Source organism: Streptomyces sp. NPDC059957 (assembly GCF_042730015.1).
Lineage (GTDB): Bacteria > Actinomycetota > Actinomycetes > Streptomycetales > Streptomycetaceae > Streptomyces.
Map to the genome: position 1 here is coordinate 72,559 of NZ_JBHWMB010000002.1, position 55,199 is coordinate 127,757.

Annotated in this window: 54 protein-coding genes and 1 tRNA gene (2 of these 55 only partly in view); 16 read left to right on the forward strand and 39 right to left on the reverse strand. The window is 71.8% G+C overall.

Going from position 1 to position 55,199, the window contains the following annotated elements:
• The 3 genes in view from ACFWBW_RS01810 to ACFWBW_RS01820 are tightly spaced (at most 45 nt apart) and all read right to left on the reverse strand, a layout consistent with a single transcriptional unit that may run on beyond the window.
• A protein-coding gene (locus ACFWBW_RS01810) for a hypothetical protein (RefSeq protein ID WP_385367522.1) crosses the window boundary here: on the reverse strand, positions 1–473 show its start. 1,465 nt of this gene lie to the left of the window's left edge; 473 of the gene's 1,938 nt are visible here — the first part of the coding sequence; it begins with the start codon at positions 471–473; its stop codon lies off the left edge, out of view.
• 45 nt (positions 474–518) lie between these two features.
• On the reverse strand, positions 519–917 hold the full coding sequence (locus tag ACFWBW_RS01815; protein ID WP_385367523.1) for a PPOX class F420-dependent oxidoreductase: 399 nt from the start codon (positions 915–917) through the stop codon (positions 519–521).
• Between the two features lie 21 nt (positions 918–938).
• The gene (locus ACFWBW_RS01820) at positions 939–1,367 is read right to left on the reverse strand and encodes a MarR family winged helix-turn-helix transcriptional regulator (protein ID WP_385367524.1); all 429 of its coding nucleotides are present in this window, start codon (positions 1,365–1,367) and stop codon (positions 939–941) included.
• 134 nt (positions 1,368–1,501) lie between these two features.
• Here ACFWBW_RS01820 and ACFWBW_RS01825 point away from each other — a divergent pair, with 134 nt between their 5' ends.
• Complete coding sequence (locus ACFWBW_RS01825) at positions 1,502–2,386, forward strand: MBL fold metallo-hydrolase (protein ID WP_385367525.1); 885 nt, start codon at positions 1,502–1,504, stop codon at positions 2,384–2,386.
• 13 nt (positions 2,387–2,399) lie between these two features.
• On the opposite strand, the gene ACFWBW_RS01830 is transcribed toward ACFWBW_RS01825, so the two are convergent.
• Both ACFWBW_RS01830 and ACFWBW_RS01835 read right to left on the reverse strand, forming a co-directional pair.
• On the reverse strand, positions 2,400–3,377 hold the full coding sequence (locus tag ACFWBW_RS01830) for an alginate lyase family protein (protein ID WP_385367526.1): 978 nt from the start codon (positions 3,375–3,377) through the stop codon (positions 2,400–2,402).
• 142 nt (positions 3,378–3,519) lie between these two features.
• Entirely contained in the window at positions 3,520–3,771 is a 252-nt protein-coding gene (locus tag ACFWBW_RS01835; RefSeq protein ID WP_243339177.1) for a helix-turn-helix domain-containing protein, read from the reverse strand.
• A 64-nt stretch (positions 3,772–3,835) separates the two neighbouring features.
• Here ACFWBW_RS01835 and map point away from each other — a divergent pair, with 64 nt between their 5' ends.
• A complete protein-coding gene (gene map / locus ACFWBW_RS01840) occupies positions 3,836–4,603 on the forward strand; it encodes a type I methionyl aminopeptidase (RefSeq protein WP_385367527.1) in 768 nt (255 codons plus the stop codon).
• Positions 4,604–4,626: 23 nt separating this feature from the next.
• Here map and ggt read toward each other — a convergent pair whose 3' ends face one another.
• The gene (ggt, locus tag ACFWBW_RS01845) at positions 4,627–6,426 is read right to left on the reverse strand and encodes a gamma-glutamyltransferase (RefSeq protein ID WP_385367528.1); all 1,800 of its coding nucleotides are present in this window, start codon (positions 6,424–6,426) and stop codon (positions 4,627–4,629) included.
• A gap of 101 nt (positions 6,427–6,527) precedes the next feature.
• Between ggt and ACFWBW_RS01850 the strand changes: the two genes are divergently transcribed.
• Entirely contained in the window at positions 6,528–7,256 is a 729-nt protein-coding gene (locus ACFWBW_RS01850; protein WP_385367529.1) for a hypothetical protein, read from the forward strand.
• Here ACFWBW_RS01850 and ACFWBW_RS01855 read toward each other — a convergent pair.
• The 6 genes from ACFWBW_RS01855 to ACFWBW_RS01880 all read right to left on the reverse strand — a co-directional run bounded on the left by ACFWBW_RS01855 (position 7,216) and on the right by ACFWBW_RS01880 (position 14,252).
• Positions 7,216–8,472: a cytochrome P450 gene (locus ACFWBW_RS01855; protein WP_385367530.1), complete on the reverse strand. Its 1,257-nt coding sequence runs from the start codon at positions 8,470–8,472 to the stop codon at positions 7,216–7,218. The genes ACFWBW_RS01850 and ACFWBW_RS01855 overlap by 41 nt on opposite strands.
• 120 nt (positions 8,473–8,592) lie before the next feature.
• Positions 8,593–9,126, reverse strand: a complete 534-nt coding sequence (locus ACFWBW_RS01860) for a hypothetical protein (protein ID WP_385367531.1) — start codon at positions 9,124–9,126, stop codon at positions 8,593–8,595.
• On the reverse strand, positions 9,123–10,571 hold the full coding sequence (locus ACFWBW_RS01865; RefSeq protein WP_385367532.1) for an ATP-binding protein: 1,449 nt from the start codon (positions 10,569–10,571) through the stop codon (positions 9,123–9,125). The genes ACFWBW_RS01860 and ACFWBW_RS01865 overlap by 4 nt, the downstream gene beginning before the upstream one ends.
• Before the next feature lie 9 nt (positions 10,572–10,580).
• Positions 10,581–11,264, reverse strand: a complete 684-nt coding sequence (locus tag ACFWBW_RS01870; RefSeq protein WP_385367533.1) for a response regulator — start codon at positions 11,262–11,264, stop codon at positions 10,581–10,583.
• A gap of 97 nt (positions 11,265–11,361) precedes the next feature.
• Positions 11,362–13,080, reverse strand: coding sequence for a murein biosynthesis integral membrane protein MurJ (gene murJ / locus ACFWBW_RS01875; protein WP_385367534.1), 1,719 nt, complete (start codon positions 13,078–13,080; stop codon positions 11,362–11,364).
• Positions 13,077–14,252 carry a lipid II:glycine glycyltransferase FemX gene (locus ACFWBW_RS01880; RefSeq protein ID WP_385367535.1) on the reverse strand — a complete coding sequence of 392 codons (1,176 nt, stop codon included), beginning with the start codon at positions 14,250–14,252 and terminating at the stop codon, positions 13,077–13,079. The genes murJ and ACFWBW_RS01880 overlap by 4 nt, the downstream gene beginning before the upstream one ends.
• Before the next feature lie 228 nt (positions 14,253–14,480).
• Between ACFWBW_RS01880 and ACFWBW_RS01885 the strand changes: the two genes are divergently transcribed.
• The gene (locus ACFWBW_RS01885) at positions 14,481–15,695 is read left to right on the forward strand and encodes an Ig-like domain-containing protein (protein WP_385367536.1); all 1,215 of its coding nucleotides are present in this window, start codon (positions 14,481–14,483) and stop codon (positions 15,693–15,695) included.
• Between the two features lie 170 nt (positions 15,696–15,865).
• Positions 15,866–17,473 carry a CocE/NonD family hydrolase gene (locus tag ACFWBW_RS01890; RefSeq protein WP_385367537.1) on the forward strand — a complete coding sequence of 536 codons (1,608 nt, stop codon included), beginning with the start codon at positions 15,866–15,868 and terminating at the stop codon, positions 17,471–17,473.
• 51 nt (positions 17,474–17,524) lie between these two features.
• Here ACFWBW_RS01890 and ACFWBW_RS01895 read toward each other — a convergent pair whose 3' ends face one another.
• From ACFWBW_RS01895 to ACFWBW_RS01955, 13 genes are all read right to left on the reverse strand, one after another.
• The gene (locus ACFWBW_RS01895) at positions 17,525–18,412 is read right to left on the reverse strand and encodes an amino acid ABC transporter permease (protein WP_385367538.1); all 888 of its coding nucleotides are present in this window, start codon (positions 18,410–18,412) and stop codon (positions 17,525–17,527) included.
• Entirely contained in the window at positions 18,409–19,053 is a 645-nt protein-coding gene (locus ACFWBW_RS01900) for an amino acid ABC transporter permease (RefSeq protein WP_274550219.1), read from the reverse strand. The genes ACFWBW_RS01895 and ACFWBW_RS01900 overlap by 4 nt, the downstream gene beginning before the upstream one ends.
• 17 nt (positions 19,054–19,070) lie before the next feature.
• A complete protein-coding gene (locus ACFWBW_RS01905; RefSeq protein ID WP_385367539.1) occupies positions 19,071–20,027 on the reverse strand; it encodes a glutamate ABC transporter substrate-binding protein in 957 nt (318 codons plus the stop codon).
• Positions 20,028–20,038: 11 nt separating this feature from the next.
• The gene (locus ACFWBW_RS01910) at positions 20,039–20,782 is read right to left on the reverse strand and encodes an amino acid ABC transporter ATP-binding protein (RefSeq protein WP_385367540.1); all 744 of its coding nucleotides are present in this window, start codon (positions 20,780–20,782) and stop codon (positions 20,039–20,041) included.
• Positions 20,783–20,910: 128 nt separating this feature from the next.
• The gene (locus ACFWBW_RS01915) at positions 20,911–21,351 is read right to left on the reverse strand and encodes a DUF6278 family protein (RefSeq protein ID WP_385367541.1); all 441 of its coding nucleotides are present in this window, start codon (positions 21,349–21,351) and stop codon (positions 20,911–20,913) included.
• A gap of 81 nt (positions 21,352–21,432) precedes the next feature.
• Entirely contained in the window at positions 21,433–22,212 is a 780-nt protein-coding gene (locus ACFWBW_RS01920; protein WP_385367542.1) for an exodeoxyribonuclease III, read from the reverse strand.
• Positions 22,213–22,242: 30 nt separating this feature from the next.
• Complete coding sequence (locus ACFWBW_RS01925; protein ID WP_385367543.1) at positions 22,243–22,875, reverse strand: MBL fold metallo-hydrolase; 633 nt, start codon at positions 22,873–22,875, stop codon at positions 22,243–22,245.
• A gap of 43 nt (positions 22,876–22,918) precedes the next feature.
• Positions 22,919–22,993: transfer RNA gene (locus ACFWBW_RS01930), tRNA-Trp, on the reverse strand.
• A 51-nt stretch (positions 22,994–23,044) separates the two neighbouring features.
• Positions 23,045–23,635 (reverse strand): hypothetical protein, encoded by a 591-nt coding sequence (locus tag ACFWBW_RS01935; RefSeq protein WP_385367544.1) that lies wholly within the window; start codon positions 23,633–23,635, stop codon positions 23,045–23,047.
• Positions 23,632–24,795 (reverse strand): ROK family glucokinase, encoded by a 1,164-nt coding sequence (locus tag ACFWBW_RS01940; protein WP_385367545.1) that lies wholly within the window; start codon positions 24,793–24,795, stop codon positions 23,632–23,634. The genes ACFWBW_RS01935 and ACFWBW_RS01940 overlap by 4 nt, the downstream gene beginning before the upstream one ends.
• A 16-nt stretch (positions 24,796–24,811) precedes the next feature.
• Positions 24,812–25,717: an ATP-binding cassette domain-containing protein gene (locus tag ACFWBW_RS01945; RefSeq protein ID WP_385367546.1), complete on the reverse strand. Its 906-nt coding sequence runs from the start codon at positions 25,715–25,717 to the stop codon at positions 24,812–24,814.
• A complete protein-coding gene (locus ACFWBW_RS01950; RefSeq protein ID WP_385367547.1) occupies positions 25,687–26,742 on the reverse strand; it encodes an ABC transporter permease in 1,056 nt (351 codons plus the stop codon). Before ACFWBW_RS01950 ends, ACFWBW_RS01945 begins: the two co-directional genes overlap by 31 nt.
• Positions 26,739–27,728: a sugar ABC transporter substrate-binding protein gene (locus tag ACFWBW_RS01955; RefSeq protein WP_385367548.1), complete on the reverse strand. Its 990-nt coding sequence runs from the start codon at positions 27,726–27,728 to the stop codon at positions 26,739–26,741. The genes ACFWBW_RS01950 and ACFWBW_RS01955 overlap by 4 nt, the downstream gene beginning before the upstream one ends.
• Positions 27,729–27,922: 194 nt before the next feature.
• On the opposite strand from ACFWBW_RS01955, the gene ACFWBW_RS01960 reads away from it, so the two are divergent.
• Positions 27,923–28,927, forward strand: a complete 1,005-nt coding sequence (locus tag ACFWBW_RS01960; protein WP_385367549.1) for a Gfo/Idh/MocA family oxidoreductase — start codon at positions 27,923–27,925, stop codon at positions 28,925–28,927.
• 53 nt (positions 28,928–28,980) lie between these two features.
• Here ACFWBW_RS01960 and ACFWBW_RS01965 read toward each other — a convergent pair whose 3' ends face one another.
• From ACFWBW_RS01965 to allB, 6 genes are all read right to left on the reverse strand, one after another.
• Positions 28,981–30,165, reverse strand: coding sequence for a cytochrome P450 (locus ACFWBW_RS01965; RefSeq protein WP_385367550.1), 1,185 nt, complete (start codon positions 30,163–30,165; stop codon positions 28,981–28,983).
• 55 nt (positions 30,166–30,220) lie between these two features.
• Entirely contained in the window at positions 30,221–31,141 is a 921-nt protein-coding gene (locus ACFWBW_RS01970; RefSeq protein ID WP_385367551.1) for a DMT family transporter, read from the reverse strand.
• Between the two features lie 162 nt (positions 31,142–31,303).
• Complete coding sequence (locus ACFWBW_RS01975) at positions 31,304–31,918, reverse strand: dihydrofolate reductase family protein (RefSeq protein WP_385367552.1); 615 nt, start codon at positions 31,916–31,918, stop codon at positions 31,304–31,306.
• 147 nt (positions 31,919–32,065) lie between these two features.
• A complete protein-coding gene (locus ACFWBW_RS01980; protein WP_385367553.1) occupies positions 32,066–32,521 on the reverse strand; it encodes a pyridoxamine 5'-phosphate oxidase family protein in 456 nt (151 codons plus the stop codon).
• A gap of 209 nt (positions 32,522–32,730) precedes the next feature.
• Complete coding sequence (gene alc / locus ACFWBW_RS01985) at positions 32,731–33,849, reverse strand: allantoicase (protein WP_385367554.1); 1,119 nt, start codon at positions 33,847–33,849, stop codon at positions 32,731–32,733.
• 2 nt (positions 33,850–33,851) lie between these two features.
• Positions 33,852–35,186 carry an allantoinase AllB gene (gene allB / locus ACFWBW_RS01990; protein WP_385367684.1) on the reverse strand — a complete coding sequence of 445 codons (1,335 nt, stop codon included), beginning with the start codon at positions 35,184–35,186 and terminating at the stop codon, positions 33,852–33,854.
• Positions 35,187–35,523: 337 nt separating this feature from the next.
• Between allB and ACFWBW_RS01995 the strand changes: the two genes are divergently transcribed.
• Positions 35,524–36,324, forward strand: a complete 801-nt coding sequence (locus tag ACFWBW_RS01995; protein WP_385367555.1) for an IclR family transcriptional regulator — start codon at positions 35,524–35,526, stop codon at positions 36,322–36,324.
• Positions 36,325–36,453: 129 nt separating this feature from the next.
• Here ACFWBW_RS01995 and ACFWBW_RS02000 read toward each other — a convergent pair whose 3' ends face one another.
• On the reverse strand, positions 36,454–37,146 hold the full coding sequence (locus ACFWBW_RS02000) for an ABC transporter ATP-binding protein (protein WP_385367556.1): 693 nt from the start codon (positions 37,144–37,146) through the stop codon (positions 36,454–36,456).
• Positions 37,143–38,231: an ABC transporter permease gene (locus ACFWBW_RS02005; protein WP_385367557.1), complete on the reverse strand. Its 1,089-nt coding sequence runs from the start codon at positions 38,229–38,231 to the stop codon at positions 37,143–37,145. The genes ACFWBW_RS02000 and ACFWBW_RS02005 overlap by 4 nt, the downstream gene beginning before the upstream one ends.
• 134 nt (positions 38,232–38,365) lie before the next feature.
• On the opposite strand from ACFWBW_RS02005, the gene ACFWBW_RS02010 reads away from it, so the two are divergent.
• The 3 genes from ACFWBW_RS02010 (at position 38,366) to ACFWBW_RS02020 (ending at position 40,823) form a co-directional block, all read left to right on the forward strand.
• Positions 38,366–39,610: a sensor histidine kinase gene (locus ACFWBW_RS02010; protein ID WP_385367558.1), complete on the forward strand. Its 1,245-nt coding sequence runs from the start codon at positions 38,366–38,368 to the stop codon at positions 39,608–39,610.
• Entirely contained in the window at positions 39,607–40,242 is a 636-nt protein-coding gene (locus ACFWBW_RS02015) for a response regulator transcription factor (RefSeq protein ID WP_243339143.1), read from the forward strand. The genes ACFWBW_RS02010 and ACFWBW_RS02015 overlap by 4 nt, the downstream gene beginning before the upstream one ends.
• Before the next feature lie 200 nt (positions 40,243–40,442).
• Positions 40,443–40,823 (forward strand): hypothetical protein, encoded by a 381-nt coding sequence (locus tag ACFWBW_RS02020; RefSeq protein ID WP_385367559.1) that lies wholly within the window; start codon positions 40,443–40,445, stop codon positions 40,821–40,823.
• A 2-nt stretch (positions 40,824–40,825) separates the two neighbouring features.
• Here ACFWBW_RS02020 and ACFWBW_RS02025 read toward each other — a convergent pair whose 3' ends face one another.
• Positions 40,826–42,319 (reverse strand): PLP-dependent aminotransferase family protein, encoded by a 1,494-nt coding sequence (locus ACFWBW_RS02025; protein ID WP_385367560.1) that lies wholly within the window; start codon positions 42,317–42,319, stop codon positions 40,826–40,828.
• Positions 42,320–42,407: 88 nt separating this feature from the next.
• On the opposite strand from ACFWBW_RS02025, the gene ACFWBW_RS02030 reads away from it, so the two are divergent.
• The 3 genes from ACFWBW_RS02030 to aceB all read left to right on the forward strand — a co-directional run bounded on the left by ACFWBW_RS02030 (position 42,408) and on the right by aceB (position 45,068).
• Complete coding sequence (locus ACFWBW_RS02030) at positions 42,408–42,608, forward strand: hypothetical protein (RefSeq protein WP_385367561.1); 201 nt, start codon at positions 42,408–42,410, stop codon at positions 42,606–42,608.
• Positions 42,545–43,186 carry an NTP transferase domain-containing protein gene (locus ACFWBW_RS02035; protein WP_385367562.1) on the forward strand — a complete coding sequence of 214 codons (642 nt, stop codon included), beginning with the start codon at positions 42,545–42,547 and terminating at the stop codon, positions 43,184–43,186. Before ACFWBW_RS02030 ends, ACFWBW_RS02035 begins: the two co-directional genes overlap by 64 nt.
• Before the next feature lie 262 nt (positions 43,187–43,448).
• On the forward strand, positions 43,449–45,068 hold the full coding sequence (gene aceB, locus ACFWBW_RS02040; RefSeq protein ID WP_385367563.1) for a malate synthase A: 1,620 nt from the start codon (positions 43,449–43,451) through the stop codon (positions 45,066–45,068).
• A 90-nt stretch (positions 45,069–45,158) separates the two neighbouring features.
• On the opposite strand, the gene ACFWBW_RS02045 is transcribed toward aceB, so the two are convergent.
• Positions 45,159–45,896 (reverse strand): formylglycine-generating enzyme family protein, encoded by a 738-nt coding sequence (locus ACFWBW_RS02045; protein ID WP_385367564.1) that lies wholly within the window; start codon positions 45,894–45,896, stop codon positions 45,159–45,161.
• Between the two features lie 298 nt (positions 45,897–46,194).
• On the opposite strand from ACFWBW_RS02045, the gene ACFWBW_RS02050 reads away from it, so the two are divergent.
• Positions 46,195–47,382, forward strand: coding sequence for a hypothetical protein (locus tag ACFWBW_RS02050; protein WP_385367565.1), 1,188 nt, complete (start codon positions 46,195–46,197; stop codon positions 47,380–47,382).
• A gap of 109 nt (positions 47,383–47,491) precedes the next feature.
• Here the strand turns inward: ACFWBW_RS02050 and ACFWBW_RS02055 are convergent, their stop codons facing one another.
• A complete protein-coding gene (locus tag ACFWBW_RS02055; protein WP_385367566.1) occupies positions 47,492–47,881 on the reverse strand; it encodes a VOC family protein in 390 nt (129 codons plus the stop codon).
• Between the two features lie 116 nt (positions 47,882–47,997).
• Here ACFWBW_RS02055 and ACFWBW_RS02060 point away from each other — a divergent pair, with 116 nt between their 5' ends.
• Entirely contained in the window at positions 47,998–48,948 is a 951-nt protein-coding gene (locus tag ACFWBW_RS02060) for an MTH938/NDUFAF3 family protein (RefSeq protein WP_385367567.1), read from the forward strand.
• Between the two features lie 46 nt (positions 48,949–48,994).
• On the opposite strand, the gene ACFWBW_RS02065 is transcribed toward ACFWBW_RS02060, so the two are convergent.
• Complete coding sequence (locus ACFWBW_RS02065; RefSeq protein ID WP_385367568.1) at positions 48,995–51,031, reverse strand: ATP-binding protein; 2,037 nt, start codon at positions 51,029–51,031, stop codon at positions 48,995–48,997.
• A 127-nt stretch (positions 51,032–51,158) separates the two neighbouring features.
• Between ACFWBW_RS02065 and ACFWBW_RS02070 the strand changes: the two genes are divergently transcribed.
• Positions 51,159–52,220, forward strand: a complete 1,062-nt coding sequence (locus tag ACFWBW_RS02070; protein ID WP_385367569.1) for an Lrp/AsnC family transcriptional regulator — start codon at positions 51,159–51,161, stop codon at positions 52,218–52,220.
• 159 nt (positions 52,221–52,379) lie between these two features.
• On the opposite strand, the gene ACFWBW_RS02075 is transcribed toward ACFWBW_RS02070, so the two are convergent.
• Both ACFWBW_RS02075 and ACFWBW_RS02080 read right to left on the reverse strand, forming a co-directional pair.
• Positions 52,380–53,816, reverse strand: a complete 1,437-nt coding sequence (locus ACFWBW_RS02075; RefSeq protein WP_385367685.1) for a nucleobase:cation symporter-2 family protein — start codon at positions 53,814–53,816, stop codon at positions 52,380–52,382.
• A 392-nt stretch (positions 53,817–54,208) separates the two neighbouring features.
• A protein-coding gene (locus ACFWBW_RS02080) for an 8-oxoguanine deaminase (RefSeq protein WP_266885243.1) crosses the window boundary here: on the reverse strand, positions 54,209–55,199 show its 3' portion. It continues 413 nt past the right edge of the window; the window shows 991 of its 1,404 coding nt (coding positions 414–1,404); the start codon falls outside the window, past its right edge; it ends in the stop codon at positions 54,209–54,211.

The window sequence follows — 55,199 nt, forward strand, 5'->3', positions numbered from 1 at the left end:
AGGTCCTCGTGGCGGGCGGTCGCGCGGGCATCGTCGTCCCGGGTCCAGGAGAGTTCCCGGGCCAGGGCCTGCGCCTGCGCCGGGTCCGTCGTTTCCGCCAGCCGCGCCGACAGCACGCGCAGGGCTGCCCGGGCCCGGGCCCGCTGCTCGGCGGCCGAAGCGATCAGTGTGCGCAACTCCTCGACCCCGCCCGGCAGTCGGTCCCAGACGCCGACGGCCGCGGCCCGCAGTCCGGCCGCGTACTGCGTCTCCCGGACGAGCGCCCCGGGGGCCGACGATGCGGCCAAGTCCCCGAGCAGTGACTCCAGTACGTCCCACGGAGGCATCGCGGCTCCGTCCAGACAGGCCCGCATCCCCTCCGGGTCCCGCCGCAGGAACTCCCCGTACCAGCCTGTCCCGGGATCCAGTCGCTGCGTCAATCCCCGCATGTACCCGGAGAGTTGGCCGATCACCTGCGAAGTCGCGGTCTCCATCCCCGCATTGGATCCCACCCGTGTTACGGGCGGGCTACAGGAGTCTCAAAGCTTGGCGGCGGGCGGGGCAAGCGTGACCGCGATCGCGGTGTGAGGCCGCCCGCGCCGGACGATCGCGGCCGGCACGTCCAGCATCCAGAACTGCCAGGTGTACTTGCGCCCCATCAGCTTCCGCACCCGCTTCAGACCGGCCTCGTCCAGCAGCCGCGCCTCGCCCTCGGCCACCGCGGCCCCGTCGGCCACCCGTCCGCGTACGTCGCAGGCCACGACGGTGACCCGCCCGTCGTTGCGGATCCGCTTCACCTTCCACGCGTCGTCGCGCGTCCACACGTACAGCTCCCCGCCGTCCGCCACCGCCCACACCGGCGTGGCCACGGCCGTGCCGTCCTTGCGGAAGGTGGTGAGACTGACGTACCTCGCTCGGCCCAGTTCCTCGATCGTCATGCGCACGACCCTACGCGGCCCTCAACGGGAGGTCGCGGCCCGCTCCAGCAGACTCCGCAGCACGCTCTGCTCCTCCGGGTCGAGCCCGGACACCGGCGAGTCCACGGAGAGGAGGTCGAGGAGCCGGTCGCGCAGGGCGGTGCCCCCGGGCGTGAGGACGAGCTGCTTGGCGCGGCGGTCGGTGGGGTGCGGATGCCGTTCGATCAGGCCCTGCTTCTCCAGCTTGTCGACGACGAAGGTGGCGTTGGAGGGTTCGCAGCTCATGCGCTCGGCGAGGTCCCGCATGGTCATCGGGCCGCTCATCTCGCGCAGCGCGGTCGCCTGGGAGGCGGTGAGGCCCAGCGTGGTGGCGCGCTCCCGCACGTGCTCGGCGATCCGGTGGGCCAGTCCGTCCACCAGCCCGCACAGCTGGCGCTCGGCGATGGCCTGGAGCTCGGGAGGCGTGGTCATGGCGCCAGTTTAGCAAATGGCTCAAGCCAGAATATTTACAACTTGAATGATTCGAACTTGATGCTTATGGTTGGCCCCGCCACCCCGGCGCACCGGCCGGAGGCGGCCTGACGACCATTCACCAGGGAGCCCCCATGCCCGACTTGAAGACGGCGCACGACGAACGACTGAACCGGCCCGCGGGAATCCGCTCGCTGCGGCTGGGCGACACGAAGGTCTCCTACGTCCCGGACGGCGACGTACGGCTCCGCCCGCTGCCGCTGCTCCCGGACACCACCGACGAGGTGTGGACCGCCCACCCGGAGTACCTGGACACCGCGGGCCACCTCGTGGCGAGCGTCGGCGGTCTGCTGGTGGAGCACGGCGGCCGGGCGCTGCTGATCGACGCGGGCTTCGGCCCGCAGACGCTCCGGTCCCCCGACGGCCCCGTCGGCGTGATCCACGGAGGCGCGCTCCCCGACAGCCTGACCGCTCTCGGCCGCACCCCCGCGGACATCGAAGCGGTGGCGTTCACCCACCTCCACTCCGACCACATCGGCTGGGCCGTCCACCCGTCCCCCGCCGACGGGCTGCCGCTCTTCCCCCGCGCCGAATACCTGATCGCCGCGCCCGAGTGGGACCGCCTCGACCTCCTCGCGGCCGAGGGCACGACCGAGCGGGTCGCCGCCCTCGCGCCGCGCGTGCGCACCCTTGACGACGGGCAGGAGATCTTCCCCGGGGTGCGCGTACGGATCACCCCCGGCCACACCGTCGGGCACGCCGAGTACGTCATCACCGGGGGCGGCCGGCGCCTGATCGCCTTCGGCGACGCCGTGCACTCGCCGATCCAGATCGACCACCCCGACTGGTCCTCGGCCTTCGACCACGACCTCGCCCGGACCGCCGTCCACCGCCGCCGGCTGGTCGCCGAACTGGCGGAGCCGGACACCATCGGCTTCGGCGTCCACTTCGCCGACGTGGTCTTCGGACACGTCCGGCAGGACGGGGACGGCCCGGCCTGGCACCCCGTGGACGCCTGAGAGCGGCTGCGCCTCAGGCGGCCGGCGCCGCCTCCCCGTGAGTGAGGGTCTCCCACGCCACGAACAAGTCGTCCGTCCCGGCCGGCCGCGTCTTCTCGACCAGCTCGCGGGTGTACGGGAGTTTCGCGCCCGTGCCCTGGGCGATGCCGTCGACGTACGTCCCCTGGCCGAACCAGTACGAGGCGACCTTGTCCGGCGAGTCGATGCCGGTGCGCGGCGGGGCCGGCGGGTGCGCGCCGTCCCGCTTGAGGTAGAAGTACGCCGGGACGCGCTCCCGGAACCGCTCCAGGGACTCCCGGAAGACGTCCTGGTCCTCCAGGAAGACGGAGATGCTCAGGGCGGCGTCGGTCATGGCCGGCTCCCAGTTGCCGTTGTACGCCGGCACCTGCGCGCGGACGGCCGGGAGGTAGGCGGTGCGCAGCATCTCCTTGAAGCGGGTGACGCGCCCGGCCCCCCAGTGCGGGTAGTCGGCGTGGAGGATCTCGGCGGCGCGCGCCCAGGTGGAGCCGGACCAGGCGGCCTGGAGGCCGGCGTTGTCCTCGGCGTGACGCTTCATCACGGCCGACCAGCCGTCCATGATCTCCACGGCCTTGCGCGCGTGGGAGGCCTTGCCGTTCACCGACCACAGCAGGGCGTGGGTGTACGCGGCGATCGCGTCCTGCCGTTCGTCGAGGCAGGGCTGCGGCCCCGAGTTGAAGGGGCAGGGCACCACGTCGGCCGGGTGCGCCCGGTAGTCGAGGGAGGCGTAGCGGCTCTTCAGGAGCGCCCGGTACGCGGAGTTCCACGGCTCCTTGCCGGCCGCGACCATCTGCTTCGCGTGCTGGAGCCGGGTGTGGCTGACGACGACGCCCGGGTGGCGGAAGACCACGTCGCCCGGGTCCCTGGCGTGGGCCCGGCCCTCGGGGGCGGCGCACGCCGCGAGCAGCAGGCCGCCCGCGAGGAGGGCGCCCACGAGTCCGAGGCCGAGTCGCTTGGATGTGGATGCGTTCATGTCTGACACGCCATCACGCTTGCCCCGCGCCCCGGCCCTCCCACCGCCGATTGGGCCGTTCAGCCGCCGGGCCCGCCCGAACGGCACGCCGGAAGGCGGGCCCGGCGGCCGAACGGCCGCGGCCCGCCCGCCGCCCCTGACCTCACACGGGCACGAGGGCGCAGCGCCGCATCACTTCGTCCAGGGACAGCCCCAGGGCCCCGGCGAGGGCGGCGACGGTGAAGAAGGCCGGGGTCGGGGCCCGGCCGGTCTCGATCTTGCGGAGGGTCTCGGCGGAGAGCCCGGCGCTGGCCGCGACCTCGACCATGCTGCGGCCACCGCGGGCCGTGCGCAACAGGGCGCCCAGCCGCTCGCCGCGCTCGCGCTCTTCGGGTGTGAGGGGGGTACGGACCATGTCCCCATCCTACCCTGGAGCCCAATAAGTATCCCGTTACAGTTATACCGGTATAGTTATTGGCATGGTGGAACTGAAGACAGACCGATCGATCGACCAGATGCGCGCCGCCGGCCGCGTCGTCGCACACGCCCTCGCCGCCGTCCGGGACCGGGCCGCCGTGGGGGTGTCCCTCCTGGAGCTCGACCTCGTCGCGCGCGAGGTGCTCCGTGAGGCCGGTGCCGGCTCGCCCTTCCTCGGCTACCGGCCGCGGTTCGCGCCGGTCCCCTTCCCTGCCGTCATCTGCGCCTCCGTCAACGACGCGATCGTGCACGGCATCCCGGACGACTACCGGCTGAGCGACGGCGACCTCGTCAGCATCGACTGCGGCGCGAAACTGGACGGCTGGGTCGGCGACGCGGCCGTCAGCTTCACCGTGGGCCGGGCCCGCCCCGCCGACCTGCGGCTCATCGCGACCTCCGAGGCGGCCCTCGCGGCGGGCATCGCCGCCGCCCGGCCCGGCAACCGCGTCGGCGACATCGCCCACGCCATCGGCAGCGTCTGCCGCGCCGCCGGGTACGGCATCCCCGACGGCTTCGGCGGCCACGGCGTCGGACGCTCCATGCACGAGGAGCCGGGCGTCCCCAACGAGGGCCCGGCGGGGCGGGGTACGAAGCTGCGCGCCGGCATGGTGATCGCGATCGAGCCCATGCTGATCGCCGGCGGTACGGACGACTACGCCTGCGACGCCGACGGCTGGACCCTGCGGACCGTCGACGGCAGCCGCGCCGCGCACTCCGAGCACACGGTCGCGATCACCGCCGCCGGTCCGAGGATCCTCACCGCCCTGTAAGCCTCACCAAGGTCCGCCCCGGGCTACCGCTCCCGGCTCGGGTGCACCACCATCGCCGAGCCGCCGCCCCTCCGGGTCGTCTCGGCCGCGGCCAGCCACCGCCCGTCGGGCAGCCGCTGGACCCCGGTGGCAGCGCCGATCTCCGGGTTCTGCCGGAAGCCCTGCCCTAGGGCCTCCAGCTCGGCGCGGACCGGGCTGTTCCACAGGCCCGGCTCCAGTTCCGTGGTGGTCTGGTTGCGCTGGCTGGCCCGCGGCGCGGCGATGGCCTCGACCAGCGGCAGCCCGCGGTCCAGGTGCCCGGTCAGGGTCTGGAGCACCGTGGTGATGATGGTCGCCCCGCCCGGGGAGCCCAGCGCCAGCACCGGGCGTCCGTGCTCCAGCACGATGGTCGGGGACATCGACGAGCGCGGCCGCTTGCCGGGGCCCGGCAGGTTGGGGTCGGGAACGCCGGGAGCGGCCGGGGCGAAGGAGAAGTCCGTCAGCTCGTTGTTGAGCAGGAAGCCGCGCCCCGGGACCGTGATGGCGCTGCCGCCGGTCGACTCGATGGTCAGCGTGTAGGAGACCACGTTGCCCCAGCGGTCGGCGACGGTCAGGTGCGTGGTGTTCTCCCCCTCGTACGTGGTCGGGGCGGCCTGCCCGCCGCCGCCGCAGGCGACCGGATTGCGGGGATCACCGGGAGCCAGCGGGCTGGTCAGCGCCTTGGCCGGGTCGATGAGGCAGCCGCGCGTGTCCGCGTAGCGCTGCGAGAGCAGCTCCTTGGTGGGCACGTCCTCGGCGGCCGGGTCGCCGACCCAGCGGCCCCGGTCGGCGAAGGAGATCCGGGAGGACTCGATGAAGCGGTGCAGGTACTGGGCTTCGGTGAGCTCGCCGAGGTCGCTGCGCTCCAGGATGTTCAGCGCCTCGCCCACGGTGGTCCCGCCGGAGGAGGACGGGGCCATGCTGTACACGTCCAGGCCGCGGTAGCCGACCCGGGTCGGGTCCTGCCGCTTGGTCGCGTACGCACGCAGGTCCCCGGTGGTGAGATCGCCGGAGCGGACCACTCGGGTGGCCGCCGGGTCCACCGGGGGCGTGCGCACGGCCCGGACGATGTCCTCGGCCAGCGGGCCGCGGTAGAGCGCGCCCGCGCCCTTGCGGCGGAGCTCGGCGTACGTGGCGGCCAGGTCGGGGTTCTTGAAGGTGGAGCCGACCACCGGGAGGGCCCCACCGGGCAGGAAGAGCTTCCTGGTGTCGGGGAAGTCCCTGAACCGGGCCTCGTTGGACGCGGTCTGGGCCCGGAAGGTGGAGTCCACGGCGAAGCCCTCGCGGGCCAGCTTCTCGGCGGGCTTGAGGAGTTGGCCGAGCGGGCGGGTGCCCCAGGACTCCAGCGCGCTCTGCCAGGTCGCCGGGGTGCCGGGGACTCCGACGCCGCGGCCGCTGGTCTGGCCCTCGGCGAAGGGGATCGGCAGGCCGTTCTCCTGGAACAGCGCGGCGGTGGCCGTCGCCGGGGCCGTCTCACGGCCGTCGATGGTGTGCACCCGGCCGGACCGGGCGTCGTAGTACACGAAGTAGCCGCCCCCGCCGATGCCGGCGGAGTACGGCTCGGTGACCCCGAGCGCGGCGGCCGTCGCCACGGCGGCGTCCACGGCGTTGCCCCCGGAGCGCAGGACGGCGATGCCGACCGCACTGGCGTCGGCGTCGACGCTGGCGACGGCCCCGCCGTATCCGCTGGCGACCGGGACCTTGGCCGGGGTGTCCGTCAGTGACGGCGGGGCGTCCGCCCCGGTCGAGACGAGCGCACCGGCAAGCGCGACGAGCGCTAACTGACGTGCGGCGGGACCACGCATTCGGTTCCTCCAGTCGACTGCCTGTCAGACCTTGGAGCGGCAGCGTAACTTCCCTGCACCCACCGCGTCATGAAGGCGGCGTGACGACTACCATCCGCCGCATGAATGACGACCTCCGCAACATCGTGCTCGGGGTGGTGGCCACCGCGTTCAGTGGCGGGATCGGCTGGTTCGCCCGGACCTACCTGTGGCACCGTGCCCTGCGCCGCAAGCAGGCCTTCTTCGGGCTCCCGACCGGCTCCGACTGCCTCTTCGTGGTCAACCGGCAGATGGGCGGCACCGATTCCTCGCTGCACCGCAACGATGCCTTCGCCCTGCTGGAGATATCCGCCCTGATCAAGGACTGCGGGGCGAACGTCCAGATCGTCACCCACGACGGAGCCCGCCAGGGCTTCGGCGAGCGGGCGGAGTTCTGCGTGGGCGGGCCGACCTCCAATGTCCGCACGACCGCACACCTGGCCTCCATGCTGCCGGGGGTGCAGACCGACATCGGTCTCCCGTCAGGCCATCCGGACCGCGCCGCCATCCGGATCGGCGGGGAGGCGTACCGCTGGGTGAAGGGACAGGTCGAGTACGTGGTGCTGGCGCGGCTGACGAACGGGCAGGGCTCGCGGCCGGTGTTCCTGCTGTCGGGCCAGACCGCCAACAGCAACCAGGCCGCCGCCCGGTACCTGGCCAAGCACCATGTCCGACTGGCCCGCCGGTACGGTCACGAGTCGTTCTGCGTGCTGTTGAAGGTGATCAACTCAGACGCCTACGGGCCCGATGTGACCGAGCTGGTGGCGGACGTCACCGTGGCGGCCCGGACACCCGCAGCGGCAGCCGTGTGATCCCGTTGATGAAGTTCGAGACCAACCGGCGTGGTGGGCCCGCCAGTTCCGGTACCGGCATGGCGGCGACCCACTCCTCGTAGAGGACGCGGAGCTGGAGCCGGGCGAAGTGCGCGCCCAGGCACACGTGCGGGCCGTCGCCGAAGGAGACGTGCGGGTTGGGGGTCCGGCCGAGGTCGAGGCGGCCGGGGGCGGCGAAGACGCGCTCGTCGTGGTTGGCGGAGGCGTGGAAGACCACCACCTTGTCCCCGGCCCGGATCCGTGCTCCGGCGAGCTCGGTGTCGGCGGCGGCGGTGCGGCGAAAGCTCAGCACCGGCGGATGGACGCGCAGGAGTTCCTCGACGGCCCGGTCCACCGGGGCCCTGCCGTCGGCGAGTCGGGCATAGGCGTCCGGGTCGCGGGCCAGGGCGAGCAGGCCGCCGGGCGCGGCGCTGCGCACGGTGTCGTTGCCCGCGACGGTGAGCAGGAAGAAGAACATCTCCAGCTCCGCGTCCTGAAGTCCGGCGAGCGCGAGGGCCGTCATCACGTCGTCGCCGGGGCGGGCCCTTTTGTGGGCGGCCAGTTCGCGGGCGTACGCGAACATCTCCCCCAGCAGCGCCGGCGAACGCGGGTTCAGCGGCTTCCCGTCCGGGCCCGGCAGCGGAGCCGGGGTGTCCTCGGGATCCTGGTATCCGATGATCCGTACCGTCCACTCCAGCAGCAGCCCCCGGTCGGCCGCCGGGACGCCCAGCAGGTCGGTGAGGTTCAGCAGCGCGTACTCGTCGGTGACGGTGCGCACCAGGTCGGCGGCCCCGCCCTCGGCGCCGTCACGGGCGGCCCGCAGCAGCGTACGGGCGCGGCCGCGGACCCGGGCGGCGAAGGCGTCGACGCGGGCCGGGGTGAAGGCGCGGGCCACGGTGCGGCGCAGGGTCCCGTGCTCGGGGGGATCCTGGTTGAGCATGGTGCGCCGCAGGAAGGGCAGGTCGGCCGGGTCGGGGTCGCGGATCTGGGTGGCGCCCAGGTGTGAGGAGTACGTGCGGTGGTCGCGCAGGACCCGGACCACGTCGGCGTGCCGGGTGACGGCCCAGAAGCCGGGGCCGGCGGGCCAGCCGAGCACCTCCGGCTCGCTCTGCCAGGCCACCGGGCGGTGGTCGCGCAGCAGCCGGTAGCGCTCGTACGGGACGCCTTCGGCGTAGAGGCGCGGGTCGAAGACATCGGGGGCCGGTCCTTGGTCCATGCGCCACACGGTGGCGGGGAGCGGCCCGGCCCGCAAGATGACCCGCGGGGGGCGGGGCCCGGCGCCGGGTCTGCCGTCCCGCGCGCCGCGGGAGCGGCGAGCCGTGCGCCCGGCCGGGGCTCAGCGCTCCGGCCTGACCTCGCACACGGCGCTCCGCTGCTTTTCGTCGGAGCCGATGATGATGATCTCGGGGGCCGGACTGGTGCGCACCGCGGCGAGAGCCGTGCAGGCCAGCTGGCGCAGGGCCGGGCCTGACAGCGGCTCGGCCGGGATGGGCAGCACGACGCGGAGGGTCTTCCCGTCACCGTCGGACTTGACGCCGGATCGGACGTACTCCGCGCCGAACGGGTTCTTGGGGTCCGCCGCCGGGATCGCGGTGGTCAGACCGGCCTCCCGCGCGGCCTCGCTCGGCCCCTCCAGCAGCATCCCGATCGAGAAGCCGAGGTCCGGCCGCTGCGTCCGGTCGGAGACCGGCAGCGGGACGAGCGCGCCGTCGGGCGCGATGAAGTACACCAGGCCCGGGTCCGGGGCGGTGGCCAGTTTCACGGTCCCGGCGCTGCCGCTCTCGACGACCCCGGTGGTGGCGATGCCGCAGCCGGTGGCGAGCAGCAGGGGGACGGTCAGCGCGGCCGCGGCCTTGCGCACCCGGTTCATACGCGGGCCTCCAGCGGCATGTCGAGGGTGAAGAGCGCGCCGCCGCCGGGGCCGTTGGCGGCGTGCAGGGTGCCGCCGTGCAGGCGGACGTTCTCCAGGGTGATGGCCAGACCGAGGCCGCTGCCGGTGGAGCGGGTGCGGGCGGCGTCGGCCTTGAAGAAGCGGTCGAAGATGTGCGGCAGCACCTCGGGGGCGATGCCGGGCCCGCTGTCGGCGACCTCGACGAGCAGCCGCTCGCCCTCGGGCCGGGCCTCGGTGCGGACGCGGACCCGTACGGGGGCGCCGCCGTGCTTGAGGGCGTTGCCCACGAGGTTGGCGAGGACCACGTCGAAGCGGCGCGGGTCGAGCCGGGCGCGGACGTCCGGGGGCAGCTCGGTGCTGACCCGCCCGTCGGTCCAGTGGCGGCGTTCCAGGGTCTTGGTGACGGTCTCGGCGACGTCGACCTCGTCGAGGTTGAGCTCGGCGGCGCGGGCGTCGAAGCGGGAGATCTCCATGAGGTCCTCGACGAGCACCGCGAGCTTCCCGGTCTCGGCGCTGATCAGGCGCAGCGCCTTGGCGGTGTCGGCGTCGAGCTCCTCGGCGCCCTCGTCGAGGACCTCGGTGACGGCGAGCATCCCGGCGAGCGGGGTGCGCAGTTCGTGGGAGACGTCGGCGGCGAAGCGGCGGGCGCGGGCCTCGGCCTCCCGGAGTTCGCTGACCGATTGTTCGAGGGCGCGGGCCGTCTCGTTGAAGGTGCGGGCGAGTCCGGCGAGTTCGTCGGCTCCGCGCACCTCGATCCGGGTGTCGAGCCGGCCGCGGCCCAGCCGCTGGGCGGCCTTGCGCATGTCCCGTACGGGCCTCAGGACGCTGCGCGCGGCGAGCAGGGCGGGGATCACGGAGATCGCCAGGCCCGGTACGGCGCCCATTCTGGCGGCGGCGACCAGGGCCTCCACGGTGGTCTGCTCGGTGTCCAGGGGCACGACCGCGTAGAAGACGGCGCCGGTGGGCTCGTAGACCTCGTTGTACTTGAAGACGGCGGGCATGCCGACGACCAGGGAGAGGTTGCCGTTCCGGTCCTTCGTACGCTGGAAGGCCCCGTGCGGGTGGGCTTTCACCTGGCCCCGGAGCTGTTCGCTGACGGAGGCGGAGACGGGCGCGCCGCCCTGGTTCGAGGAGGCGCGGAGCTTTCCGTACTCCCCGTAGACGATCCAGGGGTGCGGCTGGCCGCGCTTGCCCAGTTCCGCGACGAGCCGCTGGAGTTCCTGCTGTCCCATGGGCAGTTGGGTGTACTGGGAGTCGACCAGGTCGCGCAGGGTGCTGACGGCGGTGTCCTGGCTCTGTTTGAGGATCGCGTTGCGGGCCTGCTGATAGGTGAGTGCGGCCGTGCTCACCGCGCAGATGGCGGCGACCAGCAGGAAGGCGGCGATCAGCCGGGTGCGCAGGCCCAGGGGGGCGAAGCGTCTCATGCGCGCCGCTTACAGCGGGCCGAAGCGGTAGCCGAAGCCGCGCACGGTCTGTATGTAGCGGGGGGCGCCGTCGGGGTTCTCGATCTTGTGGCGCAGGCGGCGTACGCAGGCGTCCACCAGCCGGGCGTCGGCGTGGTAGCTGTGCTCCCACACGTATTCGAGGAGCTGCTGGCGGGAGAAGACCTGCTCGGGCGAGGCCGACAGGTGCAGCAGGAGCTTGATCTCGCTGGGGGCCAGGGGCAGCCGCTCGCCGTTCCTGGCGACGGTGAGCCCGGCGCGGTCGACGGCCAGCTCGCCGTGGAACTCCACGTCGGGGCGGCCGCCGGCGGGCTCGGTGAGGCGGCGCAGCACGGCCTTGATGCGGGCCTCGATGACCTCGGTGCGGGCGGGTTTGACGATGTAGTCGTCGGCGCCGGCCTCCAGGCCGACGACTATGTCGAAGTCGTCCCCGCGTGCGGTGAGCATGATGATCGGCACCTGGCTGGTCTCGCGGATCCGGCGGCAGACCTGGACGCCGTTGATGCCGGGCAGCATGAGGTCGAGCAGGACGAGCTCGGGGTGGAAGCTCGCCATGAGTTCGAGTCCGGCCTCGCCGGTCTCGGCGGCGCTCACGTCGTGGCCCCTGCGGCGCAGGCCGAGACCCACGCCCTCCCTGATGGAAGGGTCGTCCTCGATCAGCAGTACGCGTGGCATCGGGTCAGTATTCCAGGGTCGTCGATCGGTCCCCTCCCGCTTTCGGCCGATATGTACGGCGGCGGCCGGCAGTGGGTCCGGCCGGGGACGGCGACTCCTAGCGCCTGTCCTGGCGACCGGTCTTGCGGCGTACGGAGTCCAGCAGGTCGGTGATCTCCGCGAGCCGCAGGGGGCGGGCGAGGAGTAGGACGACGAGGACGATCACCGTGGTTCCCACCGCGACCCCGGCGAAGTTCCCGAGCGGACCTTCGATGTTCCCGATCCGGTCGAGGGAACGCGCGGCCGCGTACCCGGCGGCGGCGGCCGGGGTGCAGGCGGCGAGAAGCCGCAGGTGGGTCCGTACGGCGGTGTTCTTGCGCTGGGTACGGGTCCCCGTGCGCGGCCCGAGCCGCCGGGACAGGACGTACGCGGTGACGGCCGCGCCCGCGGTGAAGGCGATCGAGCAGGCCGCGGCCATGCCGGTGACGGCCCAGCGCGACGGCAGCACCAGGTACGCCGCGACCGAGAGCCCGGCGTTGAGTGCGGCGATGGTGAGGTTGAGGAAGAAGGGGGTCCGGGTGTCGGAGAGGGCGTAGAAGCCGCGGGAGAGCACGTACTGCGCGGAGTAGGCGATCAGGCCGGGTGCGAAGGCCGCGAGCATGCCGGCCATGACGGCGACGTCGGCGGGACCGGTGCGCCCGTACTCGAAGACGCTGCCGATCACCCAGGGCGCGAGCGCGGCGAAGAGCGCGGCGGCCGGGACGACGAGGGCGGCGGTGGAGCGCAGCGCGTAGGAGACGTCCTTGCGCACGGCCGCGAGGTCACCGTCGGCGGCGGAGGAGCTCATCCGGGGCATGAGGGCGGTGACGAGGGAGACGGTGATGATGCCCTGCGGGACCATCCACAGCAGGTAGGCGTTGCTGTAGGCGGTGTATCCGGCGCCGCCGGCGAGGCCCTCGGCGACGGCGTGCGCCCCGGTGGCGGTGGAGAGCCGGGTGACGACCCAGTACGCGATCTGGTTGGTCAGGACGAGCAGGACGAGCCAGCCCGCGTTGCGCAGGGGGCGGGCCAGGCCGCTGCCCCGCCAGTCGAAGCGGGGGCGCCAGCGGAAGCGGGCGGCACGCAGCGAGGGGATCAGGCCGAGGGCCTGGACGACGATGCCGGCGGTGGTGCCGATGCCCAGCAGCCGGGTCTCGGAGGCGCTGAGGCCGTCGCCCGCGCCGTAGGAGAGGTACAGGAAGAGCCCGAACACGCCGATAACGACGAGGTTGTTGAGGACCGGGGTCCACATCATGGCGCCGAACCGGCCTCGGGCATTGAGCACTTGCCCGAGCAGGGTGAACAGCCCGTAGAAGAGGATCTGCGGGAGGCAGTAGCGGGCCAGGGCCACGGTCGTGGACTCCTGGCCGCCGCTGTAGCCGGTGTACGCCGCGACGATGAGCGGGGCGGCCAGTACGGCGGCGGTGGTGAGGACCAGCAGCGCGGCCGTGCAGACGGTGAGCAGCCGGTCGGTGTAGGCGGCGCCGCCGTCCTCGTGCTCCTTGGCGGCGCGGACCAGCTCGGGGACGAAGACCGCGTTGAGGGCGCCGCCGATGAGCAGGATGTACAGGATGTTCGGGACGGTGTTGGCGACCGCGTAGCCGTCGCCGAGCAGGGTGGTGCCCAGCGCGGCGACGATCACGGAGGAGCGGACGAAGCCGGTGGCGCGGGAGACGATCGAGCCGGCGGCCATGAGCGCGCCGCTGCGCAGCACCGAGGTCTTCTTCGGTGCCGCGCGGTCGGTGCCGGTCTCTGTCGCGGCCGGGGTGTCGGCCGTTCTGGGGTCTGCGAGGGTCACCGGCGGGCCATGTACGCCTGGAACGCCTTGTAGAGGGCCGTGTTGGCGTATCCGTCCATGGAGGTCTCCCACTCGCCGAGGGTTTCGACGACCTGTCCGCCGGTGCCGAGCTTCCAGCGCAGCAGCCCGAAGGAACGTTCGTCGGGGTCGAGGGTGGAGGGTACCCCGCGCATGTCGTATTCGTCCGCTCCGAGTGCATGTGCGTCACACATCATGCGCCACTGCAGGGCGTTACTGGGGCGGACCTCGCGGCGGTGGTCGGCGGAGGCGCCGGTCTGGTACCAGACCCGGCTGCCGGCCACGATCATGGTGTGCGCGGCGAGGATCTCGCCCTGGTGAACTCCCAGGTAGAGGCGCATGCGGCCGGGCTCTTCCGCGTTCAGGACCTCGTACTGCTGCTGGTAGTACGCCGGCGAGCGGCCGAGCCGGAAGCCGTCGCGCTCCTCGGTGATGCGCAGCAGCCCGTAGAACTCGGGCAGGTCGGCCGCGGTGCCGATGACCGTCTCGACCCCCGCCTTCGTGGCCTTGCGCACATTGCGCCGCCACTCCTGGTTCAGGCCCGACCACAGTTCGTCGAGGGTGCGCCCGGCGAGCGGTACGCGGAAGACGTGGCGGGGCTGCGCGTCGCCGTCGTCCTCGCCTCCACAGCGCTTCCAGCCGCGGGTGCGCAGCCGGTCGGCGAGCGCGGCGCCGACCGGGTCCACCTCGGTGGCGAGCACGTCGGAGATCTGCCGGCCCGGGCCGGTGCCCGCCTTGGCGGTGGCCGCGTCCCAGCGGCGGTAGGCGGGGGTGGGACCGATGCGCACGGCGAAAGCGCCGGAGGCCTTGAGGTGGTTCTTGAGGGGGGTCAGCCAGCGGTCGATGTCGGGGTCGGCCCAGTCCGCGACGGGCCCCTCGGGGAGGTAGGCGAAGTATTTGCGGGTCCCGGGGAATTGGCGATAGAGAACGAGACCGGCACCCTCTATTTCACCGCCGGGGTAGTGCCATCCGACCCTTTCGGAGCGCCAAAGGTCCTTTACGCTGCCCCAGGACGGGTACTGGAGGAAGCTGGCCCGGCCATGCCTGAAAAGGAATGCCTGATATTCCGGAACGGACAGCGGGCGCACGGTGAGCTCCCTGTCCCGGCTCCGGGTCTGGTGCTGCTGGGTGGGGGTCACGAGCAGTGCACACACGGCTGACCGGCCTTCCTGTACGTCCTGAGTACGTCCGAATCGGTGGATGTACAGGACTCTCACAGGCGCCCGTGACCGCCGTGTCCGGCGATTGTGACCGGACGATGACCGTATCGCTGCGGTCCATGTCACACAGGAATTCCTGAAGTTTTCCTGATCTCCCGCAACCTAGAGTCGTTCCGTTCGCATCTTCTTTTGCGGACGATCATTACTTCGGAGGGGTTTTCGTTGAGCCGCACACGCCGGGTCTTCTCTGTACGCAGCCGCACCGCAGTGGCGGCCGGCACCGCATTGCTGGCCGCTTCGCTGGCCGCCTGTGGTGGCGGTGGCGCCGCCGCGGGCGGCGGAGCCAAGGCGGAGTTGAAGGAGAAGCCGGCCATGGCGGTCTCGGTGAACCTCGCCGGCGGCCAGGTGAAGGCGGGGGCGCCGGTGACCGTGACGATCGCCGAGGGCAAGCTCGCGACGGTGAAGGTCACCGATGCCAAGGGCGGTGAGCTGGCCGGGCAGATATCCGCCGACGGGAAGACCTGGACCTCACAGGGCAACGCCCTGCCCTCGGCCGACTACAAGGTCGAGGCCCAGAACACGGACAGCCAGAGCGCCACGACGACGTTCAAGACCTCGGCTCCCGACAAGGTGAACAAGGTCTCGATCAACATCCCCAAGGGCAGCACCGTGGGCGTGGCCATGCCGGTCTCGATCGTCTTCGACAACCCGGTGAAGGACAAGGCCGCGGTCGAGAAGCAGTTGAAGGTCACCACCTCGAACGCCACCGAGGGCTCGTGGGGCTGGATCACGGACTACTCGGGCAAGGACCGCGTCGACTGGCGGCCCAAGGAGTACTGGAAGTCCGGCACCGACGTGAAGGTCCAGATGAACCTGAACGGGGTCGACTCCGGCCCCGGGGGCGGGATGTTCGTCAAGGACTACACCACCGAGTTCAAGATCGGTAAGGACCGCGAGGTGAAGGTGAACCTCGACACGAAGAAGGCGACGGTCACCGAGAACGGCGAAGTCGTCAACACCATTCCGATCTCGGCGGGCACGCCCGGCGGCAAGAAGGCCTCCTGGAACGGGAAGCTGGTGATGATGACGAAGGAGGGCACCATCCGGATGGACTCCCAGACGGTGGGCCTGGGCGACTCCTACGACAAGATGGTCGACTACTCGATCCGGCTGACCTGGTCGGGCATGTACGTGCACTCCGCACCGTGGAACACGGCCAACTTCGGCCGTGCCAACACCAGTTCGGGCTGCGTGGGGATGAGCGACGAGAACGCCAAGGCCTTCTTCGCGGCGGCCCAGGTGGGCGACCCGTTCGAGGTCGTGGGCCAGGGATCCAAGGGCAACCCGGACCTCGGCAACGGCTACGGCGAGTGGAACCTGAGCTGGGAGCAGTGGCAGGGCAAGAGCGCCGCGGCCGGAACCCCGCAGGTCGGCTGAGCGCGGCGGGGCCGCAGCCCCTCCCCTCATCCGCCCCTCCCCCCCTTCCGTGAAGTTGACCATCATTCAATCGTTACCGGCACGTAACTTACTCACGGGTTACTTCCGGTAAGCCCCTCCCGTTACCGTCGGGTCACTTTGACACCCCCGGCACACGCGAGGAGCGATCGATGGTCCGTACCGTCCGCACCACCAGCACCGCGACTGCCATGGCAGCCGTACTGGCAGCAGCCGCCCTGGGCCTGGCCCCCCATCAGGCCCAGGCGGCTCCCGCCCGTACGACCACCGCCGTCTCGGAAGCCTCCGCAGCCTCGTCGGCGATCACCTTCCACGACATCCCCGGCTCCGGCGGCATCACCCTCAAGGGCAACGTCTTCACCCCGGCGGGCGCCGGGGCCGGCGCGAAGTACCCGCTGATCGTGCTGCCGACCAGCTGGGGCATGCCCCAGATCGAATACATCGCCCAGGCCAAGAAGCTCGCCGACTCCGGTTACGTGGTGGTCAGTTACACCTCCCGCGGCTTCTGGCTCTCCGGCGGCGAGATCGAGACCGCCGGCCCGAAGGACATCGCGGACGTCTCCGCCGTCATCGACTGGGCGCTCGCCAACACCCCGGCCGACGCCGCTCACATCGGCACGGGCGGAGTCTCGTACGGCGCGGGCATCAGCCTGCTGGCCTCCGCGAGCGATCCGCGCATCAAGGCCGTGGTCGCGCTCAGCGGCTGGGCCGATCTCATCGAGTCCATCTACTCCGGCCGCACCCAGCACCTCCAGGCCGCCGCCCTGCTCGGCGGCGCCGGCTTCCTCACCGGGCGCCCCGGCCCCGAACTCCAGCAGATCCTCGGCGACTTCCTCGGCTCGAAGCTGGACCGGGAACCGCAGATGATCGAGTGGGGCAAGAAGCGCTCGGCCGCCGAGAAGGTGGACGCGATCAACGCCAACGGCGCGGCGATCATGCTCGGCAACGCCTGGGGCGACACCATCTTCCCGCCCAACCAGTACGCGAAGTTCTTCGAGAAGCTGACCGGTCCCAAGCGCCTGGAGTTCCGCCCCGGCGACCACGCCACCGCCGAGGCCACCGGGCTCCTCGGACTGCCCAACGACACCTGGACCAACGCCCACCGCTGGTTCGACCGCTACCTCAAGGGCACGGCCAACGGCGTCGACGCCGAGGCCCCCGTCCAGATCAAGCCCCGCAGCAACGGCGGGTACGAGGGTTACGCCGACTGGAAGTCGGTCGGCTCCGGCGGCGCCGAGAAGCTGCTGCTCTCCGACAGCGAGCACCTGTTCACCGGCATCGACTCCGGCGCCAACGGCGGGATCGTCATGCTCTCCAGCCTGCTCGACCAGATCGCCCAGGCTCCGCCCACCGCCTCCATCCCGCTGCTCCCCCGCGCCTTCGCCGCCGTCTGGCAGTCGCCGCGCTACGAGGAGGAGCGCCGCGTCCGCGGCACGGTCAGGCTGCACACCACCGTCACGCCCTCGAAGTCCGACGGCACCTTCGTCGCGTACCTCTACGACGTGGGCCCGCTCGGCATCGGGAAGCTGATCAGCAACGCCCCGTACACCTTCCACGGAAAGCCGGCCGGGCAGTCCTTCGGCGTGGACCTGGAGCTCTTCTCCACCGCCTACGACGTCCCGGCCGGGCACCGCCTCGCGGTCGTCGTCGACACCGTCGACGCGCTGTACATCGAGCACAACCCGACCGGCGGGCAGCTGACCTTCTCCTCGCCGCGCACCGATCCCTCGTACGTCTCGGTGCCGCTGCGCGAGCAGTGATCCGCGGCTGCTGCCGGGCCGGGTGTGGCTCTGGGGGGTACGCCCTCCGGGTCAGATCCGGCCCGGCAGCGCCGTTCCGGGGTCGGCCACGTCGATGTCGATGTCGACCGCCTTGGTCTTGGGGTTGCGCCGCTCGCGCCGGGCCACCCAGGTGGCGAACCAGGACAGGAGCATGCACATCCCGATGTAGATCGGCGAGATGATCATCACGACGGGGATGAAGGGCAGGTCGTAGTCGAGGTTGGAGGCGATCAGCTTGCCCGCGTGCAGGAACTCCTCGTAGGTGATCAGGTAGCCGAGCGAGGTGTCCTTGAGGGCGACCACGAGCTGGCTGATGATCGTGGGCAGCATCGCCCGGACCCCCTGCGGGGCCAGGACGTAGGTCATCACCTGGGTCTTGCGCATGCCCAGGGCGTACGCGGCCTCGCGCTGGCCCTTCTCCACCGAGTTGATGCCCGTCCGGAAGACCTCGGCCAGCACCGAGCCGTTGTACAGGGTCAGTCCGGCGACCAGCGCGGGCAGCGGCTGGACCTTGAGCGCCACGAAGATGAAGAAGATCATCACCAGCACCGGCATGGCCCGGAAGAACTCCACGCACAGCGTGCACAGCCAGCGCACCGGCCGGTGGACCGAGAGCCGGCCCGTCGCGAGCACCGCGCCGAGCAGGAGCGAGAGCACCGAGGCGTAGGCGAAGGCCTTGAGGGTGTTCCACAGGCCCTTGAGCAGCAGCTCCTGGATGCCCTTGTAGGTGAAGGGGCTCCACTTGGCGGCGGTGAACTGCTCCGTGTCGAAGAGCAGGTAGAGCAGCCAGCCGAGCAGCCCGAGGATGACGGCCGTCGAGGCGATCCCGTAGAAGAAGTGGCGGCGCTGGGCGCGCGGGCCCGGCAGGTCGTAGAGGGCGGTGGACTCCAGGTCACCGTGGAGCGCGTGCGCGGTCATCGGGCGACTCCGTAGCGCTTTTCGAGCACGTTGAACAGCGCGCTGATGGACAGGGTGATGATCAGGTAGCCCACCGCGATCCAGACGAAGGTCCAGATGATGCTGTAGCCCAGCTCGTTGAGGGTCTTGTACGTGCCCAGCAGCTCGGTGACGCTGAAGGCCCCGGCGATCGCCGAGTTCTTGGCGAGCGCGATGAGTGTGGAGCCGATGGGCGGGATCACTGACCGGAAGGCCTGCGGCAGTACGACCGTGCCCAGGGTCTGCCCGAAGGACATGCCCAGGCTGCGGGCCGCCTCGCCCTGGCCCTTGGGCACGGTGTTGATGCCGGAGCGCAGGACCTCGCAGATGAAGGCGGAGGTGTAGCAGCCCAGGGCCAGCACCGCGAAGAGCTGGAAGGGCAGGACCAGGCCGAAGCGCGGCAGGCCGAGCAGGACGGCGAAGAAGAGCAGGGTGAGCGGGGTGTTGCGCAGGATGGTCACCCAGACGGTGCCGAAGACCCGGAAGGAGCCGACGGGGGCGACGCGGAAGGAGGCCATCAGGAAGCCGAGGACCAGGGCCAGGAGGGAGGCGTAGACCGTGAGTTCCACGGTGCCGAGGAAGCCCTTCCCGTAGAGCGAGAAGTTTTCGGTGAGTACGTCCATGGCGGTGCGCTCTCCCCTCAGCTCGCCGGGTAGCGGTCGATGGCGGGCGGCGCGGGCGCGGGCTGGCCGGAGAGGCCGAGCGTGGCCTCGTACGCCTTCTTCCAGTTGCCGTTCTTCTCGTTCGCGGCGAGGGCGTCGTCCAGTGCGAAGCGCAGCGCGTTGTCGGAGCGCGGCACGCCGATGCCGTACGGCTCCTCGGAGAAGGGCTTGCCGACCACCTTGAGCTCCTCGGGGACCTTGGCCGCGTAGCCGAGGAGGATGGAGTCGTCGGTGGAGACGGCGTCGACCTGGTAGGTCAGCAGGTTGTCCACGCAGACCGAGTACGTGTCGTAGGCGACGAGGACGGCACGCGGGAACTCCTTCTGGAGCCGCTGGTACGGGGTGGAGCCGGCGGCCGAGCAGACCTTCTTGCCGTCGAGGTCCTCGGGGCCCTTGATGTCCGTCTCCCCCTTCCGCACGAGCAGGGACTGGCCGGCCATGAAGTAGGGGCCGGCGAAGCCGACCTGCTTCTTGCGGTTGTCGTTGATCGTGTAGGTGCCCACGTAGTAGTCGATCTGGCCGTTCTGCAGGGCCGTCTCGCGGTTGGCGGAGGCGATGGTCTTGAACTCGATCGTCTTGGGGTCGAAGCCGAGCGAGGCCGACATCATCTTGGCGATCTCGATGTCGAAGCCGGAGTAGCGGCCGCTCGCGGGGTCCTTCTCCCCCATGTACGGCTGGTCCTCCTTGGCGCCGACCACCAGGTGGCCGCGCTTCTTGGCCTTCGTCCAGGTCGGGGAGTCGGGCAGCTGGAAGCCGGTGGCGACCTGGTAGACGGGCAGGTCCTCGGGCTGCGGTCCCTTGACCGGCGGGCTGCCGGACTTGCCGCAGCCGGCGAGGGCGCCCAGCAGGACGAGGGCGGCGGCGAGGGCGGGCAGGAGCCTGGCGCGCGGGGCCCTGGCCCGGGTGCGCGGGGCGTTCGTCGGAAGCTGTCTCATCGGGCCGCCCCTCAGTGCTTGAGGATCTTGGAGAGGAAGTCCTTGGCCCGGTCGCTCTCGGGGGCGGTGAAGAAGGCCTCCGGGGTCCGGTCCTCGACGATCTTCCCGTCGGCCATGAACACGACGCGGTTGGCGGCGGAGCGGGCGAAGCCCATCTCGTGGGTGACCACGACCATGGTCATGCCCTCCGCGGCGAGCTGCTGCATGACCTCCAGCACCTCGTTGATCATCTCCGGGTCGAGCGCGGAGGTGGGCTCGTCGAAGAGGAGGGCCTTGGGGTTCATGGCGAGGGCGCGGGCGATGGCCACGCGCTGCTGCTGGCCGCCGGAGAGCTGGGCGGGGAACTTCTCGGCCTGGTTCGCGAGGCCCACCCGCTCCAGCAGCTCGCGGGAGCGCTTGTCGGCCTCCTCCTTCTTGCGCTTCCTGACCTTGATCTGGGAGAGGGAGACGTTGGCGAGGACCGTCTTGTGCGCGAAGAGGTTGAAGGACTGGAAGACCATCCCCACGTCGGCGCGGAGCGCGGCGAGCTCCTTGCCCTCGGCAGGCAGCGGCTTGCCGTCGAGCGTGATCGTGCCCGACTCGATCGTCTCCAGTCGGTTGATCGCCCGGCACAGGGTCGATTTGCCGGAGCCGGAGGGGCCGATGACCACCACCACCTCCCCGCGGCCGACGGTGAGGTTGATGTCCTGGAGGACGTGCAGTTGTCCGAAGTGCTTGTTGACGTCCCGCAGCTCGATCAACGGATCGACGGCCATACGCTGCCCTGCCCACTTGTCGGTGTGTCGAGGTCAGCGCAAACTATCCAGCCGGGGAAGGGCACTTCACCGCGACACGCCTAAAAGCCGCATAAAGGCCCGCGAGGTCAGCCTTACGTGGCCCCGTCTCAGCCTTCCGAGGCCTCGGCGTAGGCCTGGCTGAGCTCGGGGGATCCCGTCATCGCCCAGGACACCCCCGACTCGACCACGTTCAGTTCGCGGCCCGAGGCCAGCCGGATCATCGGCTGGCCGTTGGGCCACACCTGCCAGGCGGCGCCGGGGACGGAGCGGATGATCACCGTCCCGAGGTAGAAGCCCGCGTCGTTGCCCAGCCACGGCGTGATCTCCGGATCCCGGCGCCAGCGCGGCATCAGCTGGTCGATCTTCTCCAACGAGCCCGGGCTCTCGTCGAGTTCGAACCCGGCCGAGCGCGCGTGGGCGCGCAGCATCTCGCATTCCGCGAACATCTCGTTGATGCCCTCGGGATCGTCCGCGAGGGCCGCGGCGAGTCCCGCACCCGGTTCCGCTTCGTGTCGATTGATCCAGTTGGCCAGGAAAGGGATGTTCATGGAGCCAGCCTGACACCCGGATCCCGGCCGGGCGACTGGGCGCGCGCGGACTGTGACAGATCGGGGAGGGCTAGGCGCCCCCTAGACCTCCAGGTCGACGACGACCGGCGCGTGGTCGGAGGCGCCCTTGCCCTTGCGCTCCTCGCGGTCCACGTAGGAGTCGGTGACGGCCTTGGCGAAGGCCTCGTTCCCGTAGACCAGGTCGATGCGCATGCCCCTGTTCTTCGGGAAGGCCAGCATCCGGTAGTCCCAGAAGGTGTACGGCCGGTCGTACTTGAGCGCGCGCGGGAAGACGTCGGAGAGCCCGGCCGCCCGCAGCTGCTCCAGGGCGGCCCGCTCGGCCGGGGTGACGTGGGTGAGGCCCTCGAAGACCGCCGGGTCGTAGACGTCCTCGTCGGTCGGGGCGACATTGAAGTCACCGAGCACCGCGAACGGGCGCTCCCCCGCCGCGTCTTCCGCGATGGCGGTGGACAGGGCCCGGAACCAGTCCAGCTTGTAGCCGTAGTGGTCGTGCTCGACCTCGCGCCCGTTGGGCACGTACACCGACCAGACGCGCACCCCGCCGCAGGTGGCGGAGATCGCGCGGGGCTCCTGGACCCCCTCGTAGTCGGGCCCGCCGGGCAGCCCGACGACCACGTCCTCCAGGCCCACCTTGGAGAGCAGGGCCACGCCGTTCCACCGGCCGGTGGCGTTGACCGCCGACTCGTAGCCCAGGGCGCGCAGCTCCTCGTACGGGAACTGCTCCGCGGAGCACTTGGTCTCCTGGATGCACACGACATCGGCGGCGGAGCTCTCCAGCCAGGCCAGCAGGCGCGGCAGCCGGGCGGTGATCGAGTTGACGTTGAACGTGGCGATACGCATGCCGTCCAACCTACCGCCCGGCACCGACAGTCAAAGGTCGGCCGTGTCCCCGGCGGTGAGTCGGGTGTGCGGGGAGCCGCCGAGGGCGTTCAGGGCGGAGTCGTAGACCGGTCGGGCGAGGTCCGCGAGGTAGGCGTCGTGGATGTCGATGGCCACGCGCGGCTTGACCGCGCGGACGTAGTCAACGACCTCGGAGATCTTGTTCCACGGGGCGTGCACCGGGAGCATCAGCGTGTCCACGGGGGCGTCCGGCACGGTCAGCGCGTCGCCGGGGTGGAAGAGCGAGCCGTCGACCAGGTAGCCGACGTTGGTGACCCGCGGAATGTCCGGATGGATCACGGCGTGCAGCTCGCCGTGCACCTGCACGTCGAAGCCGGCCGCGGTGAAGGTGTCCCCGTGGCCCACGGTGTGGACGCGGCCCGGATAGGCGGGGGCCAGCTTCTCCGCGACGCTGCGCAGGGTCCACAGCCCCGCCGCCGGGTTCGCGTCGAGGGCGGCGCGCAGCCGGCCCTCCTCGAAGTGGTCGGGGTGCTCGTGGGTGACGAGCAGGGCGTCGGCGCCGAGTCCGGCGTCCGCTTCGCTGAAGGCGCCCGGGTCGATGACGAGCACGAGCCCGTCCTTCTCCAGCTGGACGCAGGAGTGCAGCCGCTTGGTGAGCTTCATGATCGAAGGCTAGCGGGGGTGAGCGCGGGGGGCGGCGGGAAGGCGGAGCCGGCCGGATTCGAACCGGCGTCCTCGCGATGTTGGAGACCGCGCGCGACGACCTCTGCGCTACGGCTCCGCCCCGGGCAGCACTCTATCCACGAGGCAGACGGGAGTTCGACGGCAGGCCCTAGGGCACGGTCGTGGAGACCACGTACACCTTGGCGACGCGGGGGTCCGACAGGTCGACGGTGATGTCCCGGGTGGGCCGCGGGTCCTCCGCTTCGAGGGTGGTCCCGAGCCACTTGATGTCGGGCGTCCAGGTCCAGCCGGCGACCGAGGTGTCGTGCTCGGAGATCGCCGACCCGGGGGTCAGCTCCTTGCGGCTGGTGCCGACGGAGGACAGGAAGGCGTCCAGGTCGCCCGGGACCACGGCGAACTGCGCGTACAGCCGGCTGGTGCGCCAGTTGTTGGTCTCCAGGAATCCGACGCGCCAGGCCTTCGGCGGGATCGGCACCTCGTAGATGCTGCGCTGCACCTTGGACGGCCAGCCGGGGCGCACCGTGTCGGCGCCGACCTTGGCGGCCTTGTCTCGGCCGCTCTGGCGGCTCTGCTGGGCGGACACCGCGAGGTAGCCCGCCGGGACGCCGACCAGGAGCAGGATGATGATCGCGGTGATCCAGCGGCGCCGCACCACGTGCTTGCGGTCCTCGACGGGCATCGGCGCGGCGGGCCGCTCGTCGGGGGACGGGGCCTGGCGGGGCAGGGAGGGCGGGGTCACTGCTGTTCCTGGTCCTCGGGGCCGGTGGCGGAGTCGCGCCGGCCGAACTGCGCGTAGCGCTCGTACCGCTCGACGCGCCGGCGCGTGGCGCGGCGGAAGCGGCGGGCGACGAGACGGGAGAGGTCGGCGGCGCCGACCATGCCTGCTTCGGGGCCGAGCTGGGCCTTGGCGATGCGGGCCTCGGGGCGGTAGCCGCGGCCGGTGAGGTGGCGGCGGAAGGCGTCGCGGGCGGGGCCGATCAGCAGGTCGTCGGCGGCGCTGACGCCGCCCCCGATGACGAAGCAGGAGGGGTCGAGGGCGGCCGCGAGGTTGGCGATGCCGACGCCGAGCCACTGGCCGATGTCCTGGAGCAGTTCGACGCACATGGCGTCGCCCTCGCGGGCCAGCTCGGTGATGAGCGGCCCGGTGATCTCCGAGACGTTGCCGCCGACGCGGGCGATCAGGTTGTGCGCGACCGGGGAGTCGGCGGCGGCCAGCTCGCGGGCCTCGCGGACCAGGGCGTTGCCGGAGCTGTACTGCTCCCAGCAGCCGCGGTTGCCGCAGGGGCAGCGGTGGCCCCCGGGGACCACCTGCATGTGGCCGAACTCGCCGGCGACCCCGTAGCGGCCGCGCTTGACCTGGCCGCCTTCGAGGATCGCCCCGCCGATCCCGGTGCCCAGGGTGATCATGACGAGGTGGTCCTCGCCGCGGCCGGCGCCGAAGCGCCACTCGGCCCAGGCGGCGGTGTTGGCATCGTTGTCCACCATGACCGGGACCGCGAGCCGGGACTGGAGCGCGTCGCGCAGCGGTTCGTCGCGCCAGGCCAGGTGCGGGGCGAAGAGCACGCGGGAGCGGTCGGCGTCGACCCAGCCGGCGGCGCCGATGCCCACGGCGTGCACGTCGTGCCGGTCGGAGAGGTCGAGGACCAGCTCGACGATGGTGTCCTCGACCACCTTGGGGCTCTTGGACTTGTCCGGGGTCTCGGTCCGGATCTTCTCCAGGATGACCCCGTCCGCGTCCACGACCCCGGCCATCACCTTGGTGCCGCCGATGTCGATGCCGACGGTCGGAACGCGCGGTGCGGTCAGGTGCGAGCGGCGCTCACGGGTCCCGATGGTCCGCAGGACGGTGCCTCGCGCCGCCCCCCGGTGGGCGAGCGTGAAGTCCCGGTACGTGCTCATCGAGTCGTGTCGTCCCTCATGGTGCGGCGGGGCCCGGAGTGGGGCCGGATGCCGGGTCGGATGGAGTGGCCGGTGGGGAGGCGGATGCGCTGTCAGGACCTGATTCTGCCACTCGCTCCAGTTCGTGGCTCAGTTCGTCGAGCTCCGAGCCGCCCGCCATCTGCCGCGTGAGCTCGTCCAGGGTGATCGAGTCGCGGGTGTGGCTGCCCGCCATGGTGCCGCGTTTGAGCAGCACGAACCGGTCTCCGACCAGGTGGGCGTGGTGGGGATTGTGTGTGATCAGGACCACGCCGAGGCCCGCGTCACGGGCCGCGGCCACGTACTTGAGGACCACCCCGGACTGCTTGACGCCGAGGGCGGCCGTGGGCTCGTCGAGTACGAGGACCTTCGCGCCGAAGTGGACGGCGCGGGCGATGGCCACGCACTGCCGCTCGCCGCCGGACAGGGTGCCGATGGGCTGGTCCACGTCCCGCAGGTCGATGCCCATGCGCAGCAGCTCGGCGCGGGTGGTCCGGCGCATGAGGTCCACGTCGAGGCGGCGGAAGGGGCCGCGGCCCTTGGTCGGCTCGGAGCCGAGGAAGAAGTTGCGCCAGACGGGCATGAGCGGGACCACGGCGAGGTCCTGGTAGACGGTGGCGATGCCGTGGTCGAGGGCGGCGCGCGGGTTGGCGAGCACGGTCTCCTCGCCCTCGATCTCGAAGGTGCCGGCGTCGTGCCGGTGCAACCCCGCGATGATCTTGATGAGAGTGGACTTGCCGGCGCCGTTGTCGCCGAGGACGCAGGTGATCTCGCCGGCCGAGACCTCCAGGGAGACGTCCTGGAGGGCGCGGATGTTGCCGTAGTACTTGCTGACCTCGGTCAGCTTCACCAGAGCCGGTGCGGTCTCGGACATCACTTCGCCTCCGCCCGCTTGCGGACCCATGCGTTGAGCAGCGTGGCCAGCAGCAGCATCGCGCCGAGGAAGAACTTGAACCAGTCCGGGTTCCACTGGGCGTACACGATGCCGTTGCTGGTCATGCCGAAGATGAAGGCGCCCACGGCGGAGCCGATGGCCGAGCCGTATCCGCCGGTCATCAGACAGCCGCCGATGACGGCCGCGATGATGTACAGGAACTCGTTGCCGACGCCCTCGCCCGACTGGACCACGTCGAACGAGAAGAGGATGTGCTGCCCGGAGATCCAGGCGCACAGCGCGACGCCCATGTACAGGCCGATACGGGTCTTCACGACCGGCACGCCGGTCGCGCGGGCCGCGTCCGCCCCGCCGCCGACGGCGAAGATCCAGTTCCCGGCGCGGGTGCGCAGCAGGATCCAGGTGGCCACGGCGACCAGGACCAGCCACCACAGGATGGTGACCTTGAGGGTGACCGAGCCGAAGGTCCACTGCGAGGCGAAGAGCGCGCGGGCGGAGGAGAAGCCCTCCATGTCGGCGATGGTCTTGGTGGAGACCGAGCCGCTGATCAGCTTGGTGAAGCCGAGGTTCAGGCCGGTCAGCATCAGGAAGGTGCCGAGCGTGATGATGAAGCTGGGCAGTTTCGTGCGGGTCAGCATGAACCCGTTGAAGAACCCGATCCCCAGGGTGACCAGCAGCGATACGAGGACGCCCACCCAGACGTTGGCGGTCATCTGGTAGCTGAACATCGAGCTGAGCAGCGCCGACGAGGTGACCATGACCCCGGCGGACAGGTCGAACTCTCCGCCGATCATGAGCAGGGCCACCGGGACGGCCATGATGCCGATGGTGGAGGCCGAGTACAGGATCGTGCTCAGGCTGGAGGCCCGCAGGAAGCTGTCGGCGGCGAAGGAGAAGAAGACGAAGACGGCCGCCGCGCCGACCACCGCGCCGAGCTCGGGCCGGCCGAGCAGGCGGCGCAGCAGCGAGGTGGGCGCGAGCCGCTCGTCGCGCGGGGCGGGAGCCGGGGCGGGGGCCTTGGTGGTGGTGCTCATCGGCTGCCCCGGTTGATGAACTTCTCCAGGGTGGCCGCCTCGGCCCCCGTGACGATCTGGGGTCCGGTGAGCACCGGCCGGCCGCCGCCGAGCACGTCGGCGTTGTAGCGGTAGAGCCAGAGCAGGTCGACGGCCTCGTAGCCCTGGAGGTAGGGCTGCTGGTCGACGGCGAATCCGAGGGCGCCGGACTTCAGGTCGCGGGCGACGGAGGCGTTGAGGTCGAAGGTGTCGACCTCGGCCTTGCTGCCCGCCGCGTCCTTGGCCTTGACGGCCGTGGGGGCGAAGGGCGCGCCGAGGGTGACGATCGCGTCGACGGAGGGGTCGGCCTGGAGCTTGGCCTGGAGGGCGGCCTGGACGGACGGCATGTTGGTGCCCTCGACGTACAGGTTCTCCAGGGTCCCGCCGGACTCGCCGAAGGTCTTCTTCGCTCCGGCGCAGCGCTGCTCGTGGCCCACGTTGCCCTGCTCGTGCAGGACGCAGACGGCCTTCTTGCGGCCTCGCTTGCCCAGCTCGGTGCCGACCGCCTCGCCGGCGATCTCCTCGTCCTGGCCGATGTGGGTGAGCGCCCCGTACTCGGCGGACTGGGCGGATCCGGAGTTGACCGTGATCACCGGGATGCCGGCCTTGACGGCCTTGGCGAGGACGTCCTTGAGGGCCTCGGGCTTGGCCAGGGAGACGATCAGCCCGTCCACCTTCTGGTCGATCGCGTTCTGGACGAACTGGGCCTGCTGCTGCGCCTGATCGTCGTGGGCGTAGACGAAGTTGATGTTGTCCTTCGCCGCGGCCTCCTTGGCGCCCTTCTGCACGATGTCCCAGAAGGTGTCGCCGTCTCCCGCGTGGGTCACCATCGCGAAGGTCCAGCGCGGAGTGGAAACGGCGGGCCGGCCCGCCGCCTCGGCCTTCGCGCGGTCCTCGGCGCGCTTGCCGCCCGTGCTGCTGCAGCCCACGAGGGAGGCACCCAGTACCGCCGCGAGCACCGCGCCCACGAGGCGTACCCCTGTCCGAACCCTAGCCACGTCTGCCCGTGCCTTTCGTTTGTCGCCCCGTACCGGTTTCTTCGAGTCGCAGCCGCCCAGTATCCGTCACAGTGCACCATGCAAGGTCATCGGGGCCATTGCGGACCGTGCCGGACACAGCGGGACAGATTGACAGCTCCCCCGGACGGGGTCACGTTGAGTGCATGCGCATCGGGCTCATCGGCACGGGCCGGATCGGTTCCTTCCACGCGTCGGCACTGGCCCGCCAGGCGGACGCGAGCTCGCTCCTGCTCGCCGACGCCGACCCCGCGCGGGCGGCGCGCCTCGCCGACCGGCTCGGGGCCACCGCCGCGCCCACCGTCGAGCAGATCTTCACCTGGGGCGTGGACGCGCTGGTGGTGTCCTGCGCCACCGAGGGGCACGCGGACCTCGTCGTACGGGCGGTCCGCGGCGGGCTGCCGGTGTTCTGCGAGAAGCCGGTCGCCCCCGACCTGGAGCGCACCCTGGCGGTGCTGCGCGAGGTGGCCTCGGCCGGCGGGGTGCTCCAGATCGGCTTCATGCGCCGCTTCGACGCGGGCTACACGACAGCGCGCGAGCTGGTCCGCTCCGGAGCCCTGGGCCGGCTGCACACCGTACGGACCACGACCGCGGATCCCTCGCCGCCGGGCGCCGAGTACCTGCGGACCTCGGGCGGGCTGTACCGGGACTGCCTGGTGCACGACTTCGACATGGTCCGCTGGGTGACCGGGCACGAGGTGAGCGAGGTGTACGCGACGGGGTCGGACGCGGGACCGCCGCGGTTCCGGGAGGCGGGTGACATCGACACGGCTTCCGCCGTCCTCACCCTGGACGACGGGACGCTGGTCTCCAGTACCGGTACGCGGTGCAACGGCGCCGGGTACGACGTACGGATGGAGCTGGCCGGGGAGCTGGACCAGGTCTCCACCGGGCTGGACGACCGTACGCCGATCGCCTCGACCGAACCGCAGGGACCGCCCCCGGCGACCAAGCCCTGGCCCGGGTTCCTGGAACGCTTCGCTCCCGCCTACGAGGCCGAGCTGGCGGCCTTCGTCCGGCTGGTGCGGGGCGAGGGCCCCAATCCGTGCGACGGCGTCGAGGCGCTCGCCGCGTTCCGCGTGGCGGAGGCCTGCGAGCTCTCGCGGCGGGAGCGGCGCCGGGTCGCACTGGCGGAGCTCCCGGACCTCTGAGGACCGCGAGCAGCTCCCCTGAGTGCGTAAACCGCCCGTCCCGTCCACGCCGGCTACCAGGACACCGGGTGCCGGGTCGTCCCGCGGATCAGGGTCCCCGGCGCCCATTCGAGGACGGCCGGCTCCTCCCGGAGGTCCGGGAAGCGTTCCACCAGGGACCGGATCGCGATCCGGCCCTCCAGTCGGCCGAGCGGGGCGGCGACGCAGTGGTGGATGCCGTGTCCGAAGGCGATGTGCCCGCCGCGGCAGGTGCGATGGATGTCGAAGGTGTCCGGGCGGTCGAAGCGGGCGGGGTCCCGGTCGGCGGCGGCCAGGCAGACGAGCACGCCGGAGCCGGCTTCGATGAAGGTGCCGCCGATCTCCAGGTCCGTGGCGGCGAAGCGGAACGTGGCCGTCTCCACCGGGCCGTCGTAGCGCAGGATCTCCTCGACGGCGCCGTCGATCAGTCCGCCGGGGTCGGCGCGCAGGGCGGCGAGCTGGTCGGGGTGGGTCAGGAGCGCCCGCATGCCGTTGGAGACCAGGTGCACGGTGGTCTCGTGCCCGCCGACCATCATCAGGACTGCCATGGCGATCAGTTCCTGGCGGGAGAGCCGGTCTCCACCGTCCCCCCGGCTGGTCACCCAGTCGCTGAGCAGGTCCTCGCCCGGATCGGCGATCTTGGCGTCGACGAGACCGGCCGTGTAGGCGGTCATGGCGCGCACGGCCGCGTTCTCGGACTCCACCCCGGTGGGCGAGACCATCTCGGTGATCCAGCCGTGGAAGGCGTCGCGGTCGGCCTCCCCGACCCCGAGGAGTTCGCAGATCACGGTCATGGGCAGCGGCTGGGCGAAGGCCTCGACCAGGTCGGCGCGGCGCTCGGGGAGGGCCTCCATCGCGTCGAGGAGCCCGTCGACGATCTCCTGGATGCGCGGGCGCAGCGTCTCGATCCGACCGGGTGCGAAGGAGCGGGACACCAGCCGGCGCAGCCGGGTGTGGTCCGGCGGGTCGGCGCGCATCATGTTGGCGCTGGCCTCGGTCTGCTCCCGGTCGGCGTAGAGCCCGGAGGTCAGCCAGTTCTTGGACACCGCGGGGTGCGTGAGGGCCTGGCGGGCCTCCTGGTGACCGACGATCAGCCAGACCTCCTGGCCGTCGGCCGCCTTCACGCGGTGGACGGGCCCCTCCGCACGCAGGCGCGCGTAGTGGGGGTACGGGTTCTCGTTGAAGTCTTCGGCGATCGTACTGAGGTCCAGGACCGGCATGTGGCCACCCTAGACCGGGAGTTGATCTACTCCGGGGCGGGTTTCGGCCATTTGCTCAGCCAGCCGCGCGCCGCCCCCAGGCGGTACCCGCGAGTACGAGCGCGACCCCCGCGAAACCGGCCGCGCCGAGCTGCTCGCCGCCGATGGCGATGCCCGCCGCCGCGGCCCACAGGGGTTCGGTGCCGAGCAGCAGGCTGACGCGGGAGGGCGAGGTGCGGCGGACGGCCCACATCTGCACGAAGAAGGCGAACAGGGTGCAGAAGACGGAGAGGAAGGCGAGCCCGGCCCACTCGGCCGGACCGAAGTCGGCGGCGGCCGCCCAGGGGCTCGCGCCGGTGCCGGGCAGCAGGGCCAGTACGGCGAACACGGCGACCGCGGTCCCGAGCTGGACGGTCGTCAGGGAGAGCGAGTCCGCCTCCTGCACGGCCTTGATCCGGGCCATGAGCAGGACGTGCACCGTCCGCGCGAGCGCGGCGCCGAGGATGAGGAGGTCGCCGAGGCTCGGGGTGGTGAAGCCCGCGCCCTGGGTGAGCAGGACGACTCCGCAGACGGAGACGGCCGCGGCGCCGAGGAAGGCGGGCGAGGGGGCTTCGCGGCGGACGGCCGACTCGGCGAGCGGGGTGAAGATCATGGTCAGGCTGATGATGAGCCCGGCGTTGGTGGCGGAGGTGTGGACGACCCCGTAGGTCTCCAGCAGGAAGATTCCGCCGAGTACGAGCCCCAGCGCTCCGGCGCCGCGCAGTTGGGCGGGGGTGAGCGCGCGCAGCCGTCGCCGGCCGGCGACGGCCAGGACGGGCAGGACCAGCGCGAAGCGCAGGACGAGCACCGCGATCACGGTGTGCGTGGTGGTGACGCCCTTGGCGGCGAGGTAGCTGCCGCCCCAGACGACGGCGACCAGCAGCACCGGCAGATCGGCGAGCCAGGCCCTGCGGGGCGAGGCGACGGGAGCGGGGCTGGGGGCGGCGATGGTGGACACCGGTTCTCCAACGGCAGAAGGCAGGTGGAGACTTCGGCGGCTCGCACGGGGGAAGGGCCCAAACTACCGGAGCACGATCGGCCGGTCGAGCCTTTTGATCCCGGGGCGCCGCCGCCCGCCCGCGGGCCCGCGGACCCGTAGACCCGCAGGCCAGGGCCCGTTTCAGGCAAAGGTGCCGAACGCGGCGCGCCCCTTCGGCCGGTAGGTGTGGATGGCCGTGCCCGCCGAGGTGGAGCGGGAGTCCTTCAGCTCGAAGGCCGTCGGCAGCCCGCCCGTCGGGAACAGCCGCCGTCCGCCGCCCAGGAAGACCGGGAAGACCAGCAGGTTCAGCTCGTCCACCAGGTCCCGTGCCAGCAGCCACTGCGCGAGCGCGCCGCTGCCGTGGACTTGCAGCTCCCCCTCGGTCGCGTCCTTGACCCGTACGACCTCGCTCTGCAGCTGCTCCCCGTCGATCACGGCGGCGGGGCCCCAGGCCGGCTCTTTGAGCGTGGTCGAGGCCACGTATTTGGGCAGCCGGTTGAGCCTGCTCGCGACCGGGTCGGCGGGGTCGTCGTGCAGCGGCCAGTACGCGGCGAAGATCTCGTAGGTCCGGCGCCCGAGCAGGAAGGCCCCGGCCCGGTCGAAGACCTCGGTGACGAACTCCCCCATGCCCTCGTCGGCGAAGGGCACGAGCCACCCGCCGTACGAGAACCCGCCGCTGGTGTCCTCCTCCGGCCCGCCGGGGGCCTGCATCACACCGTCGAGGGTCAGGAAGGTGGTGAGGGTCAGCTTGCCCATGGCTCTGCGCTCCTTGGCTCCGGTACGCCGACGCATCCGGTACGCCGGCTGTCACGGGTTCAGACTCCCGGGCCGTCCGGAACTCATCGGTCCGGCGCGCCCGGACGCCATGTCCGTTTCCTGTCGGAGCTCAGGCCGTCAGGCACGTCAGGGCAGCCAGCGGCCGTCCTTCATCAGGTCGCGTCCGGCGATCTCGTTCACCTCGCGCCAGGCCTGGATCCACACGGGCGTGACCCGGAAGTACGGATAGGGCGTCTTGAGGCTGCTCGGGTCGAAGCCGGAGTGCGCCGCGAAGGCCTCGATCTCGCCGGGCGCGAGCTCCGACGCCTCCAGCCGGGTCACGGAGCCCTCCACGAGGACCACGTCGCGGGTCGTGCCGAAGGCGAGGCGTGCACGGCCGCTCGCCGCGAGGTTGCGTCCGGTGGGCAGGGTGCGCCCGGTCGAGAGCAGGAAGCCCTCGCCGTCCCACCGGAAGGAAAGGGGCACGAGGCAGGCGACGCCCTCGGCGTCCGCGGTGGCGACCCAGACGTCGATGTCGCTCTCGAACCGGGCCAGCGCGTCCTTGCGCCGCTGCTCCGTCGTGCGTGGCGTGCTCTGCGCCATCGTGGCCCCCTGAGTGATCGCTGTAGCGGCAGGCTAACCGGCCGCACGTCCCGCCGGGGCGCGGACCCCGCGGAGGCATCAAGTCCGCCGGGGCCGAAGGCCGCTGGACACAAAGCCCGCAGGGGCGCGCCGTCGAAACGGTGCGCCCCTGCGGGGTGTTCGGGCATGCCCCGGGAGTGTCGGCTCCCGGGGCGGTCACGAGGGTGGCGTCAGCCGCCCAGCTCCTGGTGACGGGCGGTGTGCGCGGCGGTGCCGGCCTCCGTCAGCGCGCCGAAGAGGCGCAGGCGGGAGAAGCCGCCGTCCGGGAAGATGTCGATGCGCACGTGCGTGCCGACCGCCGGGGCGTCGAGCACGAAGCGGTGGTTGGTGTCGGGCTGCAGGCGGGTGCGGGGCAGGAACTCGGTCCACTCGCCCTCCTCGCCCGTCTTGATCGACAGCGAGGCCCAGCCGGCCGAGTTGCCCTTGAGGTACGCGGTGTCGATCTCGACGGCGCGGATCTCGGACTCGGCGACGAGCTGGTAGCGGATCCAGTCGTTGCCGTTGTCGCGGCGGCGGGCGGTCTCCCAGCCGTCGTCCATCTTGCGGGAGCGGCCCGGGTTGATGGTGTTGGTCGGCGGGGAGTAGAAGCGGTTGGAGGCGTCCTGGACGGAGCCGCCGTTCTCCAGGGCCACCACGTCGAAGGAGCCGAGCGCCGCGAGCCACTTGGGGTCGGGCACGACCTCGCCGTAGACGCGCAGGCGGGCGATGCCGCCGTCGGGGTGCTGGTTGACGCGCAGGTGCGTGAAGCGCTGCTCGGCGTCGATCTCGAAACCGTTGGCCGCGTGGCCGCCGACGGTGGTGCGGGCGACGATGGTCGTCCACTTGATGTCGTCGCCCTGGAGCTCCGCCGGGGTCGGCGCGAGGGCGCCTTCCCAGTTGGTGGCCTCGACCGAGACGGCCTGCGGCATGTTGCCGCGGAAGTGGGCGGTGTCCACGACGATGCCGCGGATGACGCCGGGGGCGCCCAGGCGGACGAGCGCCCAGTCGTGGTCCTCGGCGGTCGGCCAGGGCTGGGTGGCGGAGATGCCGCGGCGGCGGCGGGTCTCCCAGCCGTCCATGACCTTGCCCTTGTGGCCGAAGTCCTCGGGGTCGAAGTGCGCGGCCTCGGAGATCAGCAGGTTCTCGCGCTGGGCGAAGAACTCGTCGTTGGCCTCGATGACACCGGCGCCGAGCTCACGGGCGGCGAGGTTCGCGTACTGGGTGAACGGGAAGTCCGCGCTGCGGTAGTCCGCGTACGGGTCGCCGCCTCCGTACGGGTTCGCGTTGCCGGTGAAGGATTCAATCGCCACTGTCAGTTCTGCCTTTCAAGGAGTCGGCCGGTGGGCTCGGACGGGGTGCCGTGGTCGGCGATCTGCGTGCCGCGCAGCCAGGTGGACTTCACGACGCCGTGCAGGGTCTTGCCCGCGTACGCCGTGACCTGGTTGCGGTGGTGCAGTTCCGCGGGGTCCACGGTGAAGGTCTCTTCGGGGGCCAGGACGGCGAAGTCGGCGTCGCGGCCGGCCTCGATCGCGCCCTTGCTCGCCAGACCGGCGAGGGCGGCCGGGGCGGCGGACATCCAGCGGACGACGTCCTCGAGGCTGCGGCCGCGCTTCTTGGCCTCGGTCCAGATGGCCGGCAGGCCGAGCTGGAGGGAGGAGATGCCGCCCCACGCGGTGGCGAAGTCGCCGGTCTTGAGGTCCGCGGTGGAGGGCGAGTGGTCGGAGACGATGCAGTCGATCGTGCCGTCGGCGAGCGCGTCCCACAGGACGTCCTGGTTGGCGGACTCGCGGATGGGCGGGCAGCACTTGAACTCGGTGGCGCCGTCCGGGACTTCCTCGGCCGTGAGGGTGAGGAAGTGCGGGCAGGACTCGACGGTGATCTGCACGCCCTCGGCCTTGGCCGCGGCGATCAGCGGCAGCGCGGAGGCGGAGGACAGGTGCAGGACGTGGACGCGCGCGTTCAGTCGCTTCGCCTGGTCGATCAGGTTCTGGATCGCGGTGTTCTCGGCGTCCTGGGGGCGGGAGGCCAGGAAGTCGGCGTACTTGGGGCCCGCGTTCTGCGGCGCGGACTCCAGGTGGTGCGGGTCCTCCGCGTGCACGATCAGCAGGCCGCCGAAGCCGGTGATCTCGGCGAGCGAGGCGGCCAGCTGCTCCTGGTCGAGGAGGGGGAACTCGTCGACGCCGGAGGGCGACAGGAAGCACTTGAAGCCGAAGACGCCGGCGTCGTGCAGCGGGCGCAGGTCCTTGACGTTGTCCGGCAGCGCACCGCCCCAGAAGCCGACGTCCACGTGCGCCTTGGCCCGGGCGACGTCCTGCTTGACCACCAGGTTGGCGGTCGTGGTGGTCGGCGGCAGGGAGTTCAGGGGCATGTCGAGGATGGTGGTGATGCCACCGGCCGCGGCGGCGCGGGTGGCCGTCCAGAAGCCTTCCCACTCCGTGCGACCGGGGTCGTTCACATGGACGTGGGTGTCGACCAGTCCGGGGAGGAGCACGTCGTCGCCGAAGTCCTCCAGCCGGGCACCGGCCGGTACGTCGGCCTCGTACGGCAGCACGGCCGCGATCTTCCCGCCGGCGACGGCCACCGAAGCGGCACGCGTCCCCTCGGGGGTGATGACGCGCGTCGAGCGCAGTACCAGTTCCACAGCCAGGTCGGACACCGGAACCTCCCCATCTACTTCCACAGAGCGAAATTCAACGTTCTGTTGACGGAGTCTTCACGTCGATCCGGAACCAGTCAAGAGCGCCCGGACGGACCACTGACGGCGGCGTATCGCAATTGGAGGTTTCCACAGGATGGAATTAAGATTTCGCTATGCAGAATGTAGCTACCGCCACCGGGAACCGGACGGGCGACTTCCCGAGGACGTCCACCACCAGGACAAACCGCCTCTGACCGGCGGGGACGGCATTGCCCCGGCTCTAGGGCCGACGCAGACCGACCGGTAGGCTGCTTGCTTGCCTGCCAGCACCGAAAGGACCGCGCCCGTGCCGACGTCCAGCGCCAGCACCACCGACGCCTCCACCAAGCCCACCGCCAGCGGTGGCGTCCAGTCCCTTGAGCGCGCCTTCGATCTGCTCGAACGCATGGCCGATGCCGGGGGCGAAGTCGGCCTCAGCGAGCTCTCCGCCGCCAGCGGCCTGCCGCTGCCCACCATCCATCGCCTCATGCGCACCCTCGTGGCGTGCGGCTACGTCCGGCAGCAGCCCAACCGACGTTACTCCCTCGGACCCCGGCTGATCCGCCTCGGCGAGTCCGCGTCGCGTCTGCTGGGCACCTGGGCCCGCCCCTACCTGGCACGCCTGGTGGAGGAGACCGGCGAGACCGCGAACATGGCCCTGCTCGACGGGGACGAGATCGTCTACGTCGCGCAGGTGCCGTCCAAGCACTCCATGCGCATGTTCACCGAGGTCGGCCGCCGCGTGCTGCCGCACTCCACCGGCGTGGGCAAGGCGCTGCTCGCCTACACCCCCGCGGACGAGGTACGGGCCCTGCTCTCGCGCACCGGGATGCCGGCCGCGACCGAGAAGACCATCACCACGCCCGAGGGCTTCCTGGAGGCCCTGGAGGTCGTCCGGCGGGTGGGCTACGCGGTCGACGACAACGAGCAGGAAATAGGAGTCCGCTGCCTGGCGGTCTCCGTGCCGAACTCGCCGACCGCCGCCGCGATCTCCATCTCCGGCCCGGCCGGCCGGGTGACCGAGGCCGTGGCCGAGTCCTTCGTGCCGATCCTCCAGGGCGTCGCGGCCGAGCTGTCGGTGGCCCTGCAGAGCCAGAACCCGGCGTAGCCGACCTCCGTACGCGGACCCCGTACGCGGACCCCGTACGCGGACCCCGTACGCGGACCCCGTACGCGGACCCCGTACGGGAAAGGCCCCGGCCCCCTTCGAAGGGGGCCGGGGCCTTTCCCGTACGCCCTACGCCGCCGGGGCGGACCGCGCACCCTGCGTCAGACGGCCGTCGGTCATCGTCGCCGTGGCGTCCATCCGCTCCAGGTGCGCGTGGTCGTGGGTGACCAGGACGGTGGCGGTGGAGCGCTCCCGGGTGAGGGTGACCAGCAGGTCCAGGATCGCGGCGCCGCGCTCGTGGTCGAGGGCGCTGGTGGGCTCGTCCACGAGGAGCACGGCGGGGTCGTTCATCAGGGCGCGGGCGATGTTGATCCGCTGGCGCTGCCCTCCGGAGAGCTGGTGCGGCCGCTTGTCGGCCTTGTCGGCCAGTCCCACCGCGTCCAGCAGCTCCAGGGCCCGCCGCCGCAGGGCGCGCGCGGGCCGGCCGGAGAGGTGGGCCATGACCTGGAGCTGTTCGGCGGCGGTGAGCGAGGCCAGCAGGTTCGGCTGCTGGAAGACGATGCCGATCTTCTCCCGGCGCAGCGCCGACTTCTCGCCCGCACCGAGCGCCGAGGTGTCCTGCCCGGCCACGACCACCCGTCCCGAGTCGGGCGTGACGAGGGTGGCGGCGACCGCCAGCAGACTGGACTTCCCGGATCCGGAGGGGCCGACCACCGCCGTCAGGGTGCCGGCCGGCACCTCCAGGCCGACCGCGTCCAGCGCGGTGAGGCGGCCGTCGCCGTCCGGGTAGGTGAGCGTGACGTCGTGCACGAGCAGGGTCATCGGGCGCTCCCGAGAGCGGTCAGGGGGTCTACGGCGGTGATCCGCCGGATGGACAGGGCGGCGCCCAGCGCGCCGAGCGCGATCATGACGGCGGCCGGGACCAGCACGGTGGCGGCGTCGAGCACGAAGGGCACGTCACCGCCGCTGATCAGCGCTCCGAAGCCGGCCGCGAGCGCGGTGCCCGCACCGGTGCCGAGCGCCAGCATCACCACGGCCTGGCCGAGGGCGTCCTTGAGCAGGTACGGGGTGGAGGCACCCAGTGCCTTCAGCACGGCGATGTCCCCGCTGCGCTGGATGGTCCACACGGTGAAGAAGGCCCCTATGACCAGGGCCGAGATGGCGAGGAGGAACCCGCGCATCAGCTGGAGCGAGCCGTTCTCGGAGGTGTAGGAGCCGATCGCGCTCAGTGCCCCGTCGATGGTCTGGGCCCGGGTGCCGGTGGCCTCGTCCCCGGCCGCCCAGTCGACGCCGGAGCCGTCCAGGGCGACGACGGTGGCGAGGGTGTCGATGGAGGTCCCGGGGTTCCCGACGCGCTGCCAGTCGTTGAGGTCCATCCAGACGACCGGGGTGTGGCTGTAGGCGGCGGTGCCGGAGACCGCGGCGACGGTCAGCTCGACCTGGCCGATCCTGAGCCTGCCCCCGGCGGCCAGCCCGCCGAGCTCCTTGGCGGCCTTCTCCGTGAGGACCACCCGGCCCTGGGTGAGCCCGCTGCCCCGGGGCGCGAGGGGGCCCGCCGGATCCACGCCGAAGACGGACACGCCGGCCGTGCGCTCACCCGAGACGACGTTGGTGGTGCGGATGCCCAGCGGCTGCGCCGAGGTGACCCCCGGCTGTTCCCGCCAGGCCAGCCAGGCCTTCTCGGGCACCTGGGAGTTGGTGAAGGAGACCTTCTGGTCCCCGGTGGGCGCGGCGAACGCGAGGCGGGTGGTGGCGGGCAGGCCGGTGATGGCCGAGATGTTCTCCCGGGCCAGGCCCGCGGTGAGCCCGGACAACAGGCCGACCAGCAGCGTGATCAGCAGCACCACCGAGCCCATCAGGGCGAAGCGGCCCTTCGCGAACCGTAGATCTCTCCATGCGACGAACATGTTCCCCACCTTGGTCTTCCGCGTGGACACAAGGCATCGCGCCACAGTAGAGATCCTCGTATCGAAGGACGCACCCAGACATCAATCCTTTGGTTGACCGGCGCCCCCGGACCCGGACTTACGCTGGTCAGGCCATGACTGCTCCCTTCCCGCCCCCCGCGGCCGCCCTCCCCCCGCCCCCCGCGCCCGGTGCCCCCGGAGCCCGCGCCCTCACCCCCGTCTCCCGCGTCCTGCGGCTGTGCCTGCACGCGCTGCTCTTCGGCCTGCTCGCCCTCGCCGCCGGCCGGGCCGTCGCCGACTCCGCGCCGCGCGCGGGCTGGGTCGTCGCGGCCTGCGCGGTGCTGGCCGCCGTGTACCTCGCGGGCGTACGGACCCCCGCGGTGCACAGCTCGGCGCGCGCCGGGGCGGTGTGGCTGGCCGCCCTGGGCGCGGCCTGGGCGGCGCTGCTCGCGGTCTCCCCCGAAGGGCTGTGGATCGCCTTCCCGCTGTACTTCCTGGAGCTGCACCTGCTGCGGCTGCGGTGGGGCGTGACCGCCGTCGCGGTGACGGCGGCGGCCGCGATCGGCGGCTTCCTCGCGCACAGCGGCGCGGTGACCCCGGGAGCCTTCCTGGGGCCGCTGCTGGGCGGGGCCGTGGCGGTGGCGACCGTACTGGGCTACCAGGCGCTGTACCGGGAGAGCGAGCGGCGCCGCGAGCTGATCGAGGAGCTCATCACCACCCGGGCCGAGCTGGCCGCGGCCGAGCGGAGCGCCGGGATCCTGGCGGAGCGGGAGCGCCTGGCCAGGGAGATCCACGACACCCTGGCGCAGGGCCTGTCCTCCATCCAGCTCCTCCTGCGGGCCGCCGAGCGCAGCCTGCCCGGGGACTCGGCGGCCCTCGCGCACATCGGCCGGGCCCGGGAGGCCGCCCAGGACAACCTCGCCGAGGCACGTCGCTTCGTACGGGCCCTCACGCCTCCGGACCTGGAGCACGGGACGCTGCCGGCCGCGCTGGAACGATTGTGCTCGGGGGCGCCGGGCCCCCGGGTCCGCTTCTCCCTGAGCGGCACCGCCCGCCCCCTCCCCACGCCCTACGAGGTGGCGCTGCTGCGGATCGCGCAGTCGGCGCTGGCCAATGTGGTGCGGCACGCGGGGGCGGGGCGCGCCGAGATCACCCTGACCTTCATGGACTCCTCGGTGACCCTGGACATCGTCGACGACGGCAAGGGCTTCGACCCCTCCTCGGCCTCCTCCACCCCCTCCGACGGGGGCGGCTTCGGCCTGCCGGCGATGCGCTCGCGGGCCGAAACCCTCAGCGGCCTGTTCACGGTCGAATCCGCCCCGGGCCAGGGCACCGCCGTGGCCGTCACCCTTCCCCTGCCCGCGGAGGCCCTGTCATGACGATCCGGCTGCTCCTCGCCGACGACCATCCGGTGGTCCGGGCCGGGCTGCGCGCGGTGCTGGACACCGAGCCGGACTTCGAGGTGGTGGCGGAGGCCGCCACGGCGGAACGCGCGGTGGAGCTGGCCGGCTCCGCCGGGGTCGACGTGGTCCTGATGGACCTGCAGTTCGGCCCCGGCGGCGGCATGCACGGCTCGGCGGCCACGGCCCTGATCACGGCCGGGTCCCCGTCCCCCCGGGTGCTGGTCCTGACCACGTACGACACGGACGCGGACATCCTGGCGGCGGTGGAGGCGGGCGCCTCGGGCTACCTCCTCAAGGACGCCCCGCCGGAGGAACTGGCGGCGGCGGTCCGCACCGCGGCGGCCGGCCAGTCCGCGCTGGCCCCGGCGGTGGCGCTGCGCCTGATGGACCGCATGCGGACCCCGGCGGAGGCCCTGACCAAGCGCGAGCTGGAGGTCCTCCAGCTGGTCGCGGACGGCCTGTCGAACCAGCAGATCTCCAAACAGCTCTTCCTCAGCCAGGCCACCGTCAAGTCCCACCTGGTCCACATCTACGCGAAACTGGGCGTCGACTCCCGCACCTCGGCAGTGGCCACGGCAGCCACCCGCCGCCTGATCCGCACGCCCTGACCGCACCGGGGCTCGGTGGGCCGGGGCCGTGCCCGGGGGATATCCCCCGGGCGCCTCCACCGGCCCCCCGGCGGGTGCCCACGGCGCGGAATCGACAGCATTCGAGGTGTCGCAGGCCGCAGGCGACCCGCACCGCCTACACCCTCTGGCTCACCGCCGTCGCCGCAGGCGCCTTCGAAACCGTCCTGGCGATCGGCAGGATGACCGCTGACGGCACCGGCTCCCCCGGAGAGATCGGCGTCGGCCTCGCCATCCGCCTCGGCGTCTTCGCCGCCGCCGTCCTCATCGCCCGCCGCATGCGCGACGGCGCCCGCTGGGCCCGGATCACCCTCGGCCTCGGCCTCGGCGTCCTCGGCACGGCCTCCATGGTGCTCCAGCCGCTCGGCTCCCTCCTGGACGGCGGCTCGATCGTCGCGGCGGCCCAACAGGCCGGCGCCCTCGACTGGGCCTTCGGCTCCAGCCGGGCCGTCCACGTCGGCGCGGTGCTCACGGCGGTGCTCCTGATGTTCCTCCCGGCGTCGAACGCCTGGTTCCACCGGACGGCGTCGCACCCGAAGCCACTGCGCCGGCCGGCGGCGTAGGCCTACGCCACCCAGTACGGCCGCTCCACCGCCGAAGGCAGGGGGACGCCCCCGTGGAAGGCCTCCGCCAGTCTGCGTACGCCCTCGTCCAGCCGGTCCGCCGTCAGGGTGTACGGGATCCTCAGCCGGTGCTCGAAGGTTCCGGGGTCCACCCCGAACCGTGCGCCCCGACCGATGTTGACGCCGGCCGCCGCCGCCCGGTCCGCGAGTGCGGAGCTGACCGGTTCGCCCAGGTCCACCCAGAGCGAGAGCCCGCCCGGCGCCACCTGCCAGGTCCACTCCGGCGTGTGCCGCTCCAGCGAGGCGATCAGCGCCGCCCGCTGCCCGCGCAGCCGCTCCAGCCGGCCGGGCAGCGTCCGCTCCAGCCCCTCCAGCAGCGGCAGCGCCACCAGCTGGTCCAGGACCGAGCCGGTCATGTCGGCCGCCACCCGTACCGCCGTCAGCTCCGTGATCATCTTGGCCGTGGCCCGGATCCACCCGACCCGCAGCCCGCCCCAGTGCGTCTTGCTCAGCGAGCCGATGGTCATCACGTGATCGGCTCCACCGGCCCCGCCCGGCGCCAGCGAGGCCAGCGGGGCGGGCGCCGGCACGTCGAGCGCGATGTCGGCGATGGTCTCGTCGACCACCAGCCAGGTCCCGGTCCGCCGGGTCGCCGCCAGCAGCCGCAGCCGCTGCTCCTCCGGCATGAGCGCACCCGTCGGGTTGTGGAAGTCGGGGATCACGTACGCGAGCCTCGGCACGGTCTGGCGCAGCGCGGACTCGGCGATCTCCATGTCCCAGCCCGCGTCGGAGACGGCGATCGACCCGGTGCGCAGCCGCGCGTGGCGCAGGGCGTCCAGGGCGTTGGCGTAGGTCGGGTTCTCGGTCATCACCCGGTCCCCGGGCCGGCACAGCAGGCTCACCACCAGGGCGAACGCCTGCTGCGCACCCGCTGTGACGAGGATCTGCTCCGGGCGGGTCGCCAGTCCCCGCCGGGTGAACCGCTCGGCGATGGCGGTCCGCAGGTCGGGCAGCCCGAAGGGGTGGTAGCCGGGGCTGCGGGCGAAGGCCGGGAGTCTGGGCGCGGCCCAGGCCACCGCGTCGGTGAGGCTGTCCTCGGGGGCGCCCATGGCGGCGATGGCGAGGTCGATGCCGGGATCGCCGTCGGCGCTGTAGCCGCCGGCGCCGACGATGGCGTGTGCGCCGACCGGGCGGTGGCCTTCGGGGAGCTCGGTCCAGGTCCCGGAACCGCGGCGGCTGCGGACGTAGCCGCTCTCGCGCAGGAGGTCGTAGGCGCCGGTGACGGTGGCCCGGCTGGCGCCGACCGCCTCGGCGAGCTCGCGTTCGGCGGGCAGGCGCACGTGCAGGGCGATCCGGCCGTCGAGGATCAGGGTGCGGACGGCGTCGGCCAGGGCCCGGTAGCCGGGGCGGGCCAGTACCTCCGCCGGGAGGAGGGCCGCGAGCTGGCGGCTGCCGATCATCCTGTCCGCCGTCTGGACCACTCGCCCGTTTGCCATGCCAACCTCCCCTGATTGGCTCTGCCTGCCAGGCCAATCAAGGTCCAGACTCGCTGCATTGGCCGCTGATTGGCAAGGAGATGCCGCAATGTTGACGAGGCTGACCGACCGTGACGAACGGGCCCTGCTCGCCGCCGCCGAGAACCGGATCGCCCGGCCCCTGCGCGCGGGGGCGGCACTGGCCGCCGTACGACGCCTCCTGCGGCGCGAGCGAGAATCGGTGACATGTCACGCCACACAAGCCACCACAGCACACCAGCGGCAGCCGACCGCTCCGCTCCCCCGGTGATCGCCGGCCTGCTCCTGGCGGCCGGCGGCGGCCGGCGCCTGGGCGGCCGCCCGAAGGCCCTGCTGACCTACCGGGGCCGGCCGCTGGTGGAGAACGCCGTACGGGTCCTGCGCGAGGCGGGCTGCGGCCCGCTGCACGTGGTGCTCGGCGCCTCCGCGGCCGAGGTGCGCGAGCGCGCAGACCTGAGCGGCTGCGTGGTGACCGACAACCCGGACTGGGCCGAGGGCATGGGTTCCTCCCTGCGGGTCGGCCTCGCCTCGCTGGCCGGTACGGGCGCGGGCGCGGCCCTGGTTTCCCTGGTGGACCAGCCGGGCATCGGCCCGGAGGCGGTGGCCCGGGTCCGGGCCGCCTACCGTTCCCCGGCGAGCCTGGTGGCGGCGGCGTACGACGGCGAGCGCGGGCACCCGGTGCTCTTCGGGGCGGACCGCTGGCCGGACATCGTGGCGACGGCCACGGGCGACAAGGGCGCGCGGGTGCACCTCGCGGCGCACGTGGCGGAACTCACGCTGGTCGAGTGCGGTGACATCGCGGAGGCCTTCGACATCGACACCCCTCCCGACCTGGCACGACTCTCCTGAGCGGGCTGTGACCACGGTGGCACTGAGGGCCACCGGGAAGCGGCCAGGAAGCGGAATCTGTCGACTCAGAGAATCTCGACATCAACAAACCATTGAACTTCCACCATGAGGAAATTACTATCCACTGGTCAGAAGCGCCCTGAACCCCCAGACGGCGCCCGCGACCGTATCCCGGAACTCTCCACACCCGACGGCACTGCGTGCCGTCCAGCGCGAGCATTCCCCGCGGCCGCCAGGCACCGCCGCTGAAGGAGTGACAGATATGTCCGCACCAGCGCCGTCATCGCTGGCCATCGTCGACGCCGAGCCCCTGCCCCGGCAGGACGAGGTCCTCACCGAAGCGGCTCTCGCCTTTGTGGCCGAGCTCCACCGGCGGTTCGCCCCCCGTCGTGCCGAGCTCCTCGCCCGCCGCTCCGTGCGCCGCGCCGAGATCGCCCGTACTTCCACGCTCGACTTCCTCCCGGACACCGCACAGGTCCGCGAGGGCGACTGGAAGGTGGCGCCGGCCCCGGCCGCGCTGAACGACCGCCGTGTGGAGATCACCGGTCCCACCGACCGCAAGATGACCATCAACGCCCTGAACTCGGGCGCCAAGGTCTGGCTCGCCGACTTCGAGGACGCCTCGGCTCCCACCTGGGAGAACGTGGTCCTCGGCCAGCTCAACCTGATCGACGCCTACGAGCGCCGCATCGACTTCACCGACGCCCGCACGGGCAAGGCGTACGCCCTCAAGCCCGCCGAGGAGCTCGCCACCGTCGTGATGCGCCCCCGCGGCTGGCACCTGGAGGAGCGCCACCTGCAGTTCGAGGGCGGCCCGGCCTCCGGCTCGCTCGTGGACTTCGGCCTGTACTTCTTCCACAACGCCAAGCGCCTGATCGAGCTCGGCAAGGGCCCGTACTTCTACCTGCCGAAGACCGAGTCCCACCTGGAGGCGCGCCTCTGGAACGAGATCTTCGTCTTCTCCCAGGACTACGTCGGCATCCCGCAGGGCACCGTCCGCGCGACCGTCCTGATCGAGACGATCACGGCCGCCTACGAGATGGACGAGATCCTCTTCGAGCTGCGCGACCACGCGGCGGGCCTGAACGCCGGCCGCTGGGACTACCTCTTCTCCATCGTCAAGAACTTCCGTGACGGCGGCGAGAAGTTCGTCCTGCCGGACCGCAACGCGGTGACGATGACGGCGCCCTTCATGCGGGCGTACACCGAACTCCTCGTCAAGACCTGCCACAAGCGCGGCGCGCACGCCATCGGCGGCATGGCGGCCTTCATCCCGTCCCGCAAGGACGCCGAGGTCAACAAGGTCGCCTTCGAGAAGGTCAAGGCCGACAAGGACCGCGAGGCCGGCGACGGCTTCGACGGCTCCTGGGTCGCCCACCCCGACCTGGTCCCGATCGCGATGGCCTCCTTCGACGCCGTCCTGGGCGAGAAGCCCAACCAGAAGGACCGCCTCCGCGAGGACGTCTCCGTCGCCGCGGGCGAGCTCATCGCGATCGACTCCCTCGACGCGAAGCCCACGTACGACGGCCTGCGCAACGCCGTCCAGGTCGGCATCCGCTACATCGAGGCGTGGCTGCGCGGCCTCGGCGCCGTCGGCATCTTCGGTCTGATGGAGGACGCCGCCACCGCCGAGATCTCGCGCTCGCAGATCTGGCAGTGGATCAACGCCGGCGTGGTCTTCGAGAACGGCAAGCTCGCCACCGCCGACCTGGCCCGCGAGGTCGCGGCCGCCGAACTCGCCGCGATCCGCGCCGAGGTCGGCGAGGAGGCCTTCACCTCCGGCAAGTGGCAGCAGGCCCACGACCTCCTCCTCCAGGTCTCCCTGGACGCGGACTACGCGGACTTCCTGACCCTCCCCGCGTACGACCAGCTCATCGGCTGACACCCCGTCTTCGGCTGAAACGCACAGCAGCCGAAACATCCACGACAGCGCCCCCGAAGCCTTCCGGCTCCGGGGGCGCTGTCGCGTGCGCTACGCCGCCGGTGCCGCCAGCCGAAGCCCCACGCCGATCGCCGCCAAGTCCCTCTCGTAGACGCCGTGTCGACGGGCGCACCGGGCCAGGTCCCGGTCGTGGCGGAACGCGCCGCCCCGGGTGACGTGCGGATCGAACGCCCAGTCTTCGACGCTCGGCACCTTGGTGGGAGCGCCCGGGTAAGGGGCGTAAAGGGTGGAGGTCCACTCGTCTGCGTTCCCCGCCATGTCCAGCACACCGAACGGGCCGGCGCCCTCCGGGAACGAGCCGACCGGCATCGTGGTGCCGATCCCGAGGTCCACCAGATTGGCCAGGCCGGTGCGGTACTGCGCGCCCCAGGGGAACTCCCGGCCGTCATCACCACGAGCGGCGCGCTCCCACTCGTCCTCCGTGGGCAACCTCACCTCTTCGCCGTCGAGCTGTTCCCCGAGCCACCTGCAGTAAGCCGTCGCCGCGTCCCAGGTGACCCCGACGACCGGGTGGTCCGCCGGCGACTGCGGAATCGGTCTGCCGGTGGCCGCCGCGAAGAACGTCCACTGGCCGACCGTGACCTGGGTGCGGGCGATCCGAAATGCCGGAACGAGGATCTCCGCCCGCGGGGCCTCCTTTTCGTACCACTCCACCGGCACACCGGTATCGGCATAGCGCAGCGCCACCTCTGGAACCTCATCGATCGGCGTACCCCGACGCAGCGACCCGGCCGGAATCTCGACCCAGTCCACCTGCTCCACCCGCATGGTCTCTCCTCCCCTCGACTCGATCGAACCGCTTCCATGATCACGCCGATGGGTGGGGCGAGCCTCGGCCGTTGGGCCCACCTAGGGTGCGACCTTCGAACCAGGACCTGTCGACGGATCCATACCGAGTCGAACGACCGGTCGGTTGTTACTTGTTCGTAACTTGCTTGTACCTAGCGGTAACAACGCGCGGGGTGGGACCTTTCCGATTGCCACCGGCCGGAGGTAACCCCCACTTACCCAGCCATGCGACGGAGTTGTTCCTGGCTCCCGCATGGCCGACCGCAGGAGTTCCGCAGTGATCGGATTCCGCAACGACAGCATGAACCGGGCCCGTCGGGTGCGACGACTGGCCGGGATCGGGACGGCGGCGGCGCTCGGCGCCGGGGCCCTGGTCGCCGGAGGGGCCGGGACGGCCGTGGCCGGGCCGGGGAACGGACCCACCGCCGTGGTGTCCCTCGGCGACAGCTACATCTCCGGCGAGGCCGGACGCTGGAAGGGCAACAGCCTCACCAACAGCGGGAACCGGACCGGGACCGACCGGGCCTGGCTGAGCGGCAGCAGCTACGACCCCGGCAAGGTCTACGGGGCCACCGCCGGCGGCTGCCACCGCTCGGACTCAGCCGAGGTCAAGAGCGCCGGCCCCATCGCCGATGTCGCGATCAACCTGGCCTGCTCCGGGGCGGTCTCGCAGAACGTGTTCCGCGCCTCCAACGGAGGCGTCGCCTTCAAGGGCGAGGCCCCGCAGGCCGATCAGCTCGCCGCCGTGGCCGCGACCAACGACGTCAAGGTCATCGCGCTGTCCATCGGCGGCAACGACCTCGGCTTCGCCGACATCATCAAGGAGTGCGCGTACGACTTCGTGCTCTGGAACTCCTACTGCTACGACGATCAGCAGTGGGACGTGGACCAGAAGATCGACGGGGTCATGGCCAACGTCGGCAAGTCCGTCGACGAGGTGCGGGCCGTGATGCGCGGCGCCGGGTACGCGGACTCCTCGTACCGGATCGTGCTGCAGTCCTACCCGTCGCCGATCCCGCGCGGCGCGGAGAACCGGTACACCCAGAGCGACTGGAGCCGGCTCAACACCGGCGGGTGCCCCTTCTGGAACAGGGACTCCGACTGGGCGCGCGACTCCCTCGTGCCGCAGATCGCCGGGCGGCTCAAGGCGGTCGCCGCGGCCAAGGGCGCGCAGTTCCTGGACCTGAAGGACATGATGCAGGGGCGCGAGGTGTGCGCGAAGGCGAGCAAGCAGGTGACCACCGCGGCGCCGGCCTCGGCGAAGACCAGCGAGTGGGCTCGCTGGATCGACAGCAGCGAGACGCAGGGACTGGTCCAGGAGTCCATGCACCCGAACTACTTCGGCCAGCTCGCGGCCGGGCGCTGCCTGGCCCTGGCCGTGGCCCAGCCGGCGGGCAGCGGCTTCGGCTGCAAGAACACCGCCGGGGCCGACCAGAGCGGGATGTACCTGACCCCGGCGCCCTAGTTCCGCCGCTCGACAGCCCCGTAGCTCCAGGGCTTCAGAGCTCCGTAGCACCGTAGTAGTGATCCGCCGCGGCCCGGCCCTTCCGGCCTCGCCGCGGCGGATTGCGGTACTACGCGGACTCGTTGAGGACGGACAGGATGTTGCCCGCCGGGTCCTTGAACCAGGCGATGGACGGCATTCCGGGTTCGGTGGGGCGGACGATGCCCCTGTCGTCGGCGTCGAATCCTTCGTAGCGCTCGAGGCGGACGCCTCGGGCGACGAGTTCGTCGACCGCCTTGTCGATGTCGTCGACGGTGAAATTGAGGATCGTGAAGGTCGCGGGCTCGTGGTTCTCCTTCGGATAGACCAGTACCTGCGTGCCGCCCGCGAGGTGCAGCCGCAGGATCGTCATGGCCTCTTCCTCGGTGACCCGGAGCCCGAGCGTGCCGCCGTAGAACTCCTTCGCCTTCCCGAGGTCGTCGACCGAGAAGCCGCTGTAGGCCTCGCTCTCCGCAAACATGACCACTCCCTCGATCCGTCGCGCGCGCCCCTGCTCCCATGTTCCTCCTGGGCCCTGCGGTCGTCGACCGGGAAATCGGGTGATCGTCGCGGCCCCGGAGTGGCATGCTCGCGCCCATGACAGTCCGTAGTGCGCGTCCCGGTCTCTACATCTCCGTCGACGTCGAGGCCGACGGGCCCATCCCCGGTCCGTATTCGATGATCAGCTTCGGGGCCGCCGTGGCGGGGCGGCAGGACGGGGCCTCGTATACGGCCGCCGATCCGGAACAGGACACCTTCTACCGGGAGTTGCGCCCGATCAGCGAGGCGTACGTACCGGAGGCGCTCGCCGTCAGCGGACTGGACCGGGACCGGCTGCTCCGCGAAGGGGCCGAACCGGCCGTCGCCATGGCGGAGTTCCGCGCATGGGTGCGGGAGGTCTCAGCGGGGGCCCAGCCGGTGATGTGCGCCTATCCGGCCTCCTTCGACTGGACCTTCCTCTACTGGTACTTGATGAGCTTCGGCGGCGACAGCCCCTTCGGGCACTCGGGCTGCCTGGACATGAAGACCCTCTACGCGGCCAAGGCGCGGGTGCCGCTGCGCGCCGCCGTCAAAGGGCGGATGCCGAAGGAACTGCTTTCCCGCCGGCCGCACACCCATCACGCGCTGGACGACGCGGTCGAGCAGGCCGAGCTGATGAGCAACCTGATGGCGTGGGTGCCTCCCGTCCGCTCCCCTCTGGTCACGCACCTCGCCTGGGGCCGCATGGAGGTGGAGGGGCTCCCGGCCGGGAAGGACTTCGTGCTGTACCCGGGTGGCGGTCGCGCCTGGGACTGGGGCGTGCACGGCACCCGGCACGAGCCGGGCATCCAGCCCGCCGACGTGACCGGACTCCTGGACCGGGGGTGCACGGTGGCCGTCCTCAGCCGCGGGATGGAACTGCGGCTCGCCGCCATGCCGCAGACGCTGCGACTGCTCCGGGACTCCGGGGTGGAGGTGCACGTCGAGGAGACGACCGCCGCCGTCGCGCTCTACAACCGGCTGGCCGCGACCGAGCGTGTCGGCGGGCTCTTCCACTCGACCTGCTGAGCGGGGGCGGGGCTTCCGGCTCGGCCCGCCCGCTCAACCCGGCTGCTCAGTGCGCCAGTTCCGGCAGCAGTTCGCGCAGTGGTGTCCGGGCGCCGGAGGTGTAGGCCGCGCGGAAGGCCTGCGGGGTGAGGCGGGTGCGGACCGTGTGCTGGACGCGGGGGGCCCCGCCCGCGCGCGGGCGGGTGCGGGAGACGGCGCCGAGGAGGCGGGCGGCTTCGGCGTAGCGGCCCTCGTCCGCCTCCAGCTCGGCGAGGAGTTCCACCGAGAAGGCCTGCCCGAGCGTGTCGTCCAGCGCGAACTGGGTCCGCAGCGCACCGAGCAGTTCGCTGCGGGCTGCCGCCGGCCGGCCCTCGTGACGCTGGACCAGGGCGTGGGCGCAGCTCACCCAGGAGCGGGCCCACAGGTCTGCCGGCCCGTCCGCCGGGCCGCCCGGCGGGCCGCCCTCGACGGAGACCGAGGCCGGGTCCGTACGGGCGGCCGCCAGGGTCTGCGCGGCCCGCAGGGCCTCCCGGCCGGGGCCGAACCCGGGATCCGCCGGGAGGAGTTCCAGACCCTCCCGGTACTCCGCCGCGGCCTCCTCGTACCGGTCCTCCCACAGTGCGATGGTGCCGCGCAGGTGCGCGAGGTACGCCAGACAGGCGTCCTCCCCCTCGTGCACGGCCTCGGTCCACGCCTCCACCAGCAGGGGGTCGGCGCCGTCGGCGTCCCCGAAGGCGGCGACCAGCCACGCCGCGAGCCACAGCGCCCGCGCGGGCCGGGGCGCGGGGTGCACGGCCAGGGCGCGCTCCACGTGCTTGCGCCCCTCCGCCGCCATCCCGCACGCGGTCCACAGGAACCACAGGGACACCGCGATCTCCAGGGCGGCGCCCGGCCCTCCGGCGGCGAGCGGGTTCATCGCCGCGCGCAGCTCGGGGAGTTCCCGCAGGGCGAGGGCGCGCGCTTCCCGCTGCGCGCCGGCGCGCCACAGTTGCGCGGCCCGCTCAGCCACCACCCGGCAGCGCTCGCGGTGGCGCCGGGCCGTCGTCGCGCCGTCGCCGGCGGGTCCGTGCGCGAGCCGCCGGGCCGCGTACGCCCGTACGGACAGCGGCAGTCGGTAGCGGCCCGGCCCGGCGTCCGCGAGCAGGCCGGGAGCCAGCCGGAGCAGTGCCTCCACGGCAGTGTCCGGGGTGAGCGCCCCGAAGCCGCACACCTCGGCGACGGCCGCCCTGTCGAAGGAGCCCACGAAGACGGAGAGCCGCTCCCAGAGCAGCCGTTCGGGGGGCGAGGCGAGGCGCAGCGAGCGTTCGGCGTCGACCCGGGTGCTGCGGCCGGCGCCGCCGGCGAGGAAGCCCAGCGGGTCGGAGCCGAGTCTGCGGAGCGCCTGCGCGGGCGCGTACTGGTGCGAGCGCCCCGCCGCGAGCTCCAGCGCCCCGGGGATCCCGTCGAGCGCCCGGCACAGCGCGGCCACGGCGCCCGCGTTGCGGTCGTTCAGCTCGAAGAAGGGGTCGGCGCCGCGCGCCCGCTCCTCGAAGAGCCGTACGGCCGCGTAGCCGGCGACATCGGCCACCGGGAACCGCCGGGTCGGGTCGGGTCCGGCCTGCCCCGGCAAGGCCGACGGCGCCGCGGGCAGAGGCTGCGCGGAGGGCTCGGTCGGCACCGACAGCGGCGGTACGGCGAGCACCGCTTCCCCGGCGAGCCGCAGTCGCCGCTGCGACGTGGCCAGAATGCGCAGCCCCGGCAGGCGCCGCAGCAGCTCGGCGGCGAGCCCCGCTCCGGCCTCCCCGAGCTGTTCGCAGCCGTCGAGGACGAGCAGTGCCTCACGCCCCGCGAGGCGCTCCGCGAGCTCTGCTCCGAGACGGTCCCAGCACTGCTCGGGCAGGGTCCCGAGCTCCACCCAGACGGCGTCCAGGCCGTCCCTGTCGCCCAGGGCGCGGACGGTGCGCACGGCGAGCCGGGTCTTGCCGATGCCGGCCGGTCCGGTGAGCGTGACCAGGCGCTGCGTCGCGAGCAGGGAGGCGAGGGCGGTCAGTTCCCGCTCCCGCCCGATGAAGCTCGACAGTTCGGCGGGCACCGCCTGCCGCACGCCCGAGCCGGCCTCCCCCACACGTCCTCCAGCTGTGTCCGAAACGTGCGCACCGTCGTGTGGTCAACAGTTGAACGCACAAAGAGAGATGATCGGCTCATAATCCCGTTGTCCCGTCGACGACCGGGAGAACCACCAAGGGGAGGGTATGAACTCGGCCATTTCCGCCATCGACGACACGGACCGGGCACTGGTCCACGCACTCCAGCTCGCACCCCGCGCGAGCTGGGAGCTGCTGGGTCCGGTCCTCGGCGCGCACCCGGACACCCTGGCGCGACGCTGGGAGCGGCTCACCGGGTCCGGCGAGGCGTGGCTGAGCGGACTCGGGCTGCGCACCGGCGTCACGAAGCCCTGCATGGCGTGGGTGGAGGTCACGTGCACCGCCGGCACCTCCTCCTCGGTGGGCGACGTCCTCGTGGCGGATGCGCACGCCCTGTGCGTCGAGCACACCACCGGGGGCCGGGACCTGCTCGTCTTCGTGGCCGTCCCCGACCTGCCCACGCTGTACTCCTACCTGTCCTCCCGGGTGCAGCGGATCCCCGGCGTGATCGGCACCCGCACCTCGATGGTGACGGCGGTGCACTACGCCCCCGACCGCTGGCGGCTGGACCAGCTGACCCCGGCCCAGATCGGCCTGCTGACCAGGCGGACCCGGCGGCCGGCGGCTTCCACCGGCCCGGACCGGCCGGCGGTGGCCCCGCTCCAGGAGGAGGACCGGCCGCTGGTCCTGGCCCTGGCCTCGGACGCGCGGCGCAGCGTGGCCTCGCTGGCCCGGGACTCCGGGATGAGCGAGTCGACCGTACGGCGCCGGCTGGCGCGGCTGGAGGCCGGGCTGAGCCTGCGCTACAGCTGCGCGCTGGCCTCCGGGCTGTCGGGCTGGCCGGTGTCGGCGACGCTGTGGACGGAGGCGTCCGAGTTCGAGCTCGCCGACTGCGCGGCGGTCGCCGCGGGGCTGCGCGAGACCCGCATCTGCATGTCCGTCAGCGGGCCCTGGAACTTCATGATCAGCGCCCGGCTGCGCACGGTGGAGGACCTCTCCCGCTACACGACGGAGCTCACCCGGCGCCTGCCGGGCCTGCGCATCAGGGACTCGGCGGTGGCCCTTCAGGTCCGCAAGACGGAAGCCCAGGAACTGGACCGCCACGGCCACCGCGTCCGTACGGTCTCCCCGGACATCTGGTCGGACCCGGCCTTGACGCACTGCGTCTGACAGGGCAACTCCCGTTTGCCCGCAGGGCAATTGCAGCCGCGCGCAAACGCGTACGGCGGTACGGACGCCAACCCCGCAGTGGGTGACGTACGCACCGCCGCATCCCGCGCACGGACCGGGACCAGCCCGGTCGGCGCACACCGGCCGGGACCAGCCCGGTCAGTGCACCAGTACCGGATCCGGGGCGGCCGAGGCCGATCCCTTCCTGGCACCGAGGTGGTTGAAGGCGAGGTTCAGCAGGATGGCCACGACGCAGCCGGTGCTGATGCCGGAGTCGAGGACGACCAGCAGGTCCTCGGGGAAGGCGTGGTAGAAGCCGGGGGCCGCGATCGGGATCAGGCCGATGCCGAGCGAGGCGGCGACGATCAGGGCGTTCTCGCCCTTCTCCATGGCCGCGCCGGCCAGGGTCTGGATGCCGCTGGCGGCGACCGAGCCGAAGAGGACGATGCCCGCGCCGCCGAGGACCGGCAGCGGTACGACTCCGATGACGGAGGCGGCGATGGGGCACAGGCCCAGCAGGATCAGGATGCCGCCGCCGGCCGCGACCACGAACCGGCTGCGGACCTTGGTCATGGCGACCAGCCCGATGTTCTGCGCGAAGGCACTGCACATGAACCCGTTGAACAGCGGGCTGAGCGCGCTGCCCAGGGTGTCGGCGCGCAGGCCGCCCTCGATGGTCTTCGCGTCCGCCGGACGGCCGACGATCTTGCCCAGGGCGAGGATGTCGGCGGTGGACTCGGTCATGCACACCAGCATCACGATGCACATGGAGATGATCGCGGCGACCTGGAACTGCGGCGCCCCGAAGTGGAACGGCGTGGGGAAGCCGATGAGATCGGCGTTCCGGACGGCGTCGAAGTTCGTCATGCCCAGGGGCAGCGCTATGAGCGTGCCGACGACCAGGCCGAGGAGGATGGAGATCTGCTGGAGGAAGCCGCGCAGGAACTTGCGCATCAGCAGGACGATCGCGAGGGTGGCCGCGGCCATGGCGATGTTCTTCATCGAGCCGTAGTCGGTGGCGGTGCTGTTCCCGCCCTGCGACCAGTTGAAGGCCACGGGGAGCAGCGAGACGCCGATCAGGGTGATGACCGTACCGGTGACGACCGGTGGGAAGAACCGGACCAGTTTCCCGAAGTACGGGGCGGCGAAGAAGCCGAGGACTCCGGCGACGATGATCGCGCCGAAGATGATCGGGATGGCGTTGTCGCCCTCACCCTTTCCGATGGCGATCATCGGGGTCACACCGGCGAAGGAGACGCCGTTGACGAAGGGGAGCTTGGCGCCGATCTTCCAGAACCCGAGGGTCTGGAGGAGGGTGGCGAGTCCTGCGGTGAAGAGCGAGGCGCCCATCAGGAAGGCGGTCTCGGTGGCGGAGAGGCCCACGGCAGGGCCGACGATCATGGGCGGGGCAACTACACCCGCGTACATGGCGGCCACGTGCTGGAGACCGCTGGTGAACATTTTCAGTGGTGGCAGGGTCTCGTCGACCGGGTGCTTCACCCCTGAGTCGGCTGCTGAGCCATCTGCTGAGTCGTCTGCGACCTGCGGTACTGCGACTGCGTCTGCGTCTTTGCGAAACCTGGGCGCCTGGGCCACGGCTTCCTCCGAACTGTTTAACACGCCGGCAGGGACGTGATGTGTCTGGGAGGTGATGCGAAAGCTGTACGAGTCGAGCCGTTATGGAGTTGTGGGGTGCTGCGCATGCTTGTCCCAAGGGGTGCGGAAACGGTTCGCCCGAGTCGTTCCACGCAAAAACCGGAAAATGAGCTGGCGGTGCCGTAGCAGTGGCGCGGTGCAAACGGGCTGCCGAGCGCATGACACGAGCTGCGGGGCTGGTGGCACGAGCTGCGGAGCAGCCTGCACGGGTCACCGCCCCCGGGGCGCCCGAGGAAAATCCTCGGACGCTACCCGGGAACAGCTGCCGCGGACCCCGCTCGGGTCCGCGGCCGCCGGCCGGGGGCCGTCCCCCCCGGCCGGACTCCGTGGGATCAGGCCTGCGCGGAGATCCGCGCGAGGCGCTGGGCCTCTTCCCGGGTGGACACGGCGATGGCGTCCTCGTCGGCGAAGAGGAGACGGTTGTTCTCGACGATCTGCTTGCCGTTGACGAACGACGCGGTGACCGGGGCCGCCGCACCGAAGACCAGCGCGGTGACCGGGTCGGCGATCGAGGAGTGCAGGAGGGTGTTGAGGTTCCAGAGCACCAGGTCAGCGCACTTGCCGACCTCCAGCGAACCGATGTTCGAGGCGCGGCCGAGGACCTGGGCGCCACCGAACGTACCGAGGCGCAGGGCCTGGCGGGCGTTCAGGGCACGCTCGCGGTGGACCGGGTTCAGACGGTTGATCAGCAGCGCGTTGCGCAGCTCGGTGTGCAGCTCACCGGACTCGTTCGAGGCGGTGCCGTCCACGCCGAGGCCGACCGGGACACCGGCGGCGAGCATGTCCGGGACGCGGGCGATGCCGGCGGCCAGACGGGCGTTGGAGGACGGGCAGTGCGCGACACCGGTCTTGGTACGGGCGAACGCGGCGATGTCGGAGTCGTTCATGTGGACGCTGTGCGCCATCCACACGTCCTCGCCGAGCCAGCCGGTCGACTCGAAGTAGTCGGTCGGGCCCATGCCGAACAGTTCCTTGCAGAACTGCTCTTCCTCGACGGTCTCCGAGCCGTGCGTGTGCATGCGCACACCCAGGCGGCGGGCCATCTCGGCGCCCTGCTTCAGCAGCTCGGTGGAGACCGAGAAGGGAGAGCAGGGGGCGACGGCGACCTGGGTCATCGCGTCGAAGGAGGAGTCGTGGTACTTCTTCACGGTCGCCTCGGTGTCCGCGAGGGCACCTTCGAGGGTCTCGACCGCGTGGTCCGGCGGCAGGCCGCCGTCCTTCTCGCTGCGGTCCATCGAGCCGCGGGCGAGGGTGAAGCGGACGCCCATCTCGGACGCGGCGCGGATGATCGACCCGGAGAGGTCGCCCGAACCCTTGGGGAAG

Bases quoted from the DNA above. Each gene is read 5' to 3' on its own strand.
- ACFWBW_RS01850 (WP_385367529.1), top strand. From the start codon at position 6,528: ATGAATGACGACCTCCGCAACATCGTGCTCGGGGTGGTGGCCACCGCG.
- ACFWBW_RS02045 (WP_385367564.1), bottom strand. From the start codon at position 45,896: ATGCGGGTGGAGCAGGTGGACTGGGTCGAGATTCCGGCCGGGTCGCTG.
- ACFWBW_RS01865 (WP_385367532.1), bottom strand. From the start codon at position 10,571: ATGAGACGCTTCGCCCCCCTGGGCCTGCGCACCCGGCTGATCGCCGCC.
- aceB (WP_385367563.1), top strand. From the start codon at position 43,449: ATGTCCGCACCAGCGCCGTCATCGCTGGCCATCGTCGACGCCGAGCCC.
- ACFWBW_RS01975 (WP_385367552.1), bottom strand. From the start codon at position 31,918: ATGGGCAAGCTGACCCTCACCACCTTCCTGACCCTCGACGGTGTGATG.
- ACFWBW_RS02030 (WP_385367561.1), top strand. From the start codon at position 42,408: ATGTTGACGAGGCTGACCGACCGTGACGAACGGGCCCTGCTCGCCGCC.
- ACFWBW_RS02010 (WP_385367558.1), top strand. From the start codon at position 38,366: ATGACTGCTCCCTTCCCGCCCCCCGCGGCCGCCCTCCCCCCGCCCCCC.
- ACFWBW_RS01960 (WP_385367549.1), top strand. From the start codon at position 27,923: ATGCGCATCGGGCTCATCGGCACGGGCCGGATCGGTTCCTTCCACGCG.
- ACFWBW_RS01825 (WP_385367525.1), top strand. From the start codon at position 1,502: ATGCCCGACTTGAAGACGGCGCACGACGAACGACTGAACCGGCCCGCG.
- ACFWBW_RS01870 (WP_385367533.1), bottom strand. From the start codon at position 11,264: ATGCCACGCGTACTGCTGATCGAGGACGACCCTTCCATCAGGGAGGGC.
- ACFWBW_RS02035 (WP_385367562.1), top strand. From the start codon at position 42,545: ATGTCACGCCACACAAGCCACCACAGCACACCAGCGGCAGCCGACCGC.
- ACFWBW_RS01815 (WP_385367523.1), bottom strand. From the start codon at position 917: ATGACGATCGAGGAACTGGGCCGAGCGAGGTACGTCAGTCTCACCACC.
- ACFWBW_RS01835 (WP_243339177.1), bottom strand. From the start codon at position 3,771: ATGGTCCGTACCCCCCTCACACCCGAAGAGCGCGAGCGCGGCGAGCGG.
- ACFWBW_RS02055 (WP_385367566.1), bottom strand. From the start codon at position 47,881: ATGTTTGCGGAGAGCGAGGCCTACAGCGGCTTCTCGGTCGACGACCTC.
- ACFWBW_RS01915 (WP_385367541.1), bottom strand. From the start codon at position 21,351: ATGAACATCCCTTTCCTGGCCAACTGGATCAATCGACACGAAGCGGAA.
- ACFWBW_RS01945 (WP_385367546.1), bottom strand. From the start codon at position 25,717: ATGGGTCCGCAAGCGGGCGGAGGCGAAGTGATGTCCGAGACCGCACCG.
- ACFWBW_RS02025 (WP_385367560.1), bottom strand. From the start codon at position 42,319: ATGGCAAACGGGCGAGTGGTCCAGACGGCGGACAGGATGATCGGCAGC.
- ACFWBW_RS01905 (WP_385367539.1), bottom strand. From the start codon at position 20,027: ATGAGACAGCTTCCGACGAACGCCCCGCGCACCCGGGCCAGGGCCCCG.
- ACFWBW_RS02070 (WP_385367569.1), top strand. From the start codon at position 51,159: ATGAACTCGGCCATTTCCGCCATCGACGACACGGACCGGGCACTGGTC.
- ACFWBW_RS01895 (WP_385367538.1), bottom strand. From the start codon at position 18,412: ATGACCGCGCACGCGCTCCACGGTGACCTGGAGTCCACCGCCCTCTAC.
- ACFWBW_RS01950 (WP_385367547.1), bottom strand. From the start codon at position 26,742: ATGAGCACCACCACCAAGGCCCCCGCCCCGGCTCCCGCCCCGCGCGAC.
- ACFWBW_RS01910 (WP_385367540.1), bottom strand. From the start codon at position 20,782: ATGGCCGTCGATCCGTTGATCGAGCTGCGGGACGTCAACAAGCACTTC.
- ACFWBW_RS01900 (WP_274550219.1), bottom strand. From the start codon at position 19,053: ATGGACGTACTCACCGAAAACTTCTCGCTCTACGGGAAGGGCTTCCTC.
- ACFWBW_RS01860 (WP_385367531.1), bottom strand. From the start codon at position 9,126: ATGAACCGGGTGCGCAAGGCCGCGGCCGCGCTGACCGTCCCCCTGCTG.
- ACFWBW_RS01965 (WP_385367550.1), bottom strand. From the start codon at position 30,165: ATGCCGGTCCTGGACCTCAGTACGATCGCCGAAGACTTCAACGAGAAC.
- ACFWBW_RS01855 (WP_385367530.1), bottom strand. From the start codon at position 8,472: ATGGACCAAGGACCGGCCCCCGATGTCTTCGACCCGCGCCTCTACGCC.
- ACFWBW_RS02020 (WP_385367559.1), top strand. From the start codon at position 40,443: ATGACCGCTGACGGCACCGGCTCCCCCGGAGAGATCGGCGTCGGCCTC.
- ACFWBW_RS02060 (WP_385367567.1), top strand. From the start codon at position 47,998: ATGACAGTCCGTAGTGCGCGTCCCGGTCTCTACATCTCCGTCGACGTC.
- ACFWBW_RS02015 (WP_243339143.1), top strand. From the start codon at position 39,607: ATGACGATCCGGCTGCTCCTCGCCGACGACCATCCGGTGGTCCGGGCC.
- ACFWBW_RS02000 (WP_385367556.1), bottom strand. From the start codon at position 37,146: ATGACCCTGCTCGTGCACGACGTCACGCTCACCTACCCGGACGGCGAC.
- ACFWBW_RS02005 (WP_385367557.1), bottom strand. From the start codon at position 38,231: ATGTTCGTCGCATGGAGAGATCTACGGTTCGCGAAGGGCCGCTTCGCC.
- map (WP_385367527.1), top strand. From the start codon at position 3,836: ATGGTGGAACTGAAGACAGACCGATCGATCGACCAGATGCGCGCCGCC.
- ACFWBW_RS01830 (WP_385367526.1), bottom strand. From the start codon at position 3,377: ATGAACGCATCCACATCCAAGCGACTCGGCCTCGGACTCGTGGGCGCC.
- ACFWBW_RS01890 (WP_385367537.1), top strand. From the start codon at position 15,866: ATGGTCCGTACCGTCCGCACCACCAGCACCGCGACTGCCATGGCAGCC.
- ACFWBW_RS01820 (WP_385367524.1), bottom strand. From the start codon at position 1,367: ATGACCACGCCTCCCGAGCTCCAGGCCATCGCCGAGCGCCAGCTGTGC.
- ggt (WP_385367528.1), bottom strand. From the start codon at position 6,426: ATGCGTGGTCCCGCCGCACGTCAGTTAGCGCTCGTCGCGCTTGCCGGT.
- ACFWBW_RS01925 (WP_385367543.1), bottom strand. From the start codon at position 22,875: ATGAAGCTCACCAAGCGGCTGCACTCCTGCGTCCAGCTGGAGAAGGAC.
- ACFWBW_RS01940 (WP_385367545.1), bottom strand. From the start codon at position 24,795: ATGAGCACGTACCGGGACTTCACGCTCGCCCACCGGGGGGCGGCGCGA.
- ACFWBW_RS01980 (WP_385367553.1), bottom strand. From the start codon at position 32,521: ATGGCGCAGAGCACGCCACGCACGACGGAGCAGCGGCGCAAGGACGCG.
- ACFWBW_RS01920 (WP_385367542.1), bottom strand. From the start codon at position 22,212: ATGCGTATCGCCACGTTCAACGTCAACTCGATCACCGCCCGGCTGCCG.